This window comes from Nocardiopsis sp. CC223A (genome assembly GCF_030766825.1).
GTDB lineage: Bacteria > Actinomycetota > Actinomycetes > Streptosporangiales > Streptosporangiaceae > Nocardiopsis.
This window is the reverse complement of record NZ_JASFDV010000020.1, coordinates 1-55,311: the sequence shown is the minus strand read 5'-3', so window position 1 is coordinate 55,311 and position 55,311 is coordinate 1. Positions and strand designations below refer to the sequence as shown.

General features: G+C 71.8%; 57 protein-coding genes, 1 pseudogene and 2 CRISPR repeat arrays (1 of these 60 only partly in view). Of the genes and pseudogenes, 28 read left to right on the top strand and 30 right to left on the bottom strand.

The features are described from left to right. The 6 genes from QJS33_RS10795 to QJS33_RS10770 form a co-directional block, all read right to left on the bottom strand. Positions 1-7 carry the 5' end (the start) of a DUF1304 domain-containing protein gene (locus QJS33_RS10795; RefSeq protein WP_306367771.1) on the bottom strand. 371 nt of this gene lie to the left of the window's left edge, so the window shows 7 of its 378 coding nt (coding positions 1-7); it begins with the start codon at positions 5-7; its stop codon lies off the left edge, out of view. Between the two features lie 365 nt (positions 8-372). Further along, positions 373-690 carry an L-rhamnose mutarotase gene (locus QJS33_RS10790; RefSeq protein WP_306367770.1) on the bottom strand — a complete coding sequence of 106 codons (318 nt, stop codon included), beginning with the start codon at positions 688-690 and terminating at the stop codon, positions 373-375. A 14-nt stretch (positions 691-704) separates the two neighbouring features. Then, positions 705-1,769 carry a rhamnose ABC transporter substrate-binding protein gene (gene rhaS / locus QJS33_RS10785; RefSeq protein ID WP_306367769.1) on the bottom strand — a complete coding sequence of 355 codons (1,065 nt, stop codon included), beginning with the start codon at positions 1,767-1,769 and terminating at the stop codon, positions 705-707. Beyond that, positions 1,766-2,851 (bottom strand): ABC transporter permease, encoded by a 1,086-nt coding sequence (locus tag QJS33_RS10780; RefSeq protein ID WP_306367768.1) that lies wholly within the window; start codon positions 2,849-2,851, stop codon positions 1,766-1,768. The genes rhaS and QJS33_RS10780 overlap by 4 nt, the downstream gene beginning before the upstream one ends. Next, complete coding sequence (locus QJS33_RS10775) at positions 2,835-3,884, bottom strand: ABC transporter permease (RefSeq protein ID WP_306367767.1); 1,050 nt, start codon at positions 3,882-3,884, stop codon at positions 2,835-2,837. Before QJS33_RS10775 ends, QJS33_RS10780 begins: the two co-directional genes overlap by 17 nt. Then, positions 3,881-5,398 (bottom strand): sugar ABC transporter ATP-binding protein, encoded by a 1,518-nt coding sequence (locus QJS33_RS10770; protein ID WP_306367766.1) that lies wholly within the window; start codon positions 5,396-5,398, stop codon positions 3,881-3,883. Before QJS33_RS10770 ends, QJS33_RS10775 begins: the two co-directional genes overlap by 4 nt. A gap of 326 nt (positions 5,399-5,724) precedes the next feature. On the opposite strand from QJS33_RS10770, the gene QJS33_RS10765 reads away from it, so the two are divergent. Further along, positions 5,725-6,777 carry a LacI family DNA-binding transcriptional regulator gene (locus QJS33_RS10765; protein ID WP_306367765.1) on the top strand — a complete coding sequence of 351 codons (1,053 nt, stop codon included), beginning with the start codon at positions 5,725-5,727 and terminating at the stop codon, positions 6,775-6,777. Positions 6,778-6,832: 55 nt separating this feature from the next. On the opposite strand, the gene QJS33_RS10760 is transcribed toward QJS33_RS10765, so the two are convergent. The 7 genes from QJS33_RS10760 to QJS33_RS10730 all read right to left on the bottom strand — a co-directional run bounded on the left by QJS33_RS10760 (position 6,833) and on the right by QJS33_RS10730 (position 14,639). Beyond that, positions 6,833-7,597 carry a hydroxylase gene (locus QJS33_RS10760; protein ID WP_306367764.1) on the bottom strand — a complete coding sequence of 255 codons (765 nt, stop codon included), beginning with the start codon at positions 7,595-7,597 and terminating at the stop codon, positions 6,833-6,835. An 83-nt stretch (positions 7,598-7,680) separates the two neighbouring features. Then, positions 7,681-8,850 (bottom strand): transposase, encoded by a 1,170-nt coding sequence (locus QJS33_RS10755; protein ID WP_306367763.1) that lies wholly within the window; start codon positions 8,848-8,850, stop codon positions 7,681-7,683. A 135-nt stretch (positions 8,851-8,985) separates the two neighbouring features. Continuing rightward, on the bottom strand, positions 8,986-9,687 hold the full coding sequence (locus QJS33_RS10750; protein WP_306367762.1) for an SDR family oxidoreductase: 702 nt from the start codon (positions 9,685-9,687) through the stop codon (positions 8,986-8,988). A 144-nt stretch (positions 9,688-9,831) separates the two neighbouring features. Continuing rightward, the gene (locus QJS33_RS10745; RefSeq protein WP_306367761.1) at positions 9,832-10,710 is read right to left on the bottom strand and encodes an alpha/beta fold hydrolase; all 879 of its coding nucleotides are present in this window, start codon (positions 10,708-10,710) and stop codon (positions 9,832-9,834) included. A gap of 172 nt (positions 10,711-10,882) precedes the next feature. Next, positions 10,883-11,452 (bottom strand): TetR/AcrR family transcriptional regulator, encoded by a 570-nt coding sequence (locus QJS33_RS10740; protein WP_306367760.1) that lies wholly within the window; start codon positions 11,450-11,452, stop codon positions 10,883-10,885. 80 nt (positions 11,453-11,532) lie between these two features. After that, positions 11,533-12,834 (bottom strand): DUF3533 domain-containing protein, encoded by a 1,302-nt coding sequence (locus QJS33_RS10735; protein WP_306367759.1) that lies wholly within the window; start codon positions 12,832-12,834, stop codon positions 11,533-11,535. Between the two features lie 263 nt (positions 12,835-13,097). After that, entirely contained in the window at positions 13,098-14,639 is a 1,542-nt protein-coding gene (locus QJS33_RS10730; protein ID WP_306367758.1) for a hypothetical protein, read from the bottom strand. A gap of 128 nt (positions 14,640-14,767) precedes the next feature. On the opposite strand from QJS33_RS10730, the gene QJS33_RS10725 reads away from it, so the two are divergent. The 4 genes from QJS33_RS10725 (at position 14,768) to QJS33_RS10710 (ending at position 17,237) form a co-directional block, all read left to right on the top strand. Beyond that, on the top strand, positions 14,768-15,157 hold the full coding sequence (locus tag QJS33_RS10725) for a hypothetical protein (protein ID WP_306367757.1): 390 nt from the start codon (positions 14,768-14,770) through the stop codon (positions 15,155-15,157). After that, positions 15,154-15,456: a hypothetical protein gene (locus QJS33_RS10720; RefSeq protein ID WP_306367756.1), complete on the top strand. Its 303-nt coding sequence runs from the start codon at positions 15,154-15,156 to the stop codon at positions 15,454-15,456. Before QJS33_RS10725 ends, QJS33_RS10720 begins: the two co-directional genes overlap by 4 nt. Further along, a complete protein-coding gene (locus QJS33_RS10715) occupies positions 15,348-15,983 on the top strand; it encodes a Scr1 family TA system antitoxin-like transcriptional regulator (RefSeq protein WP_306367755.1) in 636 nt (211 codons plus the stop codon). The genes QJS33_RS10720 and QJS33_RS10715 overlap by 109 nt, the downstream gene beginning before the upstream one ends. A gap of 159 nt (positions 15,984-16,142) precedes the next feature. Further along, complete coding sequence (locus QJS33_RS10710; RefSeq protein ID WP_372339637.1) at positions 16,143-17,237, top strand: protein-L-isoaspartate O-methyltransferase; 1,095 nt, start codon at positions 16,143-16,145, stop codon at positions 17,235-17,237. 51 nt (positions 17,238-17,288) lie between these two features. Here the strand turns inward: QJS33_RS10710 and QJS33_RS10705 are convergent, their stop codons facing one another. The 4 genes from QJS33_RS10705 to QJS33_RS10690 all read right to left on the bottom strand — a co-directional run bounded on the left by QJS33_RS10705 (position 17,289) and on the right by QJS33_RS10690 (position 20,049). Next, complete coding sequence (locus tag QJS33_RS10705) at positions 17,289-17,522, bottom strand: hypothetical protein (protein ID WP_306367753.1); 234 nt, start codon at positions 17,520-17,522, stop codon at positions 17,289-17,291. Between the two features lie 78 nt (positions 17,523-17,600). Next, the gene (locus QJS33_RS10700; RefSeq protein ID WP_306367752.1) at positions 17,601-17,816 is read right to left on the bottom strand and encodes a DUF397 domain-containing protein; all 216 of its coding nucleotides are present in this window, start codon (positions 17,814-17,816) and stop codon (positions 17,601-17,603) included. Beyond that, positions 17,813-18,673 carry a helix-turn-helix transcriptional regulator gene (locus QJS33_RS10695; RefSeq protein WP_306367751.1) on the bottom strand — a complete coding sequence of 287 codons (861 nt, stop codon included), beginning with the start codon at positions 18,671-18,673 and terminating at the stop codon, positions 17,813-17,815. Before QJS33_RS10695 ends, QJS33_RS10700 begins: the two co-directional genes overlap by 4 nt. 782 nt (positions 18,674-19,455) lie before the next feature. Beyond that, on the bottom strand, positions 19,456-20,049 hold the full coding sequence (locus QJS33_RS10690) for a GNAT family N-acetyltransferase (protein ID WP_306367750.1): 594 nt from the start codon (positions 20,047-20,049) through the stop codon (positions 19,456-19,458). Between the two features lie 276 nt (positions 20,050-20,325). Here QJS33_RS10690 and QJS33_RS10685 point away from each other — a divergent pair, with 276 nt between their 5' ends. The 6 genes and pseudogenes from QJS33_RS10685 to QJS33_RS10665 all read left to right on the top strand — a co-directional run bounded on the left by QJS33_RS10685 (position 20,326) and on the right by QJS33_RS10665 (position 24,049). Continuing rightward, positions 20,326-20,817, top strand: coding sequence for a recombinase family protein (locus QJS33_RS10685; RefSeq protein ID WP_306367749.1), 492 nt, complete (start codon positions 20,326-20,328; stop codon positions 20,815-20,817). Then, a complete protein-coding gene (locus QJS33_RS10680) occupies positions 20,799-20,924 on the top strand; it encodes a hypothetical protein (protein ID WP_306367748.1) in 126 nt (41 codons plus the stop codon). The genes QJS33_RS10685 and QJS33_RS10680 overlap by 19 nt, the downstream gene beginning before the upstream one ends. Positions 20,925-20,994: 70 nt before the next feature. Then, a pseudogene (locus QJS33_RS31380) lies at positions 20,995-21,228 on the top strand (aminoglycoside phosphotransferase family protein); the annotation flags it as partial. A gap of 104 nt (positions 21,229-21,332) precedes the next feature. Beyond that, entirely contained in the window at positions 21,333-21,821 is a 489-nt protein-coding gene (locus tag QJS33_RS10675) for a phosphotransferase (protein WP_306367747.1), read from the top strand. 367 nt (positions 21,822-22,188) lie between these two features. Continuing rightward, positions 22,189-23,109 carry a class A beta-lactamase gene (gene bla / locus QJS33_RS10670; RefSeq protein WP_306367746.1) on the top strand — a complete coding sequence of 307 codons (921 nt, stop codon included), beginning with the start codon at positions 22,189-22,191 and terminating at the stop codon, positions 23,107-23,109. A 178-nt stretch (positions 23,110-23,287) separates the two neighbouring features. Then, complete coding sequence (locus tag QJS33_RS10665) at positions 23,288-24,049, top strand: hypothetical protein (protein WP_306367745.1); 762 nt, start codon at positions 23,288-23,290, stop codon at positions 24,047-24,049. A gap of 28 nt (positions 24,050-24,077) precedes the next feature. Here the strand turns inward: QJS33_RS10665 and QJS33_RS10660 are convergent, their stop codons facing one another. After that, a complete protein-coding gene (locus QJS33_RS10660; protein WP_306367744.1) occupies positions 24,078-24,827 on the bottom strand; it encodes a response regulator in 750 nt (249 codons plus the stop codon). Positions 24,828-24,909: 82 nt separating this feature from the next. Beyond that, positions 24,910-26,544 carry an ATP-binding protein gene (locus QJS33_RS10655; RefSeq protein WP_306367743.1) on the bottom strand — a complete coding sequence of 545 codons (1,635 nt, stop codon included), beginning with the start codon at positions 26,542-26,544 and terminating at the stop codon, positions 24,910-24,912. 168 nt (positions 26,545-26,712) lie between these two features. On the opposite strand from QJS33_RS10655, the gene QJS33_RS10650 reads away from it, so the two are divergent. The 4 genes from QJS33_RS10650 to QJS33_RS10635 are packed head-to-tail and all read left to right on the top strand — an operon-like array spanning position 26,713 to position 31,046. After that, positions 26,713-27,777, top strand: coding sequence for a tripartite tricarboxylate transporter substrate binding protein (locus QJS33_RS10650; protein ID WP_306367742.1), 1,065 nt, complete (start codon positions 26,713-26,715; stop codon positions 27,775-27,777). Continuing rightward, positions 27,774-28,445 (top strand): tripartite tricarboxylate transporter TctB family protein, encoded by a 672-nt coding sequence (locus QJS33_RS10645; protein ID WP_306367741.1) that lies wholly within the window; start codon positions 27,774-27,776, stop codon positions 28,443-28,445. The genes QJS33_RS10650 and QJS33_RS10645 overlap by 4 nt, the downstream gene beginning before the upstream one ends. A 24-nt stretch (positions 28,446-28,469) precedes the next feature. Continuing rightward, on the top strand, positions 28,470-30,020 hold the full coding sequence (locus tag QJS33_RS10640; protein WP_306367740.1) for a tripartite tricarboxylate transporter permease: 1,551 nt from the start codon (positions 28,470-28,472) through the stop codon (positions 30,018-30,020). Between the two features lie 36 nt (positions 30,021-30,056). Continuing rightward, entirely contained in the window at positions 30,057-31,046 is a 990-nt protein-coding gene (locus QJS33_RS10635; RefSeq protein WP_306367739.1) for a tripartite tricarboxylate transporter substrate binding protein, read from the top strand. A 282-nt stretch (positions 31,047-31,328) separates the two neighbouring features. On the opposite strand, the gene QJS33_RS10630 is transcribed toward QJS33_RS10635, so the two are convergent. Then, positions 31,329-32,786 (bottom strand): hypothetical protein, encoded by a 1,458-nt coding sequence (locus QJS33_RS10630; protein ID WP_306367738.1) that lies wholly within the window; start codon positions 32,784-32,786, stop codon positions 31,329-31,331. Between the two features lie 292 nt (positions 32,787-33,078). Further along, positions 33,079-33,535: a CRISPR direct-repeat array (repeat unit 29 nt; unit sequence GTGAGCCCCGCGCACGCGGGGATGGACCG). Positions 33,536-33,816: 281 nt separating this feature from the next. Between QJS33_RS10630 and QJS33_RS10625 the strand changes: the two genes are divergently transcribed. From QJS33_RS10625 to QJS33_RS10615, 3 genes are all read left to right on the top strand, one after another. Next, positions 33,817-34,026 (top strand): hypothetical protein, encoded by a 210-nt coding sequence (locus tag QJS33_RS10625; protein ID WP_306367737.1) that lies wholly within the window; start codon positions 33,817-33,819, stop codon positions 34,024-34,026. A gap of 184 nt (positions 34,027-34,210) precedes the next feature. Further along, on the top strand, positions 34,211-35,101 hold the full coding sequence (locus QJS33_RS10620; RefSeq protein ID WP_306367736.1) for a radical SAM/SPASM domain-containing protein: 891 nt from the start codon (positions 34,211-34,213) through the stop codon (positions 35,099-35,101). Between the two features lie 8 nt (positions 35,102-35,109). Further along, the gene (locus QJS33_RS10615) at positions 35,110-35,889 is read left to right on the top strand and encodes a protein kinase (RefSeq protein WP_306367735.1); all 780 of its coding nucleotides are present in this window, start codon (positions 35,110-35,112) and stop codon (positions 35,887-35,889) included. Between the two features lie 168 nt (positions 35,890-36,057). On the opposite strand, the gene QJS33_RS10610 is transcribed toward QJS33_RS10615, so the two are convergent. Beyond that, positions 36,058-36,234, bottom strand: a complete 177-nt coding sequence (locus QJS33_RS10610) for a DUF397 domain-containing protein (protein ID WP_306367734.1) — start codon at positions 36,232-36,234, stop codon at positions 36,058-36,060. Continuing rightward, complete coding sequence (locus QJS33_RS10605; protein WP_306367733.1) at positions 36,231-37,067, bottom strand: Scr1 family TA system antitoxin-like transcriptional regulator; 837 nt, start codon at positions 37,065-37,067, stop codon at positions 36,231-36,233. Before QJS33_RS10605 ends, QJS33_RS10610 begins: the two co-directional genes overlap by 4 nt. Positions 37,068-37,255: 188 nt before the next feature. Here QJS33_RS10605 and QJS33_RS10600 point away from each other — a divergent pair, with 188 nt between their 5' ends. The 8 genes from QJS33_RS10600 to QJS33_RS10570 all read left to right on the top strand — a co-directional run bounded on the left by QJS33_RS10600 (position 37,256) and on the right by QJS33_RS10570 (position 42,223). Further along, a complete protein-coding gene (locus tag QJS33_RS10600; protein WP_306367732.1) occupies positions 37,256-37,726 on the top strand; it encodes an ATP-binding protein in 471 nt (156 codons plus the stop codon). A gap of 14 nt (positions 37,727-37,740) precedes the next feature. Beyond that, positions 37,741-38,388 (top strand): helix-turn-helix domain-containing protein, encoded by a 648-nt coding sequence (locus QJS33_RS31375; RefSeq protein ID WP_372339634.1) that lies wholly within the window; start codon positions 37,741-37,743, stop codon positions 38,386-38,388. Then, positions 38,385-38,582: a helix-turn-helix domain-containing protein gene (locus tag QJS33_RS10595; protein ID WP_306367731.1), complete on the top strand. Its 198-nt coding sequence runs from the start codon at positions 38,385-38,387 to the stop codon at positions 38,580-38,582. Before QJS33_RS31375 ends, QJS33_RS10595 begins: the two co-directional genes overlap by 4 nt. Before the next feature lie 172 nt (positions 38,583-38,754). Continuing rightward, positions 38,755-38,994, top strand: coding sequence for a hypothetical protein (locus QJS33_RS10590; protein ID WP_306367730.1), 240 nt, complete (start codon positions 38,755-38,757; stop codon positions 38,992-38,994). Further along, positions 38,984-39,550 carry a hypothetical protein gene (locus QJS33_RS10585; protein WP_306367729.1) on the top strand — a complete coding sequence of 189 codons (567 nt, stop codon included), beginning with the start codon at positions 38,984-38,986 and terminating at the stop codon, positions 39,548-39,550. Before QJS33_RS10590 ends, QJS33_RS10585 begins: the two co-directional genes overlap by 11 nt. Positions 39,551-39,672: 122 nt before the next feature. Beyond that, on the top strand, positions 39,673-39,876 hold the full coding sequence (locus tag QJS33_RS10580) for a DUF397 domain-containing protein (protein WP_306367728.1): 204 nt from the start codon (positions 39,673-39,675) through the stop codon (positions 39,874-39,876). Between the two features lie 88 nt (positions 39,877-39,964). Then, entirely contained in the window at positions 39,965-40,126 is a 162-nt protein-coding gene (locus QJS33_RS10575) for a DUF397 domain-containing protein (protein WP_306367727.1), read from the top strand. Between the two features lie 56 nt (positions 40,127-40,182). Then, positions 40,183-41,428: a CRISPR direct-repeat array (repeat unit 29 nt; unit sequence CGGTCCATCCCCGCGTGCGCGGGGCTCAC). Between the two features lie 333 nt (positions 41,429-41,761). Continuing rightward, positions 41,762-42,223 (top strand): hypothetical protein, encoded by a 462-nt coding sequence (locus tag QJS33_RS10570; RefSeq protein ID WP_306367726.1) that lies wholly within the window; start codon positions 41,762-41,764, stop codon positions 42,221-42,223. 41 nt (positions 42,224-42,264) lie between these two features. Here QJS33_RS10570 and QJS33_RS10565 read toward each other — a convergent pair whose 3' ends face one another. The 5 genes from QJS33_RS10565 to QJS33_RS10545 all read right to left on the bottom strand — a co-directional run bounded on the left by QJS33_RS10565 (position 42,265) and on the right by QJS33_RS10545 (position 49,350). Then, the gene (locus QJS33_RS10565; RefSeq protein WP_306367725.1) at positions 42,265-43,722 is read right to left on the bottom strand and encodes a rhamnulokinase family protein; all 1,458 of its coding nucleotides are present in this window, start codon (positions 43,720-43,722) and stop codon (positions 42,265-42,267) included. Beyond that, positions 43,719-45,809 carry a bifunctional aldolase/short-chain dehydrogenase gene (locus QJS33_RS10560; protein WP_306367724.1) on the bottom strand — a complete coding sequence of 697 codons (2,091 nt, stop codon included), beginning with the start codon at positions 45,807-45,809 and terminating at the stop codon, positions 43,719-43,721. Before QJS33_RS10560 ends, QJS33_RS10565 begins: the two co-directional genes overlap by 4 nt. Next, complete coding sequence (rhaI, locus tag QJS33_RS10555; RefSeq protein WP_306367723.1) at positions 45,806-46,987, bottom strand: L-rhamnose isomerase; 1,182 nt, start codon at positions 46,985-46,987, stop codon at positions 45,806-45,808. The genes QJS33_RS10560 and rhaI overlap by 4 nt, the downstream gene beginning before the upstream one ends. Positions 46,988-47,250: 263 nt before the next feature. Then, positions 47,251-48,192 (bottom strand): universal stress protein, encoded by a 942-nt coding sequence (locus QJS33_RS10550; RefSeq protein ID WP_306367722.1) that lies wholly within the window; start codon positions 48,190-48,192, stop codon positions 47,251-47,253. 108 nt (positions 48,193-48,300) lie between these two features. After that, positions 48,301-49,350 carry a glucose 1-dehydrogenase gene (locus QJS33_RS10545; protein WP_306367721.1) on the bottom strand — a complete coding sequence of 350 codons (1,050 nt, stop codon included), beginning with the start codon at positions 49,348-49,350 and terminating at the stop codon, positions 48,301-48,303. 429 nt (positions 49,351-49,779) lie between these two features. On the opposite strand from QJS33_RS10545, the gene QJS33_RS10540 reads away from it, so the two are divergent. Beyond that, on the top strand, positions 49,780-50,820 hold the full coding sequence (locus QJS33_RS10540) for an ABC transporter substrate-binding protein (protein WP_306367720.1): 1,041 nt from the start codon (positions 49,780-49,782) through the stop codon (positions 50,818-50,820). A gap of 215 nt (positions 50,821-51,035) precedes the next feature. Here QJS33_RS10540 and QJS33_RS10535 read toward each other — a convergent pair whose 3' ends face one another. From QJS33_RS10535 to QJS33_RS10525, 3 genes are all read right to left on the bottom strand, one after another. Then, positions 51,036-51,830 (bottom strand): helix-turn-helix domain-containing protein, encoded by a 795-nt coding sequence (locus tag QJS33_RS10535; RefSeq protein WP_306367719.1) that lies wholly within the window; start codon positions 51,828-51,830, stop codon positions 51,036-51,038. Between the two features lie 47 nt (positions 51,831-51,877). Continuing rightward, positions 51,878-52,288 (bottom strand): hypothetical protein, encoded by a 411-nt coding sequence (locus tag QJS33_RS10530; RefSeq protein ID WP_306367718.1) that lies wholly within the window; start codon positions 52,286-52,288, stop codon positions 51,878-51,880. Between the two features lie 475 nt (positions 52,289-52,763). Further along, positions 52,764-53,786: a zinc-binding alcohol dehydrogenase family protein gene (locus QJS33_RS10525; protein WP_306367717.1), complete on the bottom strand. Its 1,023-nt coding sequence runs from the start codon at positions 53,784-53,786 to the stop codon at positions 52,764-52,766. Between the two features lie 151 nt (positions 53,787-53,937). Here QJS33_RS10525 and QJS33_RS10520 point away from each other — a divergent pair, with 151 nt between their 5' ends. Then, positions 53,938-55,230 (top strand): Ig-like domain-containing protein, encoded by a 1,293-nt coding sequence (locus QJS33_RS10520; RefSeq protein ID WP_372339633.1) that lies wholly within the window; start codon positions 53,938-53,940, stop codon positions 55,228-55,230. Positions 55,231-55,311: the final 81 nt, after the last annotated feature.

Genomic DNA, 55,311 nt, shown 5'->3' with positions numbered 1-55,311 from the left:
TGTGCATGGGACCGTCCGGATCGTTCGGAGGATGGTGGCGGACACTCGATCGAGGCCGCACCCATTCTGGCGCACCGCAGACCGGGCGGGAGTCCCCGACACCCCGCCGCCCGGTGAGCGCCCCCCGGGGTGGCGGCGGCCCCCGGCCGGGCAGGGCCGCACTCCGGGGCCGGGACCGCACATCCGGGACACGGCAGCGCGGCGGCCGTGAACGGTGGCCACCGCGCCGCTCACCCCCGCAGGTCAGCGCCCCCTGGGAGGTCGGCGGTCCCGGCCGGACAGAGCCGCACCCCGGGGCCGGGACCGCACATCCGGCCACGCCGCAGCGCGGCGGCCGTGAACGGTGGCCACCGCGCCGCTCGCCCCCGCGGGTCAGGGCAGGTGGAAGACCTCCCGCAACGGCACCATGCTCGCGTCCGGGGCCGCCTGGAGCCCCTCGAAGAACGGCGCCATCTCGGCCTGCCAGCGGGCGTTGACCTCGGTGCGGGCCATCAGCTCGCGGGCCCGGTCGAAGTCCTCGGTCTCCAGGTAGCCGATGACGGTGCCGTCCCCGGCGGAGAACAGGGAGTAGTTCCCCCATCCGGCCGCGGTCAGCGCCTCGCGCATCTCGGGCCAGACTGCGGCGTGCCGCTCCTCGTACTCCTCCAGCCGGTCCTCGCGGACCTTCAGGACGAAGCAGATCCGTTGCACGGTCGGTCCCCCCGTCAGAAGTCGAAGTCGTCGACGTTGTCGGCGTCGAAGACCTGCGGCGGGCCCAGGACGATCTCACCGTCGGTCTCGAAGGTGAACTCGCCCAGCCGCCCGGCGGTGAAGGTCTCCCCCGCCGCACCGGTGATCTGCCCGGCCTTGAGCGCCGCGCCGGTGTACCCGGCCAGGTACCCCAGGTCGAGCGGGTTCCACAGTGCGAACCGGTCGACCGTGCCGTCGTGGACGAACTCGCTCATCTGGTTGGGCGTGCCCAGGCCGGTGACGGCGAAGTCGCCCTGGTACTCGGAGTCGCTGATGTAGCGGGCGGCCGCGGCCAGGCCGACGGTGGTCGGGGACACCACGCCGTCCAGGTCGGGGTGGGCCTGGATGAGGCCCTGCATCTCCTGGAAGGACTGGAGGTCGTCGTCGTTGCCGTAGACCACGTCGACCATCTCCAGGTCGGCGTACCCGTCCTCGGCCAGGACCTCCTCCATCGCCTCGATCCAGGCGTTCTGGTTGGTGGCGTTGGGGGTGGCCGACAGGACCGCGAACGTGCCCTCGCCGCCCAGGTCCTCGGCGATCATCTCGACCAGGGTGCGGCCGATCAGCTCGGTGGTGGACTGGTTGACGAACACGTCGGTGCAGTTGGCGTCGGAGTCGTAGCCGACGATGGCGGCGCCGTTGTCGCGGGCCTCGTTGAGGGCGGGGCAGACGGCGTCGGGGTCGTTGGCGGCGATGACGATGACGTCGCTGCCCGCCTGGCTGGCCGCGTTGATGTACTCCACCTGGGAGTCGGCGGTGGCCTCGGTGCCGCCGCGCTCGGTGGCGGTGCCGCCGAGCTCCTCGACGGCCTCGGTGCCGCCGGTGTTGACGATGTCGAAGAACGGGTTGTTCAGCTGCTTGGGCAGGAAGTCGATCCTCAGGCCCTCGGGGATCTCCGCGTCGGGGTCCGCGGTGCCGGTGGGGCCGCTGCCGCCCGAGTCCCGGGCGTCGTCGATGGTGGTCCCGCCGCAGGCGGCCGTCATCAGGACGGCGGCCAGTGCGGGGGCCGCCAGGAGGAGGTGGCGGGGACGGTGTGTCATGACTTTTCTCCGTTGAGTGGACGGCCACCGGACACGGCTCCGGTGGGGGGCGCGGGCGAGCGGCGGGAGCGCACCCGGGCCACGATGTTGGGGGTGACGACGGAGGCGATGAGGATCGCGCCGGTGACGACCTGGAGCACGTCGCTGCCGATGCCGAACAGCTGGAGGGCGTTGCGGATGACGCCGAGCATCAGCACGCCGGACATGACGCCGAGCACCGACCCCACGCCGCCGAAGATGGACACGCCGCCGAGCAGGACCGCGGCGACGACCTGGAGTTCCAGGCCCATCGCGGTGTCGGCCCGGGAGGTGCCGTACTGGAGGGTCCACAGGACGCCCGCGCCGGAGGCGACGGCCCCGCTGAGGGTGAAGAGCCAGAACTTGGTCCACTTCACCGGCACACCCGTGAACCGGGCGGCCTCGTCGTTGTTGCCGATGTCGTACAGGGACCGGCCGAACGCGGTGGCGTGCAGCGCGACCGCGAACACCAGCGCCACGGCCCCGATCGCGACGGCGATCCAGGGCAGCCCCGGGATGCCGGGGAAGGGCTGGCGGATCCCGCTCACCCAGTCCTGCGGGTAGCTGGCGACGGCCCGGTCGCCCAGCAGGACGTAGGCCAGGCCCCGGTACAGGGCCATGGTGCCGATGGTGACGGCCAGGGACGGCAGTCCGCAGACGGTGGTGAGGAACCCGTTGAGGGCGCCCAGCGCCAGGCCCAGCAGCAGGGCGAGGGGGATCGCCGTCTCCAGCGGTGTCCCGGCCTCCCACAGGACGCCCAGGGTGGCGCTGGTCAGGGCCAGCGTGCTGGCCACCGACAGGTCGATCTCGCCGGTGATGACGATGAGCGTCATCGGCAGCGCGATCATGGCGATCGCGGCGATGCTCAGCACCAGGAAGTTGATGTTGCGGGCGGTGCCGAACATGTCCACGAACATGACCGCGGTCGCCGCGACGACGATGAGCGCGCCCAGGACGGGCAGCCCCTGCGTGGACAGCGCCGACCGGAGCGGGGACCGCGGCGCGGTGGTCCGCAGCCGTTCCCGGTCGGGGGCGGTGACGGTGTTGTCAGGCGCCACGGGCACCTCCTCCTCGAAGCCTGCGCGCCGTGCGGAGCGCGAGCAGCCGGTCCAGGCCGATGGCGGCGAGGATGAGCACGCCCACGACGGCCTGCTGCCAGAACGGGTCGATCTGCCAGATGGGCAGGGCGGCGGTGATGGTGGTCATCAGGATGCCGCCCAGGACGGCGCCGAAGACGGTGCCCACGCCGCCGGTGAGGGCGACGCCGCCGACCACGGCCGCGGCCACGACCTGGAGTTCCATGCCGGTGCCGACGGTGGAGTCGACGGTGCCGTAGCGGGCGGTGAACAGGACCCCGGCCAGGCCGGCCAGGGCGCCGTTGAGGGCGAAGGCCAGCACGACGCGGCGCCCGGCGGGGATGCCCGACAGGCGGGCGGCCTCGGCGTTGGAGCCGATGGCGTAGAGTTCGCGGCCGCTGCTGTACCGGGACAGGTACACCCCGATGGCGATCGCGACGGCGATGGCGGTCAGGGCCGGGAGCGGGATCCCCAGCAGGCCGGTGCGGCCCAGCTGGAGGAAGCCGGCGGGCAGGTCGGCGGCGTTGATCTGGCGGCCGCCCGCCCACCAGTGGTCCAGGCCCCGGTAGATGTACAGGGTGCCCAGGGTGACGACCAGGGCGGGCACCTTGACGGTGGTCACCAGCAGGCCGTTGAACAGGCCGCACAGCAGGCCGATGGCGGCCCCGGCGAGCATGCCGACGGGGACGGGCAGGCCGGGCAGGGCCGCGAACAGCGCGGCGGTGCCGAAGGCCGACAGGCCCAGGACCGACCCGACCGACAGGTCGACGTTGCGGGTGATGAGCACCAGGGACTGGCCGATCGCGAGGATGACCAGGACGGTGGCGCCCAGGAAGAGGTCCCGTACGCCCTGGGTGGACAGGAACCCGGGGTTGTGCAGCCAGGTCGCCGCGATGAGCAGGACGACGGCCAGGAGCACGCCGATCTCGCGGAACCGGCGCCGGGTCCGGGCCGGGCGGCCGCCGTTGCCGGGCGGGGCCCCGGCCGTGGACTCGGGGGCGGTGGCGGGTGCGTGTGTCATGCGGCCTCGCTCGGTCGCTGTCCGGTGGCCGCGTACATGACCGACTCCTCGTCGGCCTGCGCGCGGTCGAGTTCGGCGGTGATGCGGCCCTCGTGCATGACCAGGACCCGGTCGGCCATGCCCAGCACCTCGGGGAGTTCGCTGGAGACCATGACGATGGCCAGGCCCTGTCCGGCCAGGGTGGACAGCAGGCGGTGGACCTCGGCCTTGGTGCCGACGTCGATGCCGCGGGTGGGTTCGTCGATGAACAGCACCCGGGGTTCGGTGGACAGCCACTTGGCCAGGACGACCTTCTGCTGGTTGCCGCCGGAGAGGGTGGAGACGGCGTCGTCGAGGGAGCCGTACTTGAGGTTGAGGCGCTCGCCCCACGCGCGGGCCTCGGCGTGTTCGGCGCGGGCGCCGAGCAGGCCGAAGCGGCTGAGCACGCGGCGGCGGGTGGAGGTGGCGTTGCGGCCGATGGACTCCTCCATGACCAGGCCCTGGTGGCGCCGGTCCTCGGGGACCAGGGCCATCCCCGCGCGGATGGACGCCTTGGGCCGGCCGGCGGGCAGGGGGTCCCCGGCGACGCGGACGCTCCCGGCGTCGTAGCGGTCCACGCCGAAGACGGCGCGGACGACCTCGCTGCGCCCGGCCCCGACGAGTCCGGCCAGGGCGACGATCTCACCGGCGCGGACGGAGAAGGACACGTCGGCGAAGACGCCGGTGCGGGTCAGTGCCTCGACCTCCAGGACGACGTCGCCGTGTTCGGCCTCCTCCTTGGGGTAGAGGCTGGTGACCTCGCGGCCGACCATGCGGCGCACGACGGTGTCGACGTCCAGGTCGGCGGTGGGGTCGCAGGAGACGAACGCGCCGTCGCGGACGACGGTGATGCGGTCGCACAGCGAGAACACCTCGTCGAAGCGGTGCGAGATGAACAGCAGCGCCGACCCGGCGTCGCGCAGGGTGCGGGCGACGGTGAACAGCCGCTCGGCCTCGACCCCGGACAGGGCGGCGGTGGGCTCGTCCATGATGAGCACGCGCGCCCGCCGGGTGAGGGCCTTGGCGATCTCGACCAGCTGCTGGTCGGCGATGGACAGGCCGTTGGCGGGGCGGTCGGGGTCGATGTCGACGCCCAGGCGCGCGAAGGCCTCGGCGGTCTCGGCGCGCATGCGCGCCCTGTCGATGGTGCCCAGGCGGGCGCGGGGCTGGCGGCCGATGAAGATGTTCTCGGCGACGCTGAGGTCGGGGAAGAGCGTGGGCTCCTGGTAGATGACCGCGACCCCGGCGCGCTGGGCGTCGGCGGGGGCGGCGAAGACCGCGGGCTCCCCGTCGGACAGGATCTGTCCGGTGTCCGGGCGGTGCACGCCCGCGATGGTCTTGACCAGGGTGGACTTGCCCGCCCCGTTCTCCCCGACGAGGGCGTGGATCTCTCCCGCGCGCAGTTCCAGGGACAGCCCGCGCAGGGCGCGGACGCTGCCGAAGGACTTGGTGACGTCGACCAGCGCGAGGGGCGGGGGGACCTCCGATGGGTCCACGTGGCCCTCCTTCTCCGGTGCGAGTTCGCCGGGGCCTCCCCCGCCGAACTCTTCAAAAACGTTTTAATATGAAGTGGATGTTAAGTGGCGCACATCGGCGAGTCAAGGGGATCACCGAGAAAACCCCAGGTGTCAACCGCATAACGGAGCCGACCCGAGTGGCGGCACGCGCCCGGCATCCGACACCCCGGCGGCCCTCCGGAGCGGTTTCATTGACACGTTTCAATCCCGGTGTGACCATGGGGTCACAAGCGGCCCGGACCGGCCGGGAACACGCCGATACCATGCGAGGGCCCTCGCCCCCGAAGACCACCCGGGAGACCCCCTTGTCCAGCAGTGCCAGCCCTTCCCACCCCAAGGTGGGGATCACCGAGGTCGCCAGACACGCGGGCGTCTCCCCCGGCACCGTCTCCAACGTGCTCAACCGGCCCGAGCGGGTGGCCGCCGGCACCCGGCAGCGGGTGGAGCGGGCGATCGCCGAACTGGACTACGTGCGCAACTCCTCGGGCAGCAGTCTGCGCTCGGGGCGCAGCAGTTCGGTGGGGCTCCTGGTGCTGGACGTGACCAACCCCTTCTTCACCGAGGTCTCGCGCGGGGTGGAGGACGAGGCGGCCACCCAGGGGCTGGCGGTGGTGCTGCTCAACTCGGCCGAGGCGCGCGAGCGCCAGCGCCGCAACATCCGCCTGCTCGCCGAGCAGCGCGCCGCGGGCGCGGTGGTGATGCCCGTCGACGACGACCTGTCCGACCTGCTGTGGCTGCGCCGCCAGGGCACCGCCTGGGTGGCCCTGGACCGGGGCGACGTGGGCGAGGACACCGGGTGCAGCGTCAGCGTGGACAACCGCGAGGGCGGCCTGATCGCCGGCCGCCACCTGATCGGGCTGGGGCACGAGCGGGTGACGTTCCTGTCGGGCCCGTTCTCCATCGAGCAGGTGCGGCTGCGCCACGAGGGGCTGCGGGCGGCGTTCGCGGAGGCGGGGCTGGACCCCGACACGTCGGTGCGGCTGGTCGAACGCGGCCAGCTCAACCCCGGGCAGGGCGAGCGGGCCGTGGACGAGGTGCTGGCGGGCGGGCCCCGCCAGCGGCCGGGCGCGGTGCTGTGCGCCAACGACCAGCTCGCCCTGGGACTGATGAAGGGCCTGGGGCGGCGCGGCCTGCGGGTGCCCGACGACATCTCGGTGATGGGGTACGACGACGTGGACTTCGCCGACCTGATCCACCCGGGACTGACCACGATCGCCCAGCCCAAGTACGATCTGGGCCGGGCGGCGATGCGGCTGCTCAACTCCGAGCTCGACGACCCGGACCACCGGCACGAGCGGCTGCTGTTCACCCCGGAACTGATCGTGCGCGGCTCGACCGCCGCCCACCGCCCCGCCTGATCGCGGCGGGCCCGCCCGGCCCCTCCCCGAACGCTTCCGGGGAGGGGCCGCGCCGTCAGCGGCTCCCGGGGCCGCTCAGCGGCTCACCGGCCGCGATCCTGCGGATGCGCGGGTTGTTCTCCAGTGCCCACCGCACGGTCTTGGGCCTGCGCCCGAGCAGGGTCTCCAGCCGGTCGGTGGCGCCGGTGTACCCTCCGCCGCCGATCAGCCGGGTCAGGGTCTTCAGGTGCTCCGCGATGTGCGGGTACCCGGCCATGGCGGTGTCCACGTAGGTCTTGTTCCAGGTTTCGATGTCCTCGGGGACGTAGGTGACGTCCCGGCCCAGCACGGCCCCGAAGTCCTCCGCGATCCCGTGCATGTCCTTCAGGTCCGGGCCGGTGAGCGCGTAGGACTCGGAGATGTGCGGCTCCGGGTCGGTCAGGATCTTCACGCACAGCTCCGCCACGTCGTGGGCGGCGACGGGCGCGAGCCGGTGGTCGCCGAAGGGCAGCCGCAGTTCGCCGTCGGCCAGCGAACCCAGCGCCAGCCAGGTCATGATGGGGTTCTCGACGAAGAAGGCCGCCCGCACGTTGACGGTCGGGACGCCGGACCACTCCAGCATCTGCTCGGCGACCCAGTGGGCCCGCTGCTGCGGCGACCACTGCGCGACAAGCCCGCCGAGCGACGCACGCCGTTCCTCCTCCGGCGCGGTCATCCGCTCGAACGTCATGAACGACTGCTCGTACTCGGAGATGTTGACGAAGACCTCGATGTCGCCCCGGGCCCGCGCCGCCGCGGCCATCAGGCCGACGGCGTCGGTGTAGTACGGGGACAGGCTCATGATCAACTTGACCCGGCCCTAGGACCGGGCTGGAGGTGGCGCCCGACCGGCTGCCGGGTGAGCCCCTCCGTCCGGACACCCCGTTACGGGAGGTCAGGGACGCGTGATGCACGCCCCGCGTTCCACGCCTCCTGGCCCCTGCGGGCCAGGACACGGGAAGCATTGCGGTCGGCGTGCGCAACGACGCCGCACGACCGGCAAACGAAACGGGCCTGGGAGATCCGGTTGCGGCGGTGGACGCAGGAGCAGTCGGCGCACTCGCGCGAGGAGTACGCCGGATCCACGAACACCACCGGCACCCCGACACGCTTCGCCTTGTAGCAGATGAAGTCTCCCAGCTGGCGAAACGACCAGCTGTGCAGCGCGGCCCGTTGGGGCTTCCTCTGCCGTACCCTCTGCCGGATGCCTGTGAGGTCTTCCAGGGCGATCCCGCGCGAGGTGCGTTCGGCCTCGGCCACGATGCGCTTCGAAATACAGTGGTTGGCGTCCCGCGCCCGGCGGGACTCCTTGCGGCGCTGCTTCTTCAGCAGGCGTTTGGTGCTCTTGGTGCCCTTCTTCTGGAGCTTGGCGCGGAGCCGTGCCTGGCGTTGGCGGTACCGGTTCAACTTCCTCCCGGCCATGATGTGACCGTCGGAGGTGGTGGCGATGTTGGCGATCCCCAGGTCCACACCCAGGAACCCGTCCGGCTCATATTCGGGGGTGTCGGGGACGGTCACACTGACCAGCAGGTACCAGCTGCCGTCCCGGACCAGCAGGTCTGATTCGCCGTGCTTGTGCTCGGCCAGCACCTTGAGCTGCTCGGGCGAGCAGACGAACGGCACGCCCTTCACCCGGCCCCGCACGGTCCACAGGGAGATGGTGCGGGCGTCCAGAGCGAAGGACAGGTTGCGGGCGTCATAGGGCTGGGCGGCATCGGGGCGGAAGGCGATCGGCTTGGACTCCACCTTCCGGCGGCGCTTGGAGCCGGGCCTGCCGTGGTTGCCGTTGCGGATGCTGGCAGCCAGGGCGGTGTAGGCGTCGGTGACCTTCTTGATGACGTGCTGGGCGGCTTGGGAGCCGATCCCCGCCGCCCGTACCTGGGCGTAGGCCAACTTGCGCAGCGGGAAGTTCCTGGTCGTGCCGGTGTCGAACGCCACCTGCGACACCAGGTCGGCCTGGGCGTTCACCGCGTGCAGGGTCGCCGCCAGCGCCGCCGCCTGCTCAGGCGACGGCGCCAGCTTCAGCTGCACCATGATGGTCAACACGCCCCACATCCTGCACCCGGACGGTGACAGAACGCGGCTGAATACCCTTTTCCGTGAGAGTGACCCGCGTCACCGGATGGTCGGCGTAGCCTGCGTGGCGGTTCCTCCTCTCCACGAAGACCTCCTCGGAAATCGGTGTGCGCGCTAGTTCTTCAGCTGGGCGTACAGGGCTTCCAGGTCTTCGGACAGCTGCGACTTGACCCAGCGGGTGGTGTCGTCGGCCAGCACCTCGTGCGCCCCGGCCTCGACGCCGTCGAGCGCGGCCACCGCGATGTCGCGGGGGTCGGCCTTGGGCGCGTCGACGCCCGCCGTCATGTCGGTGTCCACGTAGGCCATGTGGAGCCCGGTCACCTCGATGCCGCGCGGGAGCAGCTCCAGGCGCAGGGAGTTGGTCTGCGACCACAGGGCGGCCTTGGAGGCGCTGTAGGGCGTGCCGTCGGCCAGCCAGGACAGGGCGGAGTGGACGTTGAGGACGTGGCCCCCACCGTTGCGCTCGATGACCGGCGCGAAGGCCCGGGTGAGCAGCAGCGGCCCGTAGAAGTTCGTCTCCAGGTCCCGGCGCACGTCCTCCATCGGCGAGTCGAGGTAGGAGGCCCCGGCCGCGGCGCCGGCGTTGTTGATCAGGATCGTGACGTCGCGGGCCTGCCCGGCGGCGGCCGCCACGGACGCCGGGTCGGTGACCTCCAGCGCCAGGGGAACGGCGTGGGGGTGCCCCACCGTGCGCGGGTCGCGGGCGGTGGCGTAGACCTTGGCGGCGCCGCGCGCGTAGAGCTCCTCGACCAGCACCTTGCCGATGCCCCGGGAACCTCCGGTGACGATGACGCTCGCGCCCTTGATCGCTGTCATGACTACCTCCGCAGATGAGAAAACCGATCGGTTTCCCCTACCGTAAACCGATCGGTTTCCAACTGCAAATCACCCGCGATCACCCCGGGTCGACGAACACCGCGCCCCTCGCGCCGCCGGGGCGGTCCGGTCGGCGCCGAAAGGTCACGCCGCCCCGTTCAGGAGGTCGGCGAGCACGTCGGGGCGTTCCAGGGCGATGAAGTGGCCCGCCCCCGGCACCTCGGTGAAGTCGGCGGCCGGCAGCAGCCGCCTGTCGGCCTCCCGGTCCGACCGCCGGGACCAGTCCCCCTCCCCGTAGACGAGGTGGACGGGGGCCTCGACCTCCGGATAGCGCGCGCGGGCCGCGATGAGGCTCGGCAGGCTCCGGTACACGCCCCGGGCGACGGCCGGGTAGCCGGGGCGGGCGCCCACCTCGAGGAGTTCGTCCACGTAGTCCTCCCGCAGGGCGGCCTTGTCGACCAGGCCGCCTTGCAGGATCCTGCGGAGGGCGGCCCTGGGCTCCACCCCGGCGATCACCGGGCCCACCCCCGGGGCGAGGACGCCGCCGATCACCAGACGGGCGAGCAGGCCGGATCGGGCGATCCCGCCGCGGTAGTCGTACGCGTTCACCGCGACGACGCGCCGCACCCGCTCCGGCAGGTCGGCCGCTGCGGTCAGGGCGAGCACCGCGCCCATGGACTCCCCGAGCAGCGTCACGTCGTGCAGGTCGAGTTCGGCGAGGAGCCGTTCGACGCCCGCGCGCATGGCCGGCTCTTCGTACGAGGCTCCGGGCACGATCTCGGAGTAGCCCATCCCCGGCAGGTCGAGGGCGTACACGGTGTACCGGTCCGAGACCAGGGGGACGAGCGAGCGGAAGTGCTCGGCCTGCGTGCGCACGGTGTGCAGCAGGACCAGGGGGGCGCCGGCACCCGCCTTGAGGTAGCGCAGAGCGCCCTCGCGGCCGCGGCGCCCCTCACTCGGGGCGAGGGCGTGGGAGGTCACCCCGGGGATCTGGATCGCGGGTCCGGACTCTGGACTGGACATCTCACTGGCTCCCTGCGCGTGGGCTGCGGCTCAAGACCCCGGACACGGCCCGCCCCCAGGGGTGGAGACTGACGGATCCCTTGAGAAACCGATCGGTTTCCCCCAAGGTAAACCGACCGGTTTCCACATGCAAGCCCATGCGGCCCGAACCCCGCCACCGGGGCCGGGCGCGTCAGCGCACGCCGGCCGCGTCGAGCAGGGTGATCACCGTGGGCGCGACCAGTCCGGCCAGGCGGTCGGCCCGGATCCCCGCCCGGGCGCTGGCGCCGTCGAAGACCAGGCTGAGCTGGCGGGCCAGCAGGTCGGGATCGCCCGCCCCGCCCTGTTCGGCCTCGGCCCGGAAGAAGTCGGTCAGGTTCGCCTTGACCCGGTGGGCCACCCGGCTCGCGGGGTGGTCCTGGTCCTTGAGCTCGACCTGCACGGCCAGGTACCGGCACCCCTGGAAGTCGGGCTCGGCCGACTGCGACTCCACCTGCTCGAAGACGTACAGGATCCGCTCCCGGGGCGAACGGCCGTCGTCCGCCGCGGGCAGGAGCCCGGCCACGAAGGCGTCGGCGCGCTCCCGCAGGCTCGCCGCCAGCAGCTCGTCCTTGCTCTCGAACAGCTGGTACAGGGAGCGCTTGGACACCCCCGCCGCCTTGCACAGCGCATCGACGCCGATCCCGACACCCTCCTGGTAGGTGAGCGCGGCCGCGGCCTCCAGCAGCCGGTCCCTGGAACTCGGCTTCACTTCGGTACTCATACCGGGAGGTTAACCCGGTTCGACCAGATTGAAAACCGACCGGTTTCCAAGGTGCGGTGAGAGACCCGGACCGCGTTCGGCTACACCGGGGCGGCCGCCTCCTCGGGCTCCGCCGCGGCGGGGACGCGGTGCAGCCCCTTACGGTCGTACCAGCCGGTCACACCGAAGCCGAACAGCACGGCCGCCGCGAGGCCGACGGCCATCATCGTCCAGCCCCGGGCCAGGCCCGCGTCGGCCCGGGCGTCGTAGTAGAGGATCGCGCGGAGGCCGTCGGTGATCTGCCGCAACGGCTCGAACTCCGCGAGGAGGCGGTAGAAACCGGGCAGCGCCTCCAGAGGGGTGACGGCACCGGCCGTCGGCACCCCCGTCCCGATGAAGACCAGCGTCACCACCAGCATGCCGGGGGTGCCGAAGACGGCGAGGAGGGCGAGCGCGCCGACCCCCGAGACCGCGATGGCGCACACCGAGTACAGCCACAGCAGCGGCAGGTGGGGGGCGTCCATGCCCATGATGCCGACCGCGCCGACCACTGCCAGGGTGCCCATCGGCAGGGACAGGCCGACCATGAGGGTGACTCCGATGGCGAGGGTCTGCACCCGGGTCGCCCGGATCAGCGGCCGGTGCAGGCGCAGTGGGCCGATGTCGTTGTGGGTGTGGCCGAGGGCGTGATCCACCTGGCCGCTGATGACGTTGGCGGCGAGCATGCCGCAGACCACCAGGGTGAGCGCGTAGTAGAACGCCGTCATCCCCAGGCCGCTGCGCGGGTCGAGCGGGTGGCCGTCCTCGACCTCGACGGCGACCGGGTCGGCCAGCAGGACGCGCGCCGCGGCGGGCTGCTCCGCCCACCCGGTCCCGCTCCGTGCGGCCAGCACCTCGCCCACCTCGAGCGAGGCGCGCTGTGCCACCCGCGTCGCCGCATCCAGTGCCAGACCGGAGCCCACGCCTCCGGCGGACCGGTTGGTCAGCACCGTCAGTGTCGGGCGGGCCGGGGTACCGGTGGCCTCGGCGTCGGTCAGCGCGAGGGCGGAGGTGGTGAAGTCGGCGGGGACGACGAGTGCACCGTACAGGTCGCCCCGGCCGAGCGCTTCTTGCGCTTCCCGCTCGTCCATCACCTGCCAGTCGATCCCGCCCCTGTCCGAGATCGTCGGATCCGTGACCGACGCGACGATCTGCGCCCCCAGGTCCACCCGCTCGCCGCCGACACCGCTCCCCTCGTCGGCGTCGACCAGCCCGACGGGCAGCGCCTGCATGTGGCCGACCGGATCGATGTTGGCGCCGACGTAGAACACGGCGAACAACAGAGCGAGAACGCCCGTGACGGCGCCGTTGGCGATCCACAGGGGTCTGGCGCACAGCACACGGAAGGGGTGGGTCCCGCTCATCTCTCACTCCGGTCTCGACGGCACGGCCGCTTCGGGGGAAAACCCGGCGACGCCGCCGACGGCACCCACAGATCACGGACACGACCGGCCCACCCGAGCAGAACCGATCGGCTTCGACTCATCGTAAACCGATCGGTTTCCACACACAAGGCCGCCCGGCGGAGGTGCCCCCACCACCATGCGAGCCTGTCGAGGCCGACGGGTTCCGCTTCACCACCACGGGATCGAGGGGAAAGGCGCACGTTCCGGGGACCACCGGGTCGTCAGGTGCGCGGCACCGGGAGAAGCAGTTCGAGCAGCCCCTCTTCACGGGACGGCCCGGCCAGGCGCACCCGGTCGGGCACCGCGCCGTCGGGCACGTCGAACACCAGGACCGTCTCCGTCCTGACCCCCTTGGTCAGGATCGCGTTCGTCCCCCCGCCCTGGAAGCAGTGCGTGGCCTCCCGGTCGACCTCGTAAGCGTTGCCGTCGGCGTCGTGGAGCACGTGGCCGTCCGTGGGGAACAGCTCCATGGAATGCGACGACCGCACCGCGAGCGCCACGCCGACCACCACGTACCTGCCGCGCGCGGTGCGGTTCCCCAGGACCCCGCCGACGGTGCGCAGGTCGGTCCGCACGGCCGTGACCATGGCCCACAGCCGACCTCCGGCCGCGGTGGCGGGGGCCGGGGCCCGGAGAGGCTCGGGCAAGTCGGCGCGGGCGTGCCCGTTGACCATGAGGTGGGACGGGACCGCGTCCCGCGGGAGGTCGAACACCAGGCCGGCCAGGATCGTCCCGGGACCGGAGAACACGCGCGGGTACACGGTGAGCGCGTGCCCGAGCGTCGCCTCCTGGTGGAAGGTGTGGGTACGGCCCAGGGTGTCGTGCAGGACGTGGGCTGCGGGGGAGAAGCCGCCCAGGACCGGTTTGGGGTTGTGCACGGTCAACCCGACGACGACGAACCGGCCCTGCGGGGCCAGGGTGCCGTCCTCCTGATCCAGCGCCGGGACCCCGTCCCGAACCTCCGTGACGGTGAAGTGGAATCCGTCGGCCTCGACGGCCCCGTCCACCAGCGGGTCCGTCGGCGCGGTGCGCAACGGTGCGCGGTCCCAGGCGCGCCGCGCTTCGCGCAGGATCGGGGTGTCGTCCCCTGTGACCGTGGCCCGGACCGCCTCGGGGAACACGGCGAGTTCCCCGTGGCGGGGTGTGCGCCAACTGCTCATCCTCACCTTGATCCGCAGGTCGGGGTCGCCATTCCACTCCACGCTCAGCCCGTGGTCGAGCAGGACGCCGACGACCTCGCCGCCCAACACGGTGCGGGCCTCGTCCGAATCGTCCGGGGTGTCGAAGGTCAGGTGCAGCGGATCGTCGCCGGTGTCCTGCTCGTGGTAGAAGACGTAGCCGCGCGGGTCCGAGCCGTCGTCGAGGCCCTCGTCGCGGATCTCCAACAAGCCGCACCGCTGGCAGCAGGCGAAGTCCTCACGGGCGACGATCCCGTGCTCCTCCAGGGCGTACAGGGCCTCGGTCAGCCGCTCGGCGTCGGTGGGCCCCCCGGTCAGGCCGCGCTGCCACTCCCGGTGGGCGACAAACTCCGCACGCAGCACCTCCACCAGCCACGCACGCAGGTCCGCCCGGCCCACACCCTCCAGTGCCTCGTACTCCCCCGCCTGGATCTCTAGGGGCAGGTCGATCATCAGGCTGTCGTCGATGACCCGCTCGACGATCTCGTCATAGGTCTCCTCCCCCATGTCCACCGCCTGGCGGATCTGGGAGTAGAAGGGGTCGAGGACCTCTGCGGGGTCCAGGTCGGCGAATCGGGGGTCCACGGAAGGCCTTTCGCGGTGGGAAGGAACGCGGAGAAGCCGCCGTCGGCTCCCCTCTCTCCTGACGCCGCCCGCCGCCCACCGGTTCCGATCGCCGTCCACCGCTGTACCGTCGACCGGCACCGGGGCGCGTGGAACGCCCGGCCCTTACCGGCGGGCACCGCGCGACCGTCGCCGCCCGCGCCACCCCGATCGTGCTGCGCCTGCGGCCCGGCACCCGCGAGTGGTACCGGGCCCGACTCTCCCGCGAACGCCCCGGACTGCTGCCGCTGTACCGCAGGCTCTACGCCCGGGGCTCCTACACACCCGACTCCTACCGGCGGATCGTCACCACCGCCGTCCGCGAGGTCGCCGACCGCCACGGCCTGAACCGCCCCGGCTCCGCCCCGAACAGCTCGCCCTCGGCTTCCCCGGGCAGGCGCCGGCGGGTCGGCACGGTGTGCGGGGCACGCGGCCGCACCCCGGGTGGCGACCCGGCAGAATCGGACTCCCCGAAGCATGCGGAGGACTCGAAGAAATGACGGCGGTCATCATGTTCGACCGGGATCCGGAACGGAACACCTACATCAATTCCTCGTGGTGGTTCGGGTTTTTGGAGCGCCACCTCGACACGGCCCGCGGCGAGCTGCGGGACACCCTGGACGCGAACGTCAGCGTGGTGGGGATCCACTTCCCGACCATGGCCCCCCGCGAACGCCGGACCATCGCGCAGTGGATGATCGCGTCCATCGACGCCGACATCGGCTCCTCGCTCCTGAGCGGAAAGTCCTTGGAGCACATCGCGGACATCAGGGCGAAGGTGAGCGACCTGCTCCCCTGACGCACCCGGGGCGTGCACCCGGGGCGGCGGTGGACGCCCGCATGGACCGTTCGCGCATCCTCAGGCGCGGCGGGCACCGCTTCTCGATGGTTCTCGAAGAGTCCGTCCTGCGCTATCGCATGGGCGATCCCGAAGTGATGGCCGGCCGGCTCGGGCACCTGCCGTCCACCATGTCCCTGCCGAACGTCTCCGCCGGGGACGTCCCCTTCGCCGCACGACGACTCGTGTGGCCGCTGGAGGCCTTCACCGTCCACAAGGGCACCCCCGAGCCCGATGCCCCACAGGCCGCCCCCACCCGGACCGCGTTCACCGCGATGCGTCGGTACTACGGCGACCGGTACACCATTCACCACAACGGTGGTCTTTGGGTGGCCTGCGACCGGTCCCCGTCCGTCCTGACCGCGCCCACGGTCATCAAGCCCACCCTGGAATCGTTCATGGCCGCGCTGGAGGCGCCCGGACAGCGCTTCTGGCGCCCGTTTCCTCCGGATTCCGGGGCCCCGGAGCCGCCCCACTCGCGAATGTGAGGTTTCGTCGCCCAGGAAATGCTCGATGTGCAGGGGTGACGGCACCATCATCAGCAAGCACGACGGAGAGAAGAAGGACGACTGGGACAGCCAGGAGGTCCTCATGACCTGCCCCGGCTGCAACGGAACCGGAGAGGTGGAGTAGTGGCGCTCGACGACATGCACGAGCGACTCGTCGCCGGCCTGGACACCCCCGACGCGATCCGCGCCGCCTTCTCGGACCACCCCCGGCACCGTTTCATCCCCGACATGATCTGGCCGAGCGCGACCGGCCTGCCGCTGTTCCGTACCGCCGACCCTGAGCGGTGGGCCCGGATCGTCTACACGCAGGACGCGGTGACCATCCAGGCCAACGACGGCGGGGGCGGACCGCGCAACGAACCCAGCTCGTCCTCGTCGGCGCCGCAGCTCATGGCGGACATGATCGCCACGGCCCGGGTCGAGCCGGGCATGCGCGTTCTGGAGATCGGTACCGGCAGCGGCTGGAACGCGGCGGTCCTGGCATCGCTGGTCGGGCCCACAGGGCAGGTCACGACCGTGGAGATCGACCCCGATGTGGCGGCGCATGCGCGGGCGCGGCTCGACGGATCCGCGGTGCGGGTCGTCACCGGGGCACTGCCAGCCGGATCTGACACCTACGACGCCGTCATCTCCACCTGCGCGGTCAGCCGCCTTCCCCCGGCATGGTTCGCGTGCGCGGAGCCGGGCGCGGTGGTCGTCACCCCGTGGGCCGCCTCCTCGGAATGGCAGCGCACACCCGTGGTGACCCTGGCCGGGACCGGGGCGGGGCAGGCCTCTGGGCCGTTCGTGCGCGACGCCGTGTTCATGCACGACCGCACCCAGCGTGTCCCGGACGGGGACTTCCCCGGGTTGGATCACCGACCGGAAGCGACCGCGGTCGTGCCGTTCACCTCCGGTGACGTGGTCGAACGCGATCTGCTCACCCGTTTCATGCTGATGTTTCCGGGGGTGCGCATCGGTCTGGGGCTGCGCCCGTTCAACGGCGGTCACGGCCGGATCGTGTACCTCGGTACGCCGGACGGATCGTGGGCGTACCTGTGGCCGGACGGATCGGTCACCGGCGGTGGGAGGCTGCCATTGGTAGACCGACTGTGCGACGCCCACCGGCGCCTGTTCGAGGCGGACCGGCCCGGCCTGGAGGAGTTCTCCCTGGAGGTCGACCTGCCGGGCGGCGCATGTCGGGCACGGGCCGGCTCCCTGGGGCCGTGGGAGCACCCGGTCGGCTCACCATGACTCGAAAACAGCGGGGCCGGTGCCCGTCGCGGGCACCGGCCCCACCGCTCGTCAGAGCCAGACGAGTTCGGCGCGCAGTCGCCGGGCGGTGTTCTCCGGCAGGCTCCCCTTGATGATCGAGCGGTCCAGAATGTTGTAGATGACGGTGCAGCCGTCGGGGAGTTCCATTCCCCAGGCGAACGCCCTCCCCTTGTGCTCGCCCTTCGTCAGCCGCAGCTCGAAGAACTCCGCTCCGGGGTCGTCGTGGTAAACAGGTGTGGTGCCGTCGGTGTGGTCCTCTTCCAAGGGGTCTCCCTTCGGTCGGCGCCGCCCGGGACGGCATGGGCGTCAACTCGATGACGTCCCGGGCGGCGGTTTTCTGGGTTACCGAGCGGGCCGGGCGAACTCGCCCTTGTGCGCCCCGTCAAGGAAGCACTCCCACTCGTGCGGGGTGAAGAACAGCACGCCTGCCTGCGGGTCCTTGGAGTCCCGCACCACCGTGCCCTCCTCCAGATGCGCCACCTCCACGCAGCCCTGGGCGGTCTCGCTCGCTCTGGCCTTGAACCAGCGCGCACCGGAGAGGTCGGGGACAACAGTCATTCGGTCAGATCCTTCGCGATGCCGGAGACGAATGCTTCGAGGTCCTCAGGGGCCAGCGCCGAAGCACTCAACAAGGAGAACCTCTCCCGGAATTCTGCCACCAGCGGCTTTTTCTGGAGGAACAGGTTCCCGGCCGGGGATTCGACGTAGACGTGGTCCAGATCGTCGGGATTTTCGAACTCGATCAGGGTGAAGGGGCCGATCAGCCCCACATGATGGCCTCGGCTCAACGGCATGACCTGCACGGTGACGTTCGGCCGATCCGCCATCTCCACCAGATGCCGGAACTGGGCGCGCATCGTTTCCGCGTCTCCGAAAGGCCTGCGAAGGGCGGCCTCGTCGAGAACGACCCACAACCTCAGCGGATTCCTGCGCTCCAGCACTTGGCGGCGCTGAACTTTCAGTTCGACCAACCGGTCGACGTGCTGCTGTGAACCGCCGGAGGCAGGAAGGGTCGCCCGTGTTACCGCCCGGGCGTAGTCCTCGGTGGCGAGCAGTGCGTGGATGACGCTCGGGTGGTAGCTCCGCAGACGATCGGCCTCCGCCTCCAGCCCGACGTAGCTCCCCAGGCCGGAGGGCAGAACGTCGTCGTAGTCATCCCACCAGTTCTCCTCGGCGGTGTGCCTCGACATCGCGGCGAACCGCTCGCGTTGCTGAACGTCGGTCACCTCGTACAGGTCCATGAGCACACGCAGTTCGCTCGGCTTGACGACCCGCTTGCCGTTCTCGATCCGGCTCAGCGTTGCTTCGGACAACCCGGATTCGCGCGCCACCTGCGCGTTCGTCATCTCCCGCTGCTCACGAAGCCTGCGAAGATCTATCCCCAGGCGTCGCCGCCCGACAGTCGCGTCACCCATCGACCCTCCTTCCCGTAAGAGGATAGGCACGCAACGTAGTTGTTTCAATAGTTTTCATGAAAGATCTGAAAGCCGGACTCCATATGGCCCTGGACCCACTCTCAGCCCTGCGGCGGTGCCCGTCTCCTGTCGGCGGGCATGAAAATGTCAGTGGCGCGAGGGCGACGGCCTCGTGGAGCCGGGCTCGTCCGTCCGCTCCGATGACCACCAAGCCCTGATCGAGGAGTTCCGCCGGCGCCGTGTACACCGACACCGACTCAGCTCTGGAACAACCGCGGATCAGGAACTCCGGGACCGGGATACCGGTTGCGACCGTGACGCCCTCGACGACTGCCTGCCGGGCGCGGCGGACGGCGGCGACGTTGCCGCGAAAGTGCGCGAAGGCCTCTCGGCCGGTGTCGCTGAGTCGGTAGGACGAGCGGCAGCTCTCGCATGCGGTCTGGGCGTTGCGCAGGTGGTGCCACATGCTGCGCTCGCCCGACCCCAGCCCCTGGGCGACCAGGCGCACGTGCGCGGTCTCCAGGGCCCCGCCTCACGAAGGTCTTGAGCCGAGCCAGAGCGGAGTCGAGTGCCTCCCGTTCGCTCGTGCCACGCCCCCACGCATCACCCTCTCTTTGAGGGTGGAGCCTTGGGAACCTCATTGCCGGGCGAATCACCGAACGCGAAGTCCTGAATCCTGCAACTCATTGCAGGCAAACGGTCGAGACATGACATGACCACAGATCCTGGTGGACTACCTGGGCGATCTCGCCCAGGTGCCTGTCGAGAAGGCCGTAAAGGAGTCAGAGAAGGTGCCTAGGCGGAGAGGGGAGAGACTTGGCGAAGCGGCGGCAGACATGCACTCTCGTGAATTCACGTCGTAGCTGCTGTTCCCTGTCCAGGCTTGCGTGGAAGAAGGCAGCCACGGGGCGCAGCCCCGATCGGGTCGCGGCAATCGCGTGTTCGGGCTCTTCGGGAGAGGCGTACTGGCTAGCGTAGACATGGAGGTAGTGATCACTCTCGGTGAACCCTACCGCCCGGTACCAGCGCAGTGTGTCCGCATCATCCCGGGTCCAAGCGTCCAGCGTCCTCGCTCCTCGTTGCCGAGCCAGGGAACAGGTGTGCTCGAGCAGGTATCTTCCCAGCCCTTGGTGCTGATGGTCGGGATGCACGGCGATGGTGTCAATGGTTGCCGATTCGTTCTCGATGACGGTATCCATGAGGCCGACGACGGTGCCCTCGTCATCGACCGCCACCAACTCCACACCAGGGGCCGCGATGGGTGGTTTGGCCTGTAGGACATCGTCGTAGTAGGAGGTGCCCAGGAAGGACAGAACCCGGCAGCGCAGCCAGGAGGACTCATCAGCAGGCACGTAGCACCGGATGGTGTAGTTCATGGCCGGTGTTCCCATTCGTCCAGGGTGTGTGGTCGACGGGTGTCGTGAGGCTGAAGAGGCATGTCAGGGATTGTGTCCAGTCCTTGGGAAAAGAGCAACGGGGTTTACTGCCACGGCACGATGGTTGTGCCATAAGCGCAGCGCTTCAAAAAACCTTCGTTCTCTGAAGCCCTCAGCGGGCTGACTTCGGAACCCGCCCAGAGCCTTCAAGCACCCCTTCAGAAAACCGTGGTGTTCAAGAACCCCCATCAGCCGTTTTCTGAGAGGATCGGGAGCATGGACCCGTTCCCGGACCCGCTCGCGGCCGAACCGGTCGTGCTCACCGGGATCCGCATCGGCTACGCCCGCATCTCCACCCGCGAGCAGAAGCTCGACCGCCAACCGGACGCCCTCACCGCGGCCGGGTGCCGCCGGATCTTCGCCGACACCGAGTCGGGCCGCACCGACGAGCGCCCCGAGCTGAAGACGTGCCATGCCTTCCTCAATCCCGGCGATTCCCTGGTCGTGTCCTCCCTGGACCGCTACGGCCGCTCCCTCCAGGACCTGGTGACCATGGTCGCCGACCTGCGCCGCCGCGAGATCGGCTTCACCTCCCTGCACGAGCGACTCGACACCACCCCCGGCGGGCGCCTGGTCTTCCCCGTCTTCGCCGCCCTGGCGGAGTTCATCCGCGAGCTCATCGTGGCCGGCACCCGTGAGGGCCTGGCCGCCGCGCGGGCCCGCGGCCGGGTGGGCGGCCCCGCCCGAGTGTGGTCAACGCCGACCTGATCCGCGCGGCCCGCGACATGCTCCCCAACCCCGAGTACTCGGTGACCTCCATCGCCAAGCTGCTCGGGATCAGCCCGGGGACGCTGTACAACCACATCCCGACCTGAAGGAGCTACGGGCCGCTACCGCGATAAACGCCCCACCTCCGAGTTCTTCCATGTGAGAGGACCCACGGCCATGGCCCCCACCTTGTGGAGCACCCATACGATCGAGTTCGGCTCGGACACGGTGACCAAGCGGTTCCGACCGGGCTGCCGTGAACGGTGCATCCGGGAATGGCGTGCGCTCACGTTGCTGGCCATGCACGCGCCGGGGATAGCCCCCGAACCCCTATCGGTCGACTTCGATACAGCCGAGCCCGTGGTGGTCATGTCCCGGCTGGACGGCGAGCCACTGCGCAGCCGCGCCCTGGATCCCGCGCGCACGCGAGCCCTGGCCCGGACCGTGGCCGAACTCCACACGGCACTCCCCATAGACCTACTCGGCCGGGTCCCCCTCGCCCCGGACGGCCGCAGGTGGTCGAGGAGTTCGTGCGCACCTGGGCTCCGCGCATCCGCCCCGGCCTCACCGGCGATACGGCCCGTGCCATGGACGAAGGACTCACCTGGGCGGCCCATGCCGTCTGGGAGGGCTCGGCTGAGCGGCTCTCCCCATCGGTCTTCGGCCCTGGCGACGGGAACCTCGCCAACTATCTCTGGGACGGTTCCCTGGTCCGTGTGGTCGACTTCGAGGACTCCGGCCGAAGTGACCGCGTCTTCGAGTTGGCGGAGATCACCGAGCACGTGGGGAGCTGGGTGGAACAGCCTTTGGACGTGGCAGCCTTTCTGAGAGGGTTCGACCTCACCTCCGTCGAGACTTCAAGGCTTCGCGAATACCGACGCTTGCTGGCTCTGGTGTGGTTGGTGCTGCTGTGCCGCGACGCGAAAGGGGAGAGGCGGAACCCGCCAGGCACGGTGGACCGCCAGGCCAAAAGACTCACAGACCTGTTCCAGGCCGACACATGAGACCTGAGGTACTGACACCTTCGTGCGGACCGGCCTGCTCCAGCGCCTGCCGAACCGTCGCGGAATTCTTCGGCCTGTCCGCGGACACCGTGGCCGAACTGCGCAGAGCCCGGGCAAACCGTGGACGTGGGCTCGGGAGCTGGGCGTGCCCCTCGAACAGGTGCCGGAGAAGGTACCGAAGCCGAGTCCTGCAAAGATCCGGTCGTTGAAGAGGAATCCACCCGGCTGGGCGAAGCCCCGGCAGGGATGATCGGGCAGGTGTACACGCCGGGGCGTCGGCATCGTCGACAGCACACCCGGCAGCCGCGAGACTTCTGGGAGTCACCGTCCGCATACGGGGAGAAGGTGTTCCACGGTGCCGTGGTCCATGACTCGCAACGTTGCATTGGCGGTGCTGGTCCCGGTCGCGCTGGTGCCGCTCACCGGCTGCTCGTCCGCCGACGTCCCGGCCGCACCCACCGCCGCGCCCGCGCCGCCCGCGGCGCCCACCGAGCCGCCCCCTCCACTCCGCATGGACTCCGAGTTCACACGCCTGGAGGAGGAGTTCGACGTCCGGCTCGGCGTCTACGCACTCGACACCGGCACCGAGCAGGCGGTGGAGTTCCAGGCCGACGAGCGGTTCGCCTACTGCTCCACCTTCAAGGTCCTGGCCTTCGGCGCCGTACTCCAGCAGACGCCCATCGACGAACTCGACCGGGTCGTCACCTTCTCCGAGGCCGACCTGGTCTTCCACTCCCCCGTCACGCAGGAGCACGTGGCCACCGGCATGACGCTGCGCGAGCTCGGCGACGCCGCGCTGCGCCACAGCGACAACACCGCCTCCAACCTGCTCCTTGAGGAGTTGGGCGGCCCGGAGGGACTGGGCGAGGCCCTGCGGGAACTCGGCGACGACGTCACCAGCGTGGACCGGTTCGCACCGGAGATGGCCGAGGCGGTTCCGGGCGATGTGCGCGACACCAGCACCCCACGCGCACTCGCCGGAAGCCTGCGCGAGTTCACCCTGGGCGACGTTCTGCCGGAGGACCGACGGGACATCCTCGTCACCATGATGCGCACCAACACCACCGGCGACGACCTGATCCGGGCCGGGGTCCCCGAGGGCTGGGAGGTCGGCGACAAGACCGGCGCCTGCGGCTACGGGACCCGGCACGACATCGGTGTGCTGTGGCCGCCGCAGGGCGCCCCCGTCGTCCTGGCGGTCATGTCCGGCCGCGACGAGGCGGGCGCGGGGTACGACGACGCCCTCATCGCGCGGGCCACCGAACTGGCGGTCCAAGCCCTCGGATGACGAACAGGCCCCGGGCGGCGTCGGTGCGCCGCGGCCGGGAACCCCGTGCGACCTGCGACGATATCGGACCCCTCCACCTATACCGCGAGAGGGCCCGCAGTCGTACTGTGGAATCAGCCTTCTGTGTCCGGCCCGCACGGACGCCCGGGCCGGGCCCCTCGATATGGAGGTGGACACGATGTCCGCACCCGTTCGCGACCGGTTCCGGGCCGCCGTCATGGTCATCGCCCCGGTGGTGCTCCTGACCGCCTTCCTGTACCACCCGTACGTGCCGGGCCCCGCACCGACCCCGGAGGCCATCGCCCCGCTCGTGGAGGCCGACACCGCCCACTGGGCCATGGTGCACCTGTTGACGATCGTGGCCTTCGCCCTGTTCGTCCTGGCCTTCCAGGCGCTCCGCGGCCTGTTGCGGAACGCCGGCGAGGAGCGGTGGAGCTCCTTCGCGTTCCCGCTGGTCATCGTGGGTCTCGTGCTCCTCGCCGGGCTGCCCGCGATCGAGATGGCCGTCGCTGCGGCCGTCCAGGCGGGGGTCGACACCGTGGCGATGCTGGAGGCCGTGCAGCCGTGGTTCCTGACGCTGCTGGTGAGCGGTTCCATCGCGTTCGTGCTCGGAGCGCTGGCCTTCGCGATGGGGATCGCCCGCTCCGGGATCATGGGCCGGCCGATGACGGCGGTGGTGACGGCCGCGGTGATCGTGATGGCCGTGGCCGTCGCGGCTCCGCCCTTCGCGTTCTTCTACGTGCTGGGCGTCGCCTCGATCGTGGCGTTCTGGCCGCTCGCCTGGCAGGCCGTGCGGTCCGGGGCCAGGACCGGGACCGGGACCTCGGCCGGGGCAGCCGGGGCCGATCGGGCCGCGGGGACGCCCACCGCCCCGCGTCCCCGCGCCGCCGAGGACAGGAGCGCCCTGCGCAACCTCGTCCGGTGGAGCCAGCACCACTGACCCCGGCTCCGCACCGCCGACGGGCCCCTCAACCCGACCAGAGGTAGCGCCGTTCGGGACGGCCGGCCGTCCCGTAGCGCAGCCGCACCTCCACGCGCCCGGAGTCGGCGAAGAACTCCAGGTAGCGGCGGGCGCTGACCCGGGAGATCCCGGTGACGGCGGCGCACTCGGTCGCCGACAGGTCCTCGGCGCCCCCGTCCTCGGCCCCCCGGTCCCCGGGCCGGGCCGCGCGCTCGCGCAGCGCACGCTCCACCAGGCCGGCGGTCTGGGTGGTCAGCCCCTTGGGCATCTTCTTGGCCGTCCGGCCGGGTGCCCGGCCCGTCGGCCGGGCCGCGCCGAACGCCCGGTCGACGGCCTCCTGGTCGGCCGCGCCGCTGTTCTCCAGGTCGCGGCGCAGCCGGGCGTAGTCGCGCAGCCGCTCGATCAGGAGCGCGGGCTCGAACGGCTTGATGAGGTACTGCACCGCCCCGCCGCGCAGCGCGCGGCGGACGGTGGCGCCGTCCCTGGCCGCGGTGATGACCAGGACGTCCACCTCCGGCAGCTCCAGGCCGCCGGATCCGCGCAGGTCGCGCAGCACGTCGATGCCGTTCATGTCGGGCAGGTAGATGTCCAGCAGGACCAGGTCCGGGCGCAGCCGGGAGACCATCTCCAGCGCCTCGGCCCCCGTCGTGGCCTCGCCGACGACGGTGAAGCCGGGGACGCGCTCCACCAGGCCGCGATGGATCCGCGCGACCATGAAGTCGTCGTCGACGATGAGCGTTCTGACCTGCGGATCCATGGTCCGGTCCGCTGTCGCCTCCGGTGCGTTCAACGTGTACCTCCGGTGTGGCGCCGTCCCGGGCGGTGGGGGATGGTCGGCATCAGGGCGTCCCTTCGGGGTCGAACGGGCCATCGGTCGGGCTCTGGGGCGGGATCTCGTTCAGGACGGCGGTGAACTCCGAACCGGAGACGGTCGCCGACCCGCCCCGGCGCGCGCAGACCAGTCCGACGATGGCCAGGCCCAGGCCGCGTTTCCGCCCTGATCCGCCCTTGGTCGTGTATCCGTGCTGGAAGACCTCGTCGGCGAGTTCGCTGGGCACGCCCGGTCCGGAGTCGCGGACCGCGACGCGGACCGGGTCTCCGCCGCCGCCGACGACCTCGACCTCGACCCAGGGGCGTTCGGCGCCCCCGCCGGTCGAGGCCACGGCGTCCAGAGCGTTGTCGACCAGGTTGGCCACGACGGTGACCAGGTCGTCGGACAGCTCCTCCGACACCGGGTCCAGGCCGGTCCGCGGGGAGACGCGCAGCCGTGTGCGCTGTTCGTCGGCGAGGCTGGTCTTGGCGATGAGCAGCGCGGCCAGCGAGGGATCGTTGACACGGCCGGTGACGTCGGCGCTGAGCTGGGCGCGGGCCCCGCCGACCTGGCTGACGTACTTGGCGGCCTCGCCGTATTCGCGCAGCTCCAGCAGCCCGGAGATGACGTGCAGCCGGTTGCTGAACTCGTGCGCCTGGGCACGCAGGGTCTCGGTGGTGGTCTGGCTGGTGTCCAGTTCGTGCTGGAGTTCGACCAGGTCGGTGCGGTCCCGCATCGTCGTCACGGACCCGGCGGGGCGCCCCGCGGTCATCAGCGGCATGCGGTTGAGGGCGACCAGCCGGTCGCCCAGCACCACGACGGTGTCGCGCCCCCGGACCCGGCCCAGGAGCACGTCCTCCAGCTCACCGCCCACGTCCAGGTCGGCCAGGGTGGCGCCGACGCAGTCGGGCGGCAGGCCGAGCAGGCGGACCGCGGCGTCGTTGGCGAGCGTGACCCGGTGGCCCGCGTCCAGTCCCAGGACGCCCTCCTTGATGCCGTGCAGCATGGCCTCGCGGTGTTCGACCAGCCGTGCGATCTGGTCGGGCTCCAGGCCCAGGGTCTGGCGTTTGACCCGGCGGGACAGCAGCAGGGACCCGGCCACGCCGATCACGCTGGCGATGCCCAGGTAGACCAGCAGGTTGGGGGTGGCCAGGGCCAGGAGCTCCCACGTCCCGGGGTAGTCCGTGCCCGCGACCACGACGCCGAGGATGGTGCCGCCCTCGCCGATGACCGGGACCGCCGCGACCACGGCGCGGTCGCCCTCGATCTCGGTCACGCCGGTCCAGGCGCGGCCCTGTAGGGCGGAGGCGAGGCCGGGGTCCTCCCGGGGCGCCTCGCCCTCCGGGCCGGAGTCCAGGGTCAGGGCCCGGCCGCCGCTGTCGTGGACGACGAGGTGGTCGGCGCCGGAGAGCGCGCGGACGCTCTCCGCGTGGGGCGCCAGCACCTCCGGGCGGCCGGAGGTCTCCAGCCCCGCGCGGATGATGTCGCGTGCGGCGGTGCTCTCGGCGACCGAGAGCATGCGGCGGCTCTCGGTCTGGCGCAGACGGGCGTCGGACTGGGCCATGGACACGGCGGCGACCACGACCAGCACGGTGACCACGATGGCCAGTTGGAGGGCGAGGAACTGGCCGGCCAGCGTCGTGCGCGGTGCCCCGAACCTCATCGGCGCGACGCCCTCCGCACCCGCGTGAACACAACGACCACAAGGTTCCTTAGGACCAATGCCCGCACAAAAGACACAACACTTCTCACCCGTATTTCCCTCTGTTTGCCTGTGTGTTGCATCACACACAACCGGAACATACCCGGCCACATCCCCTACGGAGAAATCATGTCCCTCCTGACGAAGACGCATGTCGGTCCCGGCACCCCCGGTTCGGGCACGTTCCGCCGCGCGCCCGGGTTCCGCGCGGCCGCGGTCGCCGCGGCCCTGCCCCTGCTGCTCGCCGCCTGCGGCGGCACCGACGACGGCGCCACCGGCGGCACCGCCGAGGACGGGACCTGGGCCCCGACCCAGGCGATCGAGATCACCGCGCCGGCCGCCACCGGCGGCGGCTGGGACACCCTCGCCCGCACCAGTGCCCGCCTGCTGGAGGAGGAGGGGCTGGTCGACCACTCGCCCCAGGTGGTCAACAAGCCCGGTGCCGGCGGCGCCATCGGCTGGGGTTACATCGCCAACAACCCCGGCGACCCGCACAAGCTGTTCGTGACCAGCCCGCCCATCCTGCTGGTGCCCATGGCCGGCGACTCCGACTACGACCACGACAACTTCACGCCGATCGCCCGCCTGGCGACCGACTACATGGTCTACCTCGTGGCGGCCGACTCCGACATCGAGACCTTCGCCGACCTGGCCGAGCAGGTGGAGTCGGGCGCGCTGAGCGTCGGCGGCGGCTCCGGCCCCGGCAGCATGGACCACGTCGCCCTGGCCGGCGCCCTCCGGGCCGCCGGAGCCGACGCCACCCAGGCCAACTACATCCCCTTCGACGGCGGGGGCGAGGCCCTGACCTCCCTGCTGGGCGGTCACGTGGACGCGGCCGTGGTGGGCGTCGGAGAAGCCCTGGGCATGCTGGAGTCGGGCGACCTGCGCGCGGTGGGCGTCTCCTCGGCCGAGCGCGTGGACGTCGTGGCGGAGGTGCCGACCCTGGTGGAGCAGGACATCGACTTCACGTTCGACATCTGGCGCGGTGTGATGGGCCCGACGGACCTGACCGAGCCGCAGATCGCCTACCACGAGACCCTCTTCGCCGACCTGATGGAGACCGAGGCCTGGAAGGAGGAGTCCGCCCGTCTGGGCTGGACGGACGCCTACCAGGACAGCGAGGAGTTCGGGGCGTTCCTGGACGACACCCGTGGCGAGTTCGCCGAGATCCTGACCGAGGTCGGCCTTCAGTGAGCGAGAAGAGCACAGCGCGCGGGAGCGCGCCCGCGACGGGGGCGGCCCCGGGCCGCCCCCGAAAGCCCCGGGGTTCCAGGGTCCCCGTCCTGCCGGAGCGGGCGTTCCGGTTCTCGCCGCGCACGCTGGGAGTGGTGATCGCGCTGTTCGCGATCGGCTACCTGGTGCTGGCGTTCCAGATGCCCGACTACACGGCGGTGCAGGTCCCGGTCCAACCCGCGACCCTGCCGCGCTGGCTGGGCGCGGTGCTGCTGGTGCTGGCGGTGCTGCTGTTCTTCCAGCGCCCCCAGGCGGACGGGGAGCCCGAGGCCGCCCCGGTGGCGGAGGCCGCCGAGAGTGCGTCCGGGAAGTCCACGGACGCCGACGCGGACACGGACGCCGACCCGTCCGCGGACACGGCGAAGGGCGAGGCCCGGCTGGGCCGCTTCGAGGACACCCGGCTGGAGATCGGCCTGTTCGTCGCCGCCCTGGCGGCCTACGCCGCGCTGTTCGAATTCCTGGGGTTCATCCTGGCCACCGCCCTCTACCTGGGATCGATGACCTGGTATCTCGGCTACCGCCGCCACCTGGTCAACGCCGTGGTCGCCATCGCCCTGCCGTTCGCGCTCTACGCGGGCATGACGTGGGGCCTGGATGTGGCGCTGCCGACCGGCCTGCTCCCCTTCTGACCCGAAACCAAGGAATTCCCACTCATGGGCATGCTCGACCAACTCATGTACGGGTTCAGTATCGCGCTGACCCCGGAGAACCTGCTCTACGTCTTCATCGGCGTCCTGGCCGGAACGGTCATCGGCATCCTGCCGGGGCTGGGGCCGATGAGCGCGATCGCGCTGATGATCCCCATCGCCTACGGCATGGACCCCACCTCGGCGATCATCATGCTGGCCGGGGTGTACTACGGGGCGATCTTCGGCGGATCGACCTCGTCCATCCTGCTCAACGCACCGGGTGTGGCCGGAACGGTCGCCACCTCCTTCGACGGCTACCCCATGGCCCTCAAGGGCCAGGCGGGCAAGGCACTGGCGATCGCGGCGATCTCGTCGTTCGTCGGCGGCACCATCGGCGTCGTGGGCCTGATGGCCATCGCGCCGAGCCTGGCGTCGTTCGCCGTCAGCTTCGGCCCCACCGAGTACTTCGCGCTGATGGTGCTGGGGTTGACCGCGGTGGTGTCCCTGGGCGGGCGCAACCTGACCAAGGGCCTGATCTCGGCGGTGGTCGGCGTGATCATCGCCCTGGTGGGCATCGACTCCCAGACCGCCATCACCCGGTTCACCTTCGACCGGCCGGAGCTGTACGAGGGTGTGGAGTTCCTGATCGTGGCGCTGGGCGTGTTCGCGCTGGCCGAGGTGCTGGTGATGCTCAGCCGGCGCGGCAAGGGCGGCGTGCGCAAGTCCGTGACCTCGCTGCGGCTGTCCCGCGGTGAGCTGGCCCGGATCACCCCGCCCGCGCTGCGCTCCTCGGTGCTGGGCTTCTTCACCGGTGTCCTGCCCGGGGCCGGGGCCACGGTGGCCTCCTTCCTGGCGTACTCCGCGGAGAAGAGGATCGCCCGCGACGGCAAGACCTTCGGACAGGGCAACATGAAGGGTGTGGCCGCGCCCGAGGCGGCCAACAACGCCGCGGCGGTGGGGTCGTTCGTGCCGCTGATGACCCTGGGCGTGCCGGGATCGGGCACGACGGCCATCCTGCTGGGCGCGCTGATGGTCCTCGGTGTGCAGCCGGGACCGACGATGCTGACCGACGACCCCGGCATGTTCTGGGGCGTGGTGGCGTCGATGTACCTGGGCACCGTGGTGCTGCTGGTCCTGAACCTGCCGCTGATCCCGGTGTTCGCCAAGGTCCTCAACACACCCAGGACGATGCTCCTGCCGCTGGTCGTCGTATTCTGCGTGGTGGGCGTGTACGGGCTCAGCTTCAGCGTGTTCGACCTGGGGCTGCTGGCCGCGTTCGGCGTGATCGGCTTCCTGATGCGGCGCAACGACTTCCCGGCCGCGCCGCTGATCCTGGGCCTGATCCTGGGCGGGCTGATGGAGACGAACATGCGGCGGGCGCTACAGATCTCCGGCGGTGAGTGGTCGGTGTTCGTCACCGAGCCGATCTCGGCCGGTCTGCTGGCCCTGGCCGCGCTGTCGCTGCTGCCGTCCCTGGTGCGCGCGCTGCGGCGGCGCCCGTCGGCGGGCACGCCCGCCGAGGTGCCGGCGCCCGCGGACGGGCCGGAGGAGCAGGCCCCGACGCCGCGCGGCTGACGGACGGTCGAGGGGGACGAGGAAGAAGCGGGCGAAGTGGACGAGTACGACCGGGTGGCCGGGACGCACGCGATGAGTCGCCGTGCCGTCCTGGCCGCCGGCCTCGTCCTGGCTCTGGCGGGCTGCCGGGAGCCCGGACGGCAGGACAGGATGCGGATCATGGTGCCGACCCCGCCCGGCGGCGGGTTCGACCACACCGCCCGGACCCTGGCGGCCGTGATCGAGGAGACCGGGGCGGTCTCCGACGTCGCGGTCTTCAACCTGGCGGGGAGCACGGGGACCGCCGCGCTGGCCCGCCTGGTGTACGAGCGCGGCTCGGCGGACCTGCTGTTGCAGATGGGGCTGGGCCTGGTCGCCAACACCCACGTCGACTCCGCCGCCGACTCGGTCACCGAGGCCACCGCGCTGGCCCGCCTGATCGAGGAACCCGAGGCGCTGCTGGTCCCGGCGGACTCGGAGTACGCGACCATCGACGACGTGGTGCGGGCCTGGCGGGCGTCCCCGGGCACGATGCGGATCGGCGGCGGATCGACCCCGGCCGGGCCCGACCACCTGGTGACCATGCTGCTGGCGGAGGAGCTGGGCATCGCCCCCGCCGACGTGGTGTACCGCTCCTACGACGGCGGCGGCCCGATGCAGGCCGCGCTGATGGGCCATGCGGTCGACTTCGCCGCCGCGGGGCCGAGCGAGCAGCGCGCGGCGATCGACTCCGGCCAGTTGCGGGTCCTGGCGCTGACGGGGCCGGAGCCGGACCCGGGGATCGACGCGCCGACGCTGGTGCAGGCCGGGATCGACCTGGAGTTCATGAACTGGCGCGGGCTGCTGGCCCCGCCCGGCCTGGCCGACGACGACCTCGCGTGGCTGCTGGCGCTGGTGGAGCGGGTGCACGCCTCACCGGAGTGGGAGGAACGCCTGGCGCGCAACCGGTGGACCGACGCCTACCTGGCGGGCGGGGAGTTCGCCGCGTTCCTCGCCGAGGAGGACGAGCGCACCGGGCGGACCCTGGAGCGCATCGGCCTGGCCTGAGCCCGCCCCTGTCGGTGATCCCGCACCCCGGGTCATCCCCGCCGGTCCAGGAGCTTCCGGGCACGGACCGGTCCCCCGGTGCGCGAAAGCGCCCCCCGCTCGCATCGAAACGGAGCCGGCGCCGCCCGCCCGCTGTCGGGAGGGTGGTCAGATGGTGTCGCACCGAGTGGTGTGACTTCGTTCGACCCCCGGGCACCAGAGGTAACGGCGCGCTGGTCAGCGATTTGTTCTTGTTCGAACAACCGTTGTTCTCACACCACTCCACGGGACATGACCGGGTGGTCATGCGGCCGCCGGGGACACACCTGCGACACGTCTTCCGCAGGCGGGGCAGGGAACGGCGATGACGTCTCGGCCATCGGCGGTCAGGCGCGGCACGGTGCGGTAGCGGGGCGAGTCCCGGTCGGGGTTGCAGCGTTCGTCGTCGCACTTGGGGGCCGTGAAACCGGCGTCGGCATCGGGCGGGCCGAGCCAGGACGGGAGCGCGCCGCCGCCGGGGGAGGGCGGGTGGACCACCTCCCCGGGTTCACCGCGGCAGGGACCGCCGCACAGGCAGCACGTTCCGCCGGGGACGTTGCGCACGCTCGGATGCGCTGGGCAGGTGCCGGTGGCCCGGCCCTGCCCGTCCACCGTGAACTCCAGGCGCCGGGCGAAGGCGTCCGGGGACGGCGAAGGGCTCGGAAGCTGCTCCCGCAGCAGCGTGCGGGTGTTCCACGCGCGCACGGTTTCGGGGCAGGCCAGCCGGGCGCGCAGGGCGGCGAAGGGCCGCGCGGTGTCCTGCCAGCCCGCCAGCGCGGTACCGAGTTCGGACTCCCCGACTCCCGCCGCACGCAGCTCGGACAGCTTTCGGGCGAGCACGGCGCGGTCGCGTTCCGGGTGGCGAAGGGCCGCGTCCGGGATGAGTCGGAGCAGGTCCAGCGCCCACGCGGGCGGTCTCCGCCAAGGGGTGCGTGTCCCGGTTTCGGGCACCTCCACCGGCGGCCGGGGCGGCACCGGCCGCACGATCTCCGGACCCGTTCGGGGCGGCTCGGAACCGGGGCGGTGCGCGTCGGGCGCGGTGCGCGGGCGCGGGACCGCCGACCCCGGGGTGACCCGCCCGCGGACGGGATCCGGAGAGGGGTCGTGGGGGCGGGGGTCGGGAGAGTGGGGGTCTGTAGGTCGATCTGGACTGTCGCGGGGGGTCGGGCTGACCGGTCGCGGCAGGTCAGGATGAACTGCCGTGGGCAGGTCGGGCCGGTTGGCGGGGGTCAGGGGTTCTTCGCCCAGCAGGGCGCGCGCCTCGTTGATCCGCTCCAGCGCCGTGTCGGTGTAGGCGCTGGCGGGGATGAGCAGTTCCAGCACGTCGGGGAGGTTGTCGGCGCGCATGCGCCCGGCTGCCAGGTCTGGGGCGAAGAACCCGTGGACCTGCTCGCGCGGGAGCTTGCGGACGATGCCCGCGGAGACGAGGTCGTCGAGGGCGCGCTTGGCGGTGGACAGGCTCAGCAGGGGTTCGGCCCGTTCGACCAGGGTGGCCTGGGACATGAAGCACCAGCGCCCGTCCCGGTCGACGGCGTCGGCGATGATCATGGCCACGGTGTGCGACCGGAGAGTGGGGAACGCCTTGGCCTTGAAGGCGAGGGCGGTCCACAGGACGGGGGAGAAGCCCGGCACGTTCATCGACGCGGGCGGACGTTTGCGGTGAACGGGGACATCGGGCGCGTCCCCGTTCCGGGCGCCGGGCGCCATGGGACTAGGATTCATGCCTAGCCGCCTTCCTGCGTTCTCAGGTAGGTCGGTCAGGGGCCGTTCGGTGTTGGTAGCACCGTGCGGCCCCGCTTTTCGAGTGACGCGGAGTCACGTTGTGGATGCAGTCTAGGGCCCACCGGGCGGTCCGGGGACGCGAACAGCCCCTTCCGCGGCCGCTACGAAACCCGGGTCGGCCGGGAGTGGCCTTGCGTCGGCCTTCATGCCACAGTGACTGAAGACCGCGGTCGACCCCGCCGGTCGAATGTAACGCGGAGATAACGCCCCGCGTTTGTCCAGGTCGTTAGCTGTGAGCCCCGCGCACGCGGGGATGGACCGGTGGCCACCATCGTGCTGCCCGTCCTGCTCGCGTGAGCCCCGCGCACGCGGGGATGGACCGGCGGATGTGACCGTGCATCAGGTGGATGCCCGGTGAGCCCCGCGCACGCGGGGATGGACCGCCGCGGACGACGTGTGGAACCGCCCCCTCACCGTGAGCCCCGCGCACGCGGGGATGGACCGGCCGCCCGCCGAGTGCGCCGCCGCCTTCGGGCGTGAGCCCCGCGCACGCGGGGATGGACCGGCGGCGCCCCCGGCAAGGGTGCGCCGCCTTCGGTGAGCCCCGCGCACGCGGGGATGGACCGGGCGGCGGCCGTGGCCTGTCGGCGGACACGGTGTGAGCCCCGCGCACGCGGGGATGGACCGGGCGGCGGCCGTGGCCTGTCGGCGGACACGGTGTGAGCCCCGCGCACGCGGGGATGGACCGTGCCCCAACATGGGCGGGGGCGTTGCCGTGTCCGGATTCAGCCAACCCGATGGCAGGGCATGCCGTGTGGGTTACGGTGCCGGTGTGGTGCCTCACACCGCACGAAGGACCCAGGAATGAAGCAGATAGGATCTACCGCAACCATCATCCCCCCGACCGCTGGCAAGCACAGCCCGCCCTGCCCCAAGAGCAAAGACGGCAAACACGACTGGATGTACTCCGGCATGGCGAACATCTACTTCTGCACGCTGTGCTCAGCCACCGAGGAGAGGAAGTGACGGCATGGCCGGGATCGGGGTCGTAGACCACCCGCACGTGTGGTTGGAACGCTCCGACCGGCGGGAGTGCATGGCCTGCGAAGCCACCGAACCCCTCCCCGCCGCCCCCGAAGTGTGCTCGTTCGACGGTCTGCGGCACGATGACTTCCCCGGGCCGAACTTCGTGGACCGGTGCGCGAAGTGCGGGAGGCTCCGCGAGCACGGCACTCTCTGACCGGGTTCCCCTCCCGGCCGCCCCTGGGCATGAAGCGTCCAGGGGCGGTTTCGTTTGATCCCGGTCTGGAGCGCGATCACCACCGTTGGGTGTCCGGACTCAGCCAACCCGGTGACACAGGGTGCTTTCCGGGTTACGGTGCCGGTGTGGTGCCTCACACCGCAACCCACAGGAGGAATTCCCTGTGACCATAACCGAACACTCCCCCACCACCACGGCCCCGCCCGTGCGGATGCTGTGGCTCGACCTCACCCGCAAGTGCCAGCTCGAATGTGTGCACTGCTACAACGAATCCGGGCCCACCGGCGACCACGGGACCATGACCCGGGCCCACTGGTTCACCGTCGTGGACCAGGCCGCCACCACCGAGGTCGAACACATCCAGCTCATCGGCGGCGAACCCACCCTGCACCCCGACGCACTCGCGATCGCCCGCCGCGCCCTGGCCACCGGCCTCCACGTCGAGGTGTACTCCAACCTCGTCCACGTCTCGGACGCCTGGTGGGAACTGTGGGCCCACCCCCGGGCGTCCCTGGCGACGTCGTACTACAGCGCGGACCCGGACCGGCACAACGCCATGACCGGCCGCCCAGCATCCCACCGGCACACCCGGGCGAACATCGCCCGCGCCGTCGAACGGGGTGTGCGTCTCCGGGTCTCGATCATCACCCCGAACGGGGAGGGTGTGGAAGCCACCCGGGCCGAGCTGGAAACCCTCGGTGTGACCCACATCGGTGTGGACCACGTCCGCCTGTTTGGGCGCGGCAACCCCACCGAGGGGACCGACGTGTCCGGGCTGTGTGGCGCCTGCGGTGACGGGCGCGCCGCCATCAGCCCGGACGGCACCGTGTCGCCATGCGTCATGTCGGCGTGGATGGGTGTCGGCAACACTCGGGAAGCACCGCTGGCCGGTATCCCCGCCGGGGCGCCGATGGCCCAGGCCCGCAACGTGATCACCGCAGCCAAGAAGGACGAACCGGCTCCGCAACCCCCGCCCCCGAACCCGATTCCCTGCTCACCCGACCAGTACTGCTCACCGGGAACCCCCCGAAGCGAGTGCCCACCTCGGAACTGAGGCCGCCGATGACACCTGAACTCGAAGAGCTGATCACCCCATGCGTGGGGAAGATCAAGCAAACGAAGCCGGTCAACGCGGGTCACAGCAATGCCATCACCGTTATCGTCACCGATTCCGAGGGGCGAGAAGTGTTCGTCAAGGCAGTACCGGACCAGCCCGGAGGGCGCCTTGATGAACACCTCCGGGAAGCCGAGATGGCGGCGCACAGCGGCGGCCTGTCCCCCGCCCTGTTGTGGCAGATCCGGGGGAACGGGTGGGTGGCACTGGGGTTTGAGAAAGTGGAGGGCCGCTACGCCGACTTCAACCCCGGGTCGGCGGATCTGCCTCTGCTCGCGGACGCCCTCAACGCCATCGCTGCCCTCCCCGTTCCAGCGAACGCGGTCGGGTGGGAGGAGACCCGGTGGGACCGGTTCACCCCCGAGGAGGATCGCCACCTCCTGCGCGGGGACGTACTGACGCACACCGACCTACACCCCAGGAACATCCTGATCTCCCCCGAGGGACGGGTGTGGTTGGTGGACTGGTCCTGGCCTACCCTCGCCTCCCCGGTGGTCTCCCCGACGTGTCTGGCGGTGCAGCTCGTGTCAGCGGGCTACCCGCCGGCCGAGGTGGAGAGCTGGGTGTCCGGGGTCGAGGGTTGGAAAGGCAACGAGGCCGCGGTGCGGGTGTTCGCGCGCGCGGACGCGATGCTCCAGCGTTCCTTCGCGACTCGGTGGCCTGAGGAGAGCTGGTTGGAGGCGATGGCGGAGGCCGCTGAGGCGTGGGCGGCCCACGTGGATACCTGACCGGTCGGGGTCTGCCGTTGGTGGCCCTGGATGGGTTACCGTTCCATGGAGTCCCCACCCTTGCGGCAGGGTGCCGGTGACCCCGCGGTCCGGGGTTGCTGGCCGCCGCGAACACGAAACCGGCCCCCGCCATCATCCCTGGCGGGGGCCGGTCCTGTCCTGCTACAGCTACTTCGCGAGGGCGCCCATGAGTGCGGCCCACTCCCCGGACTCGAACGCGAGGTGACCCAGCTCCCGGTTCTGCGTATCGCGGACCGCGGCCTGGTCAGCCATAAGCCGCGCTTCCACGCAGTTCCCGCCTGTGCCGTTGCTGTAGCTGGACTTCTCCCAGCCTTCGGTCATCATGCGATCATGCCTCGAATCTCTTCCATCCTGACGCGGGACTCAGGGACCGGCAGTGCAGCGCTCCTCAGCTCCGCAAACGTGTGCTCGTAGCTTGCCACAACGTCCGCCTGCTTCAGGACAAACCCGGTCTCCTGGCTCTCCACGTATGCGAACGTCCCGGTATCGGGAACTTCCATCAGCGTAAACGACCCTCCCAGTCCAGCATGGCCCTCGGCCCTCAGCGGAATGATCTGAATCCGCAACCGGGGCTGCCTGGACAGGTCGATGAGGTGCTGGATCTGGACGTCCATCACCTTCGGGTCTGAGAACTGCCTCAACAGCACAGACTCGTCTAAAAGGGCTGTCACCGCAGGTGGATGGGCCCGCGCTAGGAGTTGCTGCCGGTGTTGGCGGGCCGCAACCGTTTTGTCGATGTGTTCGGGGGCCGCCTTTGGTCGAGCCAAGGTGCTGATCGCCCGCACGTACTCCTCGACTTGGAGGAGCCCCGGTACGAGCCCGAGGGCGTACTCGCGGATCTCCTCGGCGGTCTGCTCAGCTTCGGCTACCTCGCGGAAGTAAGCGCTGGTGCCGCCGTCAGAAAACGCGGCGTCCCATGCGCTGGTGAGGACCCCTCTGGCGTTAAGAGCGGAGTCCAGGCGGACAATATAGTCCCGCTGTGTCCCTTTTTTGCCGCGCTCGATATCGCTGATCGTGCTCTGGCCGACTGTGGAGAGCGCGGTCAGCTCTTGTTGCGTTAGCCCAGATCGGGACCGCAGTTTCTTGAGGAGCTTGCCGAATCGCTCCCGGGATATCTTCAGGTCTTCGTCGGACATGCCGCCCAGCTCCGATCTCATATCTGAGATTATGGCTGCTTAAGGAAAATCTACCGAGGATGACGATAAGCATAGACCGAGGGCTAGGCGGGTTGGCAAGGTCTGTGATGGAGGGGCTACCGCCAGGAACGCGAAAAGCCCCGGCGGCCGAAGTCGTGAGCGGTCGCCGAGGCTCATGCCCCACCCCGAAACCCCCGAGGTGAAACGACATGCAGTGTACCGCCAGCGGACCACCCGCTCCAGGCCGAACCCCCCTCCCCCGCCGACTGCGCGGCACCCCCGCAACCTCCCGGCTCCGCATCCCCGGCACCCGCGACCAAGTCGCCGTCGCCCGCCGGTGGGTCGCCGCGACCGCCCACACCCACCACGAGGCCATCCGCGACCGGGCCGTCCTAGTCGTGTCCGAGGCCGTCACCAACGCGATCCTGCACAGCCGGTCGGGGTTGCCCGGCGGAACGGTCCTGGTCGAGGTCACCCGCACCCCGTACCTGGAGATCCGGGTCACCGACCAGGGCCCCAAAAACCCGGCCCGGCCCACTGTGCCCGGCGTGCTCGCACCCGACCCGCTCCGGCCGTCCGGAAACGGGATGCGGCTCATCGACGAGCACACCGCGTTCTGGGACTGGGACGGGCGTGTTGGCGGCCCCATCACCCTCATCGCGGCCATCCGAAGAACCTAAAACGTGCGGCGGCGATGCACCCCACCGGCCGGTCCCTCCGGGGGCTTGGGGTTCCCGCCGCCGCACCCCGCCGGGCGGTCTGGGGAGATGCGCCCGGCCGGTGGGGGCAGCGCACCGGCACCCGCGCTGCCCCCGCCCCACACACCGGCCGCACCGCACCCCTCCGGGTTCCTGTCCCTGACCTACAGGGGCGTGGTGCGGCCACCCGGCCCCGCATACCGGGTGAGGCACCACACGGGGCCGGGGTGGGGCGGCAGGAGGCTGTCACCTGCCGCCCCACCACCCAGACGTCCGGCCGGGCCCTCCCCTGTCCCCGCAGGAACCGGCCGGAACGAGCGGGCCGCCGACGGGTGGCCCGGTCCGCCCCCTACGGGTGGGGACTCACGGGGGCGGGCGGCGGGGCGGGGGTGCCGCGGTTCCCCCGCCCCGCCTACCCCCAGGAGTGGACCGTGGACGACGAGTGGCTGACGACGAGGCAGGTAGCGGAGATGTGGGGGGTGACGGTGCGAACGGTCCAGGGCTGCCTTCGGCGGGGTCATGCGCCTGCTGTGCGTCGGGGTGACCACCGGTGGTGGATGCGTCGCCAGGACGCGGAGGAGGCAGCCGAGAAGATTCGCGCCGCCCGCGCCCGCACAGCGCCCGAGGAAACGAGGAGCCGATGACCGATCAGCAACCACCGCCGCCCGAGCTGATGACCCCGGAGGAAGTCGCGGCCCGGTTCCGGGTCGACCCGAAAACGGTGAAGCGGTGGGCGCGGGTCGGAATGCTCCCCAGCGTGCGGACCCCCTCCGGCAAGTACCGGTTCCACCGGGAGGCCGTGAACCGGCTGTTGAGGCAGACCGGAGCCACCTCATGACCCCCGCCCGCCCGGAGGTACCCCAAGGCCCGGGCGGGTGGGCACCAACCGGCCGCGCCCTGTCAAGGGGGGCAGGGGCGCGGCCACCCCGGGCGCACCGTCCGCGCCCCTGGGGGGCCGGGGTTGGGATGGCCCCGACACCCCCACCACAACCACGGAGAGGAGGAACCCCATGCCGCACCGGTTCGGTGACCCGCCCGGTCCGCCGGCCAACACCTGCGCCGGGTACCTCGCGGCACGGTGGGGTCTTCCGGTCTCGCCTCCCGTATGGAGCATCCGGCAGCGCGAGGACCCGCTGATCCAAGCAGCCCAGGCCACCGACCCGAAACCCCCGCCCACCGACGACGACATGGGCGAACTCGCCCACCTCATCCGCATCTGGACTACCCGAGGAGCCCGCCGTGCCGCATGACCCCATGTACCCCGGCGAGGTCGGCCGCGTGCTCGGGGTCGACACGGACACGGTCCTGCGGTGGGGAGTCGTCGGCCTGGTCGGCCTGGTCGAATCCACGGTGCCGACCAGCCCCCTGGTGGGCGGGTCTCCGGACGAGGAAGGTCGGTACCTGGCCGTGGAGTACGACACGGTGTACGCGCTCGTCCACGACGGCGGCCCTCGCAAGTCGGCCGGTGCCCGTGCCCTGGTCCGTGAGGCCGGGATGTGGTGGAACGCCGCCGACAAGCGCCCGCCCGTGAAGCGCCGGAACCTCACCCCCGACCTGGAGGTGTTGGACGCCGCCGAGCTGGCCGAGGTGGCGTTGTCCGAAGCCGTTGTGCACGCCAGTAGAAGCGCCCGGCCGGTGTGGCCGCTCCTGTGTACCGCCCACGAAACCGCGGTGGCCGGGGGGCGCCCGGACCTGGAACCGATCCTGGCCGGGTTGGGCAAGGAACACCCAGCCGAGCCGTGGGGGATACGGGTGAGCGCCGATTGGATGCGCCCCGGGTCGTGGTGGGAGCGCCGCACGGCATGAAAAGCGTCCCGCGCCCTGCTGGAGACCGCCAGAGGGCGCGGGGTTGGGGCCCGCATCAAGGGGTCCCGCCCCGGCGGTTGGCGCCGCCGGGTTCCACAAGGGATACACACAGGAGGGTACGCATGAAACTGACCTACACCCAGGGCCGGAAGTCACTGCCTGTCGGGCAGCGGGTGAAGTCCGAACGTTCGCAGGGCGCTACGAACTGCGCGACCGCACTGCTCGACACCACCGGGACGGTCGAGATGGGCGACACCCAGAACCCGACCGCGGCCCTGTTGTTCCCCGGCGGGGCGTGGGCGGCCCTGCTGAAGACCGCCGTCTGAGCGGCCGGAAGCTCGGACCGTAGCAGCGGGGGCGCCGCGCCTCGTGGCGCCCCCGCCCTCCATCCGGACCGGAGAAAGGAAACACCCCATGAAGTGGCACAAGTCGACCTACAGCTCGGGGGCGCAGAACTGTGTCGAGGTCGCCGAGGGAACCGTCACGGCCGTCCGCGACACCCGAAACCGGGAGTTGGGGCACATCGAGTTCCCTGGTGGGGAGTGGGTTGCCCTGCGGGTGTGTCTGGTCGCGTAGCGGTATGAGCTGAGCTCAGGGCTGGTGGGAGCGCGCTCTCCCACCAGCCCCGCGAACGGCCCATCCCCGCGTGCGCGGGGCTCACGAGTTCCACGCCGCCCACCCGACCATGGAGCGCGGTCCATCCCCGCGTGCGCGGGGCTCACAGGACGTGGCGGTCCCGGCGGCGACGCCGTGACGGTCCATCCCCGCGTGCGCGGGGCTCACCGTTACGCGGGATGGGACCGGATTCAGTCGTTCGGTCCATCCCCGCGTGCGCGGGGCTCACCCGCTCCGGTGTCCGGCTCAAGGGCCGTCTGGAGGTCCATCCCCGCGTGCGCGGGGCTCACTCACCCCCTGTTTCCCCGGGGGTGTGTCCCCCCGGTCCATCCCCGCGTGCGCGGGGCTCACAGGGTCCCCTTGCGGTGCTCGATGCGCCGGGACGGTCCATCCCCGCGTGCGCGGGGCTCACTCGCACCGGCATTCCATGCGTCGATCGTGGACGGTCCATCCCCGCGTGCGCGGGGCTCACGTCTGCCCCTCCTGAGACGTCGATGTCCACGGCGGTCCATCCCCGCGTGCGCGGGGCTCACCGTTCCCCGGGGGCGGTGTGTAGTTGTGCTTCCGGTCCATCCCCGCGTGCGCGGGGCTCACCGAGCTCCCGGACGAGACGGCTCGCGTCGATCGGTCCATCCCCGCGTGCGCGGGGCTCACAGGGCGTCGGCCATGTCGGAGAGGTCCTGGTGCGGTCCATCCCCGCGTGCGCGGGGCTCACTCGCCGAGCTCGACGGCGTCGATGACGCGGCGCGGTCCATCCCCGCGTGCGCGGGGCTCACCGCCGCAGCTCAGTCAGCCCGTCGATCTGCTCCGGTCCATCCCCGCGTGCGCGGGGCTCACAACCCCCCAACAGGGGGGCGCAGGGTGCGCGGCGGTCCATCCCCGCGTGCGCGGGGCTCACCCGGCGCTGCTCACGCTGGGCCTGACGTGCGGCGGTCCATCCCCGCGTGCGCGGGGCTCACCAACGGTAGAAGGTGGGGAACCAATTCGCTGGCGGTCCATCCCCGCGTGCGCGGGGCTCACCCCTGCGGCTACCGGCCGCCGAGCTGGTAGCCCGGTCCATCCCCGCGTGCGCGGGGCTCACTCAAGAAGAAGGTGGAGGAGTGGACGGCGGCCGGTCCATCCCCGCGTGCGCGGGGCTCACGACCAGCCGCAGGAACGCCGCGTGCCCCTCCACGGTCCATCCCCGCGTGCGCGGGGCTCACAACAGCCCCAACACCCGGTAGTACGGGACCCGCGGTCCATCCCCGCGTGCGCGGGGCTCACAGTTAACGACCTGGGCAAACGCGGGGCGTTATCTCCGCGTTATGTTCACTTTGGTGCGGCTCAAGCCGATGCCTCCGGACACTGTGGCATGAGAACCGGCACAGGCTCAAGACAAGCTGCCAGGACCCAGCGGCCGGGGCAGCACGCACGTGCACGCTCAAGCCCTGAGATCGGGCGGGTCAGATGTGTGCGGTCTCTACCCCCATGGGCCTGAAACGGAAGGAAGACCTCTCTCAACCCCCTGGGTGAGAGAAAGCGATTCCTGCTTCGGGCGGGTGGGCAACCTCATTCGGCTGACGGAGTGGTGTCGGCATGGGATGGAAGAATCCGGGGATGCACCTGAGTATCGACCCGGCCCGGCAGGTCACCCCCTCGGCATGTGACCACTGTGGTTCCGAGCACCTACGGATCTGCGGATTCATCAACAGCGAGCGCGGCGCGTTCGCCATCTACTACGCCTCGCTCTACGACCACGACGGGGTCCACGAGGCCTACGTCGACGTGGTGATGGATGACGTATGGAACGACAGCCCACTGGACCCCAGCCCCAATCGGACGACCTTCGGCTGCCGCGTAGGGCCGGTGGAGGGCGCCCCCGCACCGGCGTGCTCACTCGTACAGGCGGCGCAATTCCATGAGGGCAACCCCTTCTACGGGGACCGCCTCGACCGGGACAAGGCCCTCCCCCACCCGTGGCTGCCCCTGTTCTGGGGGACCATGGATCACCTCCTCGAACACGAACCCGACATTCACGCACACGTGTACTGCGTCAACGCCGCCCCTCGGGAAAGCTGAAAGCCCGCGACCCCCGAATGGGAGCCACGGGCGAACGAGGGTCAGATGCGGCGGGCGGCCCCTTCCCACAGTGTCTGCGGGCCGTCAGGGTGATAGGTGACGGTCTCGACAGAAGCGGCGACGATGCGGCGCAGGTCGGACAGGTCTCCGTCCACAGCACCCACGGCGCGGGCCTGCACCAACAGGTTTCCCATCGCGGTGCCCTCGGCCGGGCCCGCGATGACAGGAAGGCCCACAGCGTCGGCGGTGAGCTGACACAACAGCGCATTGTTCGCCCCGCCACCGACGATGTGGACCACCTCCACATCTTTTCCGCTCAGTCCGGCGGCTTGGCGGACCGCCCTCCGGTAGGCCAGGGCCAGCGAGTCCAGGATGCAGCGGGCGACCTCGGCCTCGCCCTCCGGCGCGCGCTGGCCGGTCTCGGCGGCGAACGCGGCGATGCGCGCGGGCATGTCCCCCGGCGGCAGGAACCGCGCGTCCTCCACGTCCACCACGCACCCCAGCGCCGGAACCCGGGCCGCCCGCTCCAGCAGGTCCGCCAGGTCCACACCCTTCCCCTGTTCACGCCAGGTGCGCAGCGACTCCTGGAGGAGCCACAGCCCGCCGACGTTGCGCAGGTAGCGGACGGTGCCGTCCACCCCCAGCTCGTTGGTGAAGTTCGCGGCGCGGGACGCCTCGGTGCGCACCGGCGCATCCAGCTCCACCCCGACCAGCGACCACGTCCCGGAGGAGATGTAGGCGAAGTTCGGCGTGGTCGCAGGCACCGCGACCACCGCCGAAGCGGTGTCGTGGGAGCCCACCGCCACCAGCGGGGCCCCGGCCGCACCGCCGAGATCGCCGCGCAGGGGCGCGACCACCGTCCCCGGCTCGACCAGGTCCGGCAACAGCCCGCGGGCATCGACGCCGAAGGACTCGGCGAGCACGTCCAGCCCCTCCGGGGCCCAGCGGCGTTCGCGCACGTCCACCAGGCCGGTGGTGGAGGCGTTGGTCAGTTCCGCGGCCTTCACCCCCGTCAGCCAGTACCCCAGCAGATCCGGGATGAGCAACAGGTCCCGAGCCGCCGCCGGACGGGCGGAGCCCGCCTCGGCGGCCAGTTGGAACACCGTGTTGAACGGCTGCACCTGGAGCCCGTTGACCGCGTACATCCGCTCGGCAGGCCAGTGCGCGAACACCTTCCCGGGCACCCCGTCGGTGCGCGCGTCCCGGTAGTGGACCGGATTCCCCAGCAGCGCGCCGTCGGCGTCCAGCAGCCCGTAGTCCACCGCCCAGGTGTCGATGCCCACCGACACGGGAGCGATCCGCCGCAGCCCCTCGACCGCCCCCGCGTACAGGGACAGCACGTCCCAGTGCAGGGTGGTGCGCTCCGCGGCGGGCACCGCGACCGGACCGTTGGGGAACCGGGCGACCTCCTCGGTGCGCAGCCTCCCGTCCTCGAACCGCCCCGCGATGACCCGCCCGCTGGACGCCCCCAGGTCGATCGCCGCGTGGACGGCGCTCATCGCAGGAACGCCGCGGCCACGCCGCCGTCCACGGGCACGTGCAGCCCCGTGGTGTGCGACAGGTCCCCCGCCGTCAGCGCGAACACCGCGTTCGCCACGTGCTCGGGCAGCACCTCGCGTCCCAGGATGGTGCGCTGGGCGTAGAACCTGCCCAGCTCCTCTTCCTCCACCCCGTACACCTTGGCGCGCTGCGCCCCCCAGCCCCCCGCGAAGATCCCCGAGCCGCGCACGACCCCGTCCGGGTTGATCCCGTTGACGCGGATGCCGTGCCCGCCCAGCTCGGCGGCGAGCAGCCGCACCTGGTGGGCCTGGTCGGCCTTGACCGCGGAGTAGGCGATGTTGTTGGGCCCGGCGAACACCGCGTTCTTGGACGCGATGTACACGATGTCGCCCCCCATCCCCTGCGCGATCATCAGGCGCGCCGCCTCCCGCGACACCAGGAACGACCCCTTGGCCATCACGTCGTGCTGGAGGTCCCAGTCCCGTTCGGTGGTCTCCAGCAGCGGCTTGGAGATGGACAGCCCCGCGTTGTTGACGACCAGGTCCACCCCGCCGAACGCCAGCGCGGCCTCGCGCAGCGCCCGCGCCACGGCGTCGGCGTCGCTGACGTCGCAGGCCACCCCGACGGCGACGTCGGAGTTCCCCAGCTCCGCGGCGGCGGCCGCCGCCTTGTCCGCGTCCAGGTCGGCGACGACCACGCACGCCCCCTCGGCCGCCAGCCGGGTGGCGATGGCCTTGCCGATACCGCTCGCCGCACCCGTCACCAGCGCCACCCGGGCGGCCAGCGGCTTGGGCTCGGGCAGCCGGGCCAGCTTGGCCTCCTCCAGCGCCCAGTACTCGATGCGGAACTTCTCCGACTCCTCGATGGGCCGGTAGGAGGACACCGCCTCCGCCCCGCGCATCACGTTGACGGCGTTGACGTAGAACTCGCCCGCCACCCGCGCCGTCTTGGCGTCCTTGCCGAACGAGAACATCCCCACGCCCGGGACCAGCACGATCGCCGGGTCGGCGCCGCGGATGGCCGGGCTGTCCGGGGTGGCATAGCGCTCGTAGTAGGCGCGGTACTGCGCCCGGTACTCCTCGTGCAGTTCCTTGAGCCGCGCGACGGCCTCTTCCAGCGGGGCGTCGGCGGGCAGGTCCAGGACCAGGGGCCGGACCTTGGTGCGCAGGAAGTGGTCGGGGCAGGAGGTGCCCAGGGCGGCCAGGCGCGGGTGCTCGGCGCGGGCCAGGAAGTCCAGGACGACGTCGCTGTCGGTGAACCGTCCGACCTGCGGGTGGTCGGTGGAGGCCAGGCCGCGGACGACCGGGGCCAGGGCGGCGGCGCGTTCGCGGCGCTCGGCCTCGGGCAGGGCCTCGCGGCCGGGCAGGACCGGGCCGAAGGGCTCGGGGCGGCCGCGCTCGGCGATGAAGCGCTCGGCGGTGCGGATGATCTCCAGGGAGTTGGCCTGCGCCTCCTCGCTGGTCCGCCCCCAGGCGGTGATGCCGTGGCCGCCCAGGATGGCACCGATCGCGTTCGGGTTCTCCTCGGCGACGGCGGAGATGTCCAGGCCGAGCTGGAACCCGGGGCGCCGCCAGGGCACCCACACGACGCGGTCGCCGAAGCACTCGCGGGTGAGCGCCTCGCCGTCGGCGGCGGTGGCCAGGGCGATGCCGGAGTCGGGGTGCAGGTGGTCCACGTGCGGGGCGTCGACCAGGCCGTGCATGGCGGTGTCGATGGAGGGGGCGGCGCCGCCCTTGCCGAAGAGGCAGTGGTCGAACGCGGCGACCATCTCGTCCTCGCGGTCCTCGCCGGGGTAGACGTCCACCAGGGCGCGCAGCCGGTCCAGGCGCAGGACCGCCAGGCCGTCCTCGGTGAGGGTGCCCAGGTCTCCGCCGGAGCCCTTGACCCACAGGACCTCGACGGGTTCGCCGGTGACGGGGTCGGTGCGCTCGCCCTTGGCGGAGGTGTTGCCGCCGGCGAAGTTGGTGTTGCGCGGGTCGGCGCCCAGGGTGTTGCTGCGGGCGATCAGCTGGTCGACGACGGTGTCGGACACGGGGTCTCCCTGTGTTGCGGTGCGGTCGGTCTGCCGGGGCCCGGGGGTGCTCATGCGCCCCACCCGGCCTGGGTGCCGCCCTTGCGCTCGTCGATGACGCGCTCCATGTAGCCGGAGCGGGCGTGTGCGGCCATGGGGTCGGGGTCCAGGCCCTGTTCGGCCCGCAGGTCGGCGAGCATGGGGCGCACGTCGGTGTTGTAGGCGTCCATGACGACCGCGTTGGCGGCCAGGACGTCGCCCTCGCGCTGGGCGGCGGCCAGGGCGTCGGCGTCCACGAGCAGGGCCTTGGCGGTGGCCTCCTGCACGTTCATGACCGAGCGGATCTGGCCGGCGATCTTGGGTTCGATGTTGTGACACTGGTCGAGCATGAACGCGACCCGGGTGTCGGCGTCCAGGCCGCCGCCGCGCACGACCTCGTACATGATGCGGAAGAGCTGGAAGGGGTCGGCGGAGCCGACCATGAGGTCGTCGTCGGCGTAGAAGCGCGAGTTGAAGTCGAAGGCGCCGAGCTTCCCGGCGCGGAGCAGGAACGCGACGATGAACTCGATGTTGGTGTGCGCGGCGTGGTGGCCGGTGTCCACGCACACGACGGCCTTGTCGCCCAGTTCCAGGCAGTGGGCGTAGGCGGTGCCCCAGTCGGGGACGTCGGTGGCGTAGAAGGCGGGCTCGAAGAGCTTGTACTCCAGCAGCATGCGCTGGTCGGGGCCGAGCCGGTCGTGGACCTCGGCCAGGGCCCGGGCGAGGCGGTCCTGGCGGGCGCGCAGGTCGTCCTGGCCGGGGTAGTTGGTGCCGTCGGAGAACCACAGTTTGAGGTCGCGCGAGCCGGTGGCGTCCATGATGTCGACGCACTCCAGGAGGTGGTCGATCGCCTTGCGGCGCACGGCGGGGTCGGGGTTGGTGACGCTGCCGAGCATGTAGTCGTCGTCCTGGAACACGTTGGAGTTGACGGCCCCGATGGAGATGCCCAGCTCGCGGGCGTGCCCGGCCAGCGCGGCGTAGTCGTCGACCCGGTCCCAGGGGATGTGCAGGGCGACCGTGGGGGCGACGCCGGTGAGGCGGTGGACCTGGGCGGCGTCGGCGAGCTTCTCCCACGGGTCGCGGGGGACGCCCTGCTGCGCGAAGACCTTGAAGCGGGTGCCGGAGTTGCCGAACGCCCAGGAGGGGAGCTCGATGTGCTGGCGCCGCAGGACCTCCAGGGCGCCCGCGCGACGGTCGGAGGAGGGTGTGGCCACGGCGGATCTCCGTTCGCTGCTGCTGTACCGATCAAGTGCCGCCGAACGAGGTACTTGAATCGTTTTAATAGGTGCTGTGCGAAGATTATCCCTGGGGCGGGAAGAGCGTCAAGACACGGCTATGTGGTGGAACACAGCCCTGAATGCCGTGTAGATGAATCGTTTTTACCGATGTGTGGCCGGAATCCGCGCCCGCACGGCGAGGGGGCGGCCCGGCGGCTCCCCGCCGGACCGCCCCGCGGTCGCTCCGGTCGCTCGGCCCGTCAGTCGGTGCCCCCGGACCAGGGCAGCGTCTCCAGGTGCTCCTCCGCCCGGTGCGGGATCACCACCACCGGAACCGCGGCCCCGTGCAGCACCGCCTGGCTGACCGAGCCCAGGAAGAGCCCGCGCAGGCCGCCCCGGCCACGCGAGCCGACCACCACCAGGTCGGCGTTCTCCGCCTCCGCCAGCAGCGCCCGCTCCGGGGCCTGGCGGCTGCGCACCACCGACACGTCGACGCCCTTCGCCTCGTCGCCGACCTCCTCGAACATCGCGGCGACCAGCTCGCCCGAACGCTGCTCCAGCAGCTCGTCCGGCGGGGTCCACCCCGAGGCGGCCAGCGCCTCCGGAGCGAAGGGGGTGGCCACCTCCCAGCTGTGCACCACCGTCACCGCGGACCCGTCCTCGTGCGCCCGCCCCAGGGCGAACCGGAGTACGGGCAGGGAGGCCTCCGAGCCGTCCACGCCGACCACGATCCGGCCCGTGCGGCCGGTGTGCGCCCACTTCTCCGGCACCACCGCCACCGGGCAGTGCGCCCGGGCCGCCAGGCGCACCGAGGTGGAGCCCATCACCGCCGAGCGCAGCGCGCCCAGCCCGCGCGAGCCCACCACCAGCAGGTCGTCGTGCCCGGCCCGCTCCAACAGTGCCGGGGCGGGGTCGTCCATCACCAGGGACGCCTCCACCCGAACACCCGGGGACAGCCCGCGCACCCGGCCGGCGGCGGCGTCCAGGGTCTGCTCGCCGTGCGCGATCAGCTGCCGGGTGGCCGAGGGGCGGGCGGGGCCCTCGGACATCACCACCATCGGCATCGGCAGCGCGAGCACGACGTCCACCGGGCATCCGGTCCGCGCCGCTTCGGCCGCCGCCCACTCCAGGGCGGCGTCGGCGTGCCCGGACCCGTCCACGCCCAGGACGATCTTCGGGGATCGGCGGTCATCGGCGGCCATCGGCGGACTCCTCGTGTCTGGGCACCCTCATGGGTCACCTGCCCTCGCACCGGGGCCGAAAACACCGCGGAGGTCCCGCCGGGGAGGGTCCCAGGTCCCCGCGCGGGTTCACAGGTCCACGACGACCTTGACCTGGTCGCCGGGCGGGGCGGCGAACACCTCGGCGGCCTCGGCCAGCGGCACCCGGCGGGTGATCAACCGCTCCAGCCAGGTGTGGTCGGCCTTCTCCAGGGCCCCGGCGGCCTGTTCGTAGTGGCGCCGGTTGGCGTTGACCGAGCCGAACAGCACGTCGTTCTCCAGGACCAGGCGCCGCCCCATGAGGTCGGAGTCGATCTGCACCGGCCCGGTGGCGCTGCTCAGGCCGACGAAGCACACGATACCGTCGGCGGCGTTGTACTCCATGGCGTCGAGGATGACCGGGCTGGCGCCGGTGGTCTCGACGATGATGTCCAGTGACACCCGTTTCGCCAGGTCGGCCACGGTGCCGGTGTGGTAGGTGGCGCCCAGCGCCGCCACCAGCTCCGGTTTGAGGCCCTCCTCGGCCCGGTCCAGGACGTGCACGTCCAGACCGCGCTGCACGCCCAGCAGGGCGGCGAGCAGGCCGATCGGTCCGGCCCCGGTGACCAGGACGGTGTCCGGGTCGAACCAGGCGCGGCCCCCGATGCGCTCGATCTGCTCCCAGGCCTTGGCGACGACGGTGGTCGGTTCCATGAGGACGCCGACCCGCTCCAGCGCCGGGGCCAGGGCCACCGCGTAGTCGGCCGCCACCGTCCACTGCTGGGAGCCGTAGCCGTCGAGTTCCTTGATGCCGCGCTCGGTGAACCGGCCGTTGCGGCACATGTCGAACTCGCCGTGCCCGCAGGGACCGCAGGGCAGCGGGTCCGGGCGGCGCACGATGCCCACCACCAGGTCGCCCGGAGAGAACCCGCTGCCGGGCGGGGCCTGGCGGACCCGGCCCAGGGACTCGTGCCCCAGGATGAGGCGCTCGCGGCCGGGCGGGGCGGCGCCGTACTCGCCGCTCGCGATCTCCCGGTCGGTGCCGCACACGCCCAGGGCGATCCCGTCGACGAGGAGGTCCCCGTCCCCGGGCACGGGCGGTTCGACGTCCTCCACCCGCACCGATCCGTTCCGCAGGGGTTCCACCGTGAGCGCCTTCATCCGTCCTCCGCCGTGTCCGGTCCGTTCGGTGGCGGCCGGGTGGCCGCCCCTGGAGTGGTTCCCCCTGCGGGGCCCGGGCATGGCGGGCGGACGGTGTCTTGACCCGGACGTGTCCGGTCCTTGGGTCGGGTGTCGGCGGTCCCGGTCCGGTGTCCGGTCGGCCCGGGGGCGCGACAGCGACAGCGACAGCGACAGCGACAGCGACAGCGACAGCGACAGCGACAGCGCGAACTCCGGGAACCCCGGCCCCGGTTCCCGATGGCCCGGCGGAGGGGCGGGCCCGACCGCTGCGCGACGCGGTGGGTCCCGGCACACCGCGGGACCCCGGCGCCCAAGCGGTCTCCTGCGCGGTGCGGTGGGCCGTTGCGCGGCGGCGCCCGGTGGTGTTAGGCAGTGCTGACCGGATCCCCCTCTCCCCCGGAGGTCGCCGTGCCGCACCCTTCCCTCAGCCGACGCGCCCTGTTGGCCGGTACCGCGGGCGCGCTGGGGCTGGCCGCCGCCGGCTGCGGCCGGGGCCGCGACGACGCGGACCCGGGCGCGTCCGCGGGCCGCGGCGGCTACCCGCTGACGGTGGAGCACAGGTTCGGTGCCACGGAGATCCCCGCCGAACCGCAGCGCATCGTCACCGTGGGCCTGACCGACGTGGACGCCGTGCTGGCCCTGGGCGCGGGTCCGCGGCTGGTGGGCGTCACCGACTTCTACGAGGAGTTCGCGTACGGGGTCTGGCCGTGGGCACAGGGTTCGCTGGGCGGGGCGACGCCGGAGGTGATTCCGCGGCCGGAGGGCGACCGGCCCGACCTGGAGCTCATCGCCGCCCTGGAACCGGACCTGATCGTCGGGCTGTCCAGCGCTCTGACGCAGGAGGACCACGACGCCCTGTCGGTGCTGGCGCCCACGGTGGCCCAGCTCGGCGGCTTCCCGGACCGGGGTGCGCCCTGGGACGAGATGACGCTGGCGATCGGCCGGGCGCTGAACCGGGAGGAGGAGGCCGCGGGGCTCGTCGCCGGGGTGAAGGGGCGGTTCGCCGGGGTGAGTGCGTCCCATCCGCAGTTCCAGGGGGCGAGCGCGGTGGTCGCCGAGCGGCTCGACGGGACCTTCCTGGTGCTCTCCCCCGCCGACCCGCGTTCCCGCTTCCTGGAGGCGCTGGGGTTCGAGGTGCCCGCGGAGGTCACGGAGCCGGCCGGGGACTCCGGTGCCGCCCCGCTGGCGGAGGAGGACCTGGGGCTGCTCGACCGCGACCTGCTGGTGTGGAACGCCGGGTTCAGCCCGGGGCTGCGCGAGGAGCTGGCCGACCACCGGGTGTACCAGAGCCTGGACGCGGTGGCGCAGGGGCGTGCGCTCATCGTGGACGATGTGGTGGTGTCGGGCGCGCTGGCCTGGAGCACGGTGCTGAGCCTGCCGTTCGCGCTGGAGCGGCTGGTGCCGCGCATCGCCGCCGCCGTGGACGGCGACCCGGACACCCCCGCCTGAGCGCTCCCTCGCGGCGAGGCGCATCCGGTCCGGCGCGGCGGCGTGTCCGGCACGAACAGCCCCCGGGCGTACCGCGGCAGAGCCCGCGAAAAGGGCGTTCCCGCAACCTCCCTGCCCCGGGGGCCGGAGGGCATCCGGGGCCGGGGACGACGCCGTCGGCACCGTTCGGCACGGGCACGGGGGTCCGGCCGGGTCGCCGCCGTGGCCGGGCGGGGTCAGGCGCCGGTGCGGACGGCGCCCAGGGCGCGGGCGGTGGCGTCGTCGGCGGGGAAGAACGACTCGATGGCCAGTTCGGAGACGGTGACGTCCAACGGGGTGCCGAAGGTCGCCACGATGGACAGGAACGACAGCTCCTGCCCGCCCCGGCGCAGCCGCAGGGGCACCGCGATGGGCGGCGTCCCCCGGGGCGGGCCCGGGTCGCCGCCCGGGTAGGCGGCCAGCTCCCGGTACAGCTCGACCAGGCCGGCGTCCCCGGTCCAGTCGGCCTGTAGGCGCAGCCGGTGCAGCAGGTGGGCCCGCCACTGGTCCAGGTTGGCGATGGCGGGCGCCATGCCGCGCGGGTGCAGGCCCAGCCGCAGCACGTTCACCGGCGGGGCCAGCAGGTCGGGGGCGACCCCCTCCAGCAGCAGGGCGGCCCCGGCGTTGGCCTCGACCAGGGTCCAGACCCGGTCGACGACCACCGCCGGGTACGGGTCGTGCCCGGCCAGGACCCGGCGCACGACCTCGCGCACCGGGCCCATGTCGGCGTCGTCCAGAGGGCGTTCGGCGAAGACCGGGGCGTACCCGGCGGCGATCAGCACCCTGTTGCGTTCGCGCAGGGGGACGTCCAGGCACTCGGCCAGCCGCAGGACCATCTCGCGGCCCGGGCGGGAGCGGCCGGTCTCCACGAAGCTGAGGTGGCGGGCGGAGACCCCGGCGCGCAGGGACAGTTCCAGTTGGCTGAGCCTGCGGCGGTTGCGCCACTCCTTGAGGAGCCCGCCGGCCTCCGTGCGCTCGGTCGTCCCGGTCACGCCGCTCCCTTCCTCCGTGCTGCGGCCCACTTTAAGGGGGTGGTGCGTCAGGCCAGGTCCGTGCGGCGCAGGGCGGCGGCCTCCAGGGCGGCCAGCACGGCGACGGCGGCCGCCTGCACCAGCAGGAACGCCGTGCCGAAGCCGTTCGGGTCGACCAGGACGCCCAGGCCCAGGGCCCCCGTGGCCGCGACCCATACGGCGTTGACCGCGACGACGGTCCGCACGGCCGCCCGGGTCAGGCCGCGGCCCGAGGCCAGCAGGCCCAGCCAGGCGCCGAAGCCCAGCAGGAAGACCCCGGCCGGGACGAGCAGGGCGCCGGGCAGGTTCAGCAGGCCGGGCAGCCACGGGGAGGCGGCGGTGAGCAGCGCGCCGGAGGCGAGGCAGGAGGCGGAGTCGGCGCCCAGCAGCAGGCGCAGCGGGCGGGTGGCGGAGGCGGCGGGAGCGGTGCGGGCGGTCATGGTGGTTCCCCTTCCGGGTGGTGTCCGTCGACATCACCGAGCATCCCGGCCGCAGGGAAGGACGTCGATTACCTCCCGGGTAATGAGGGGCGTGATCATCACCGTTGACCTGCGAGAACCCGGGCCGGATTCTTTCCCTCGGCCGCGGTGGGCGCCCCGGGCACCCCCTACCCGGTCGGGGCTTGCGGACCGCCGCCGTGACCGTGCCGCCGTAGCCGGACCCCGCGTCGGTGCGCCCCGCGCTCACCGGCCCCGGCCTACCGCCGGCCGGGCTCGCCGCCACGGCCTTCACGTCCCGACGGCGGCGGCCCGGAACCGCCCGCTTCTCTCCGACCTCCGGGTGTTCCGTATACAGGATCCTCGCGGGCCCGGGTCCCGCGCACCCGGCGGCGGTCCGGTCGCCGGCGGCGCGGAAGGGTGCGCGGGGTCCGGCGTCGGGAGATCGGGCGACGGCCCGCGCGGACGCCGCGGCCCGTCAGGCCCCCGGGACCAGGACGGCGGCGCCCGCGAACCGGCCCGCCTTCAGGTCCGCCAGCGCCCGGGGCGCCTCCTCCAGCGGGTACACGGTGGTGGTCACCGACAGCCGGACCGCCCGGGCTATCGCCAGGAAGGCGCGGGCGTCGGTGCGGGTGTTGGAGGTGACGCTGCGCAGCTCGCGTTCCTGGAACAGGTGCTCCCGGTAGTTCAGCGGTGGAACGTCGCTGAGGTGGATGCCGGCCACCGACAGCACCCCGCCGCGGTCCAGGGCGGCCAGCGCCACCGGTACCAGGTCGCCGACCGGGGCGAACAGGATCGCGGCGTCCAGGGGTTCGGGCGGGGCCTCGCGCACCCCGCGCGCGGAGGCCGCCCCCAGGTCCAGTGCCAGGCGGCGGGCCCGCTCCCCGCGGGTGAGCACGTGGACGCGGGCGCCGCGGGCGAGGGCGACCTGGGCGGCCAGGTGGGCGCTGCCGCCGAACCCGTACACGCCCAACCGCCCGCCCTCGGGCAGTGCGGCCCGCTGTAGGGCGCGGTGGCCGATGATGCCCGCGCACAGCAGCGGGGCCAGGTCGCGGTCGTCGTACCCGGCGGGCAGGGGGTGCACGTGGGCGGCGGGGGCCAGGGCGTACCCGGCGTAGCCGCCGTCGGCGTCCCAGCCGGTGTAGCGGGAGTCCGGGCACAGGTTCTCGGCCCCGCGCACACAGAACCGGCAGCGGCCGCAGGTGTACCGCAGCCAGGCGACGCCCACGCGTTCGCCGACCCGGGGTGCGGTGACGCCCCGCCCGGCCGCGGCGACCTCGCCGACGATCTCGTGCCCGGGCACCACCCGCTCCCGGTGCACGGGCAGGTCCCCCTCGGCCACGTGCAGGTCGGTACGGCACACCCCGCAGGCCAGCACCCGCACCAGCACCTCTCCGGGGCCGGGTACGGGCACCGGGCGGCGCACCCGGCGCAGCGGTCCGTCCTCGACCGGGCCGGGTGCGGCGACCTCCCATGCGGTCATCTCGTCCGGGATCGGCATGGTCCACCTCCTGCCCGGTTCGTTCCCGCCAGGGGTCGAGAACGCCCCGACAACAAGAGAAATATGTCCAAGGATGCGCCGTATGAGCGAACCTTTTCCGGGGACGGGAGTCTTACAGGACACCAGCGTTCTACGGAAACGAGGTCCCACAGTGATGGGCACGATCCCCCCGTCGGCTCCGGTCCGGTACGGCATCGCTCTGGCGGCGCTCGCGCTCGCGGCCACCGCCTGCACCTCCCCTGGGGGAGGCGACGACCCCGGGGAGCCGACCTCCGAGGCCGCGGAGATCACCATCGCCCCCGCGAGCGGTGCCGCGGCCGTCGCCCCGAACACCCCGGTCACGGTCACCGCCGAGCACGGCACCATCTCCGAGGTCACGGTCGACCAGGTCGTCCCCGACCAGCCCGAGGACGAGGTCTCCCCCTTCGAGATGACCGGCACCCTCAGCGAGGACGGCACCGCCTGGACCGCCGACTGGAACCTGGCACCCGGCGCCGACGTGACCGTGACCGCCACCGCGGAGGGCGCGGACGGCGAGACCACCGAGCTGGTGCACGAGTTCACCACCGAGCAGGCCGTGGCGGGGCAGCGGCTGGAGCTGGTGCGCAACCACCCGAACTCCGGGCAGACCGTGGGTGTCGGTATGCCGGTCTTCATCCAGTTCGACCTGCCCGTCACCGACAAGGCCGCCGTGGAGAACTCCCTCAAGGTGGTCTCCGAACAGGCCGTGTCCGGTTCGTGGCGGTGGATCGACGACGAGACCGTCGCGTTCCGCCCGGAGACCTACTGGGAGCCGCACCAGAAGGTCACCGTGGAGATGCACCTGGCGGGTGTGGCGGCGTCCGAGGGCGTCTACGGGGTCCGGGACCACCGTGTCGACTTCGAGATCGGCCGCGAGCTGCGCGTCGACATGCACGTGCCCGACCTGGAGGCGACCGTCACCGTCGACGGCGAGCAGGTGCGCACCTTCCCGGTGAGCAACGGCGACGGGACGTCGAACTTCTCCACCACCAGCAGCGGCGTCCACGTGCTCATGGAGCGCCAGGAGACGGTGCGCATGAACTCCGACACCGTCGGCCTGCCCGAGGGGCGCGCCCCCTACGACACCGAGGTCAAGTACGGGGTGCGCACCTCCAACAGCGGGGAGTACTTCCACCAGTCCCCCAACCCCAACATCGGCATCGCCAACACCTCCAACGGGTGCACGAACATGGGGATGGACGACGCCCTGTGGTTCTACGAGAACACGCTCATGGGCGACGTCGTGGAGACCACCGGCACCGACCGGATCAAGGAGTGGAACAACGGCTGGGGCTACTGGCAGCTGAGCTGGGACGAGTGGCTGGCCGAGAGCGTCACCGGTGAGCCGCACGTCACGGACGGGTCCAACCCGCCCGGGTCGCCGTTCGGTGCGCAGGCCGCCGAGGCGAACGAGGAGGAGTAGGCGCGGACACTTCCGGGGGCGCGGGCCGATGCGGGCCCGCGCCCCCGCCGTGCCTCCCGCCCGGCCGCGGCCCGTGCGCCG

Bases quoted from the DNA above. Each gene is read 5' to 3' on its own strand.
- QJS33_RS10665 (WP_306367745.1), top strand. From the start codon at position 23,288: ATGTCCGCACCCGTTCGCGACCGGTTCCGGGCCGCCGTCATGGTCATC.
- QJS33_RS10775 (WP_306367767.1), bottom strand. From the start codon at position 3,884: ATGACACACGCACCCGCCACCGCCCCCGAGTCCACGGCCGGGGCCCCG.
- QJS33_RS10595 (WP_306367731.1), top strand. From the start codon at position 38,385: ATGACCGATCAGCAACCACCGCCGCCCGAGCTGATGACCCCGGAGGAA.
- QJS33_RS10630 (WP_306367738.1), bottom strand. From the start codon at position 32,786: ATGAATCCTAGTCCCATGGCGCCCGGCGCCCGGAACGGGGACGCGCCC.
- QJS33_RS10690 (WP_306367750.1), bottom strand. From the start codon at position 20,049: ATGAACTACACCATCCGGTGCTACGTGCCTGCTGATGAGTCCTCCTGG.
- QJS33_RS10525 (WP_306367717.1), bottom strand. From the start codon at position 53,786: ATGCCGATCCCGGACGAGATGACCGCATGGGAGGTCGCCGCACCCGGC.
- QJS33_RS10760 (WP_306367764.1), bottom strand. From the start codon at position 7,597: ATGAGCCTGTCCCCGTACTACACCGACGCCGTCGGCCTGATGGCCGCG.
- QJS33_RS10545 (WP_306367721.1), bottom strand. From the start codon at position 49,350: ATGAAGGCGCTCACGGTGGAACCCCTGCGGAACGGATCGGTGCGGGTG.
- QJS33_RS10650 (WP_306367742.1), top strand. From the start codon at position 26,713: ATGTCCCTCCTGACGAAGACGCATGTCGGTCCCGGCACCCCCGGTTCG.
- QJS33_RS10605 (WP_306367733.1), bottom strand. From the start codon at position 37,067: ATGAGATCGGAGCTGGGCGGCATGTCCGACGAAGACCTGAAGATATCC.
- QJS33_RS10610 (WP_306367734.1), bottom strand. From the start codon at position 36,234: ATGATGACCGAAGGCTGGGAGAAGTCCAGCTACAGCAACGGCACAGGC.
- QJS33_RS10640 (WP_306367740.1), top strand. From the start codon at position 28,470: ATGGGCATGCTCGACCAACTCATGTACGGGTTCAGTATCGCGCTGACC.
- bla (WP_306367746.1), top strand. From the start codon at position 22,189: ATGACTCGCAACGTTGCATTGGCGGTGCTGGTCCCGGTCGCGCTGGTG.
- QJS33_RS10530 (WP_306367718.1), bottom strand. From the start codon at position 52,288: ATGACCGCCCGCACCGCTCCCGCCGCCTCCGCCACCCGCCCGCTGCGC.
- QJS33_RS10565 (WP_306367725.1), bottom strand. From the start codon at position 43,722: ATGAGCGCCGTCCACGCGGCGATCGACCTGGGGGCGTCCAGCGGGCGG.
- QJS33_RS10580 (WP_306367728.1), top strand. From the start codon at position 39,673: ATGAAACTGACCTACACCCAGGGCCGGAAGTCACTGCCTGTCGGGCAG.
- QJS33_RS31375 (WP_372339634.1), top strand. From the start codon at position 37,741: ATGCACCCCACCGGCCGGTCCCTCCGGGGGCTTGGGGTTCCCGCCGCC.
- QJS33_RS10615 (WP_306367735.1), top strand. From the start codon at position 35,110: ATGACACCTGAACTCGAAGAGCTGATCACCCCATGCGTGGGGAAGATC.
- QJS33_RS10685 (WP_306367749.1), top strand. From the start codon at position 20,326: ATGGACCCGTTCCCGGACCCGCTCGCGGCCGAACCGGTCGTGCTCACC.
- QJS33_RS10755 (WP_306367763.1), bottom strand. From the start codon at position 8,850: ATGTGGGGCGTGTTGACCATCATGGTGCAGCTGAAGCTGGCGCCGTCG.
- QJS33_RS10745 (WP_306367761.1), bottom strand. From the start codon at position 10,710: ATGTCCAGTCCAGAGTCCGGACCCGCGATCCAGATCCCCGGGGTGACC.
- QJS33_RS10590 (WP_306367730.1), top strand. From the start codon at position 38,755: ATGCCGCACCGGTTCGGTGACCCGCCCGGTCCGCCGGCCAACACCTGC.
- rhaS (WP_306367769.1), bottom strand. From the start codon at position 1,769: ATGACACACCGTCCCCGCCACCTCCTCCTGGCGGCCCCCGCACTGGCC.
- QJS33_RS10625 (WP_306367737.1), top strand. From the start codon at position 33,817: ATGGCCGGGATCGGGGTCGTAGACCACCCGCACGTGTGGTTGGAACGC.
- QJS33_RS10735 (WP_306367759.1), bottom strand. From the start codon at position 12,834: ATGAGCGGGACCCACCCCTTCCGTGTGCTGTGCGCCAGACCCCTGTGG.
- QJS33_RS10550 (WP_306367722.1), bottom strand. From the start codon at position 48,192: ATGGCCGCCGATGACCGCCGATCCCCGAAGATCGTCCTGGGCGTGGAC.
- QJS33_RS10700 (WP_306367752.1), bottom strand. From the start codon at position 17,816: ATGACTGTTGTCCCCGACCTCTCCGGTGCGCGCTGGTTCAAGGCCAGA.
- QJS33_RS10710 (WP_372339637.1), top strand. From the start codon at position 16,143: ATGCACGAGCGACTCGTCGCCGGCCTGGACACCCCCGACGCGATCCGC.
- QJS33_RS10750 (WP_306367762.1), bottom strand. From the start codon at position 9,687: ATGACAGCGATCAAGGGCGCGAGCGTCATCGTCACCGGAGGTTCCCGG.
- QJS33_RS10720 (WP_306367756.1), top strand. From the start codon at position 15,154: ATGACGGCGGTCATCATGTTCGACCGGGATCCGGAACGGAACACCTAC.
- QJS33_RS10660 (WP_306367744.1), bottom strand. From the start codon at position 24,827: ATGGATCCGCAGGTCAGAACGCTCATCGTCGACGACGACTTCATGGTC.
- QJS33_RS10655 (WP_306367743.1), bottom strand. From the start codon at position 26,544: ATGAGGTTCGGGGCACCGCGCACGACGCTGGCCGGCCAGTTCCTCGCC.
- QJS33_RS10600 (WP_306367732.1), top strand. From the start codon at position 37,256: ATGCAGTGTACCGCCAGCGGACCACCCGCTCCAGGCCGAACCCCCCTC.
- QJS33_RS10740 (WP_306367760.1), bottom strand. From the start codon at position 11,452: ATGAGTACCGAAGTGAAGCCGAGTTCCAGGGACCGGCTGCTGGAGGCC.
- QJS33_RS10560 (WP_306367724.1), bottom strand. From the start codon at position 45,809: ATGAGCACCCCCGGGCCCCGGCAGACCGACCGCACCGCAACACAGGGA.
- QJS33_RS10575 (WP_306367727.1), top strand. From the start codon at position 39,965: ATGAAGTGGCACAAGTCGACCTACAGCTCGGGGGCGCAGAACTGTGTC.
- QJS33_RS10695 (WP_306367751.1), bottom strand. From the start codon at position 18,673: ATGGGTGACGCGACTGTCGGGCGGCGACGCCTGGGGATAGATCTTCGC.
- QJS33_RS10570 (WP_306367726.1), top strand. From the start codon at position 41,762: ATGCACCTGAGTATCGACCCGGCCCGGCAGGTCACCCCCTCGGCATGT.